This is a genomic window from Planococcus massiliensis, assembly GCF_000821325.1.
Taxonomy (GTDB): domain Bacteria; phylum Bacillota; class Bacilli; order Bacillales_A; family Planococcaceae; genus Planococcus; species Planococcus ruber.
In genome coordinates this window covers 423548-479465 of the sequence record NZ_CCXS01000001.1, presented here as the reverse complement: position 1 = coordinate 479465, position 55918 = coordinate 423548, and the positions used below count along the sequence as shown (strand labels likewise).

Here is a 55918-nt window from a genome sequence, read left to right as displayed (position 1 = left end):
GAACGGGTGTTCAAAACTCGCTTCCCATAGCTCCTTGCACTCCAACCGGACTTCTTTACAAAATGTCATTTGGCCATCTCCTTTTTGCAAATAAAAACGCCGCTTCCCAGTTAAGGAAAGCGGCGTTTGCGTATGCAGTCATAGATAGAAAAATAGCATGCTTCTCGCCACTTCCCTACGCTGGTATGATCCAGATCAGGTTCAAAGGGTCCGGGCTAATGCCCGTCTCAGCCGATATCCGGCTCCCCCAGTGGGTGTTTTATTTGGTTGTCGACATCACTATAGCACAGATTCGACTTCTGCAACAGACTTATCTGATTTCTCAGCTTTTATGCGCATGCCGTTTTCTGCATCAAAGAAATGGACATGCGACATATCGAAAGCCAGCCGCGCGGTGTGCCCCGGCTCGATGGCCGTGTCCGCTTCAACCCGGGCGATAAATTCCTGCTCCGCATAAACGGCATAAATAATAGTTTCTGCTCCTGTCAATTCCGATACGGTAACGGTCGCATCAAATTCACTGACCGGCAGGCCGGATAAATCTTCGCTGTTGACGTGGATATGTTCCGGCCGGATCCCTAATGTCAGCGGCTTCCCGACGTAGCCTCGGCTATTCAGGATGTCCAACGTTTCTTTCGGGATGCTGATCGTCCGGTCACCCAATACAAAGGAGCCTTTTTCCAAACGGCCTTCAAAAAAGTTCATGGCCGGTGAACCGATAAAGCCTCCAACAAAACGATTCGCCGGATAATCATAGACTTCTTTCGGGCTTCCGACTTGCTGGATATGGCCATCTTTCATAATGACGATCCGGGTGGCCATCGTCATCGCTTCGGTCTGGTCATGGGTCACATAAATCGTCGTCGTTTTCAGCCGCTGATGGAGTTTCGCAATTTCCGCCCGCATTTGGACGCGCAGTTTTGCATCCAGATTTGACAGCGGCTCATCCATTAAAAATACTTTGGCATCCCGGACAATTGCACGGCCGAGCGCCACACGCTGACGCTGCCCGCCTGACAGGGCTTTCGGCTTTCTGTCCAAATATTCCCGCAAGCCGAGAATATCCGCAGCATCTTCCACACGTTTCCGGATCTCCGCTTTCTTGAACTTCCTTAATTTTAGTCCAAAAGCCATGTTTTCAAATACCGTCATATGGGGATATAAAGCATAGTTCTGAAAAACCATAGCGATATCTCTTTCTTTTGGCTGGACCTCATTCATGCGTTTTCCATCAATAAAGAATTCACCTTCCGTAATTTCCTCGAGGCCGGCAATCATTCGCAACGTTGTCGATTTTCCGCAGCCTGAAGGGCCGACGAAGACAATGAACTCTTCATTCTGGATTTCAAGATTAAAGTCTGTTACGGCCGTTGCGCCATTATCATAGGTTTTTCCCAGATTTTTAATCGAAATCTCCGCCATTTAAATTCCCCATTTCTTTTTCTTTAATTGTATATAGTTTTCTGTCTATTGTAAATTCAACATAGAAAAGCAGAAGAACTTGTTATATACTTACCCTGAAGAAGGGGCATTTATGCTCTTTCCGATTGAAAGGAGGCTCAAATTTCAATTAACGGCGTCGAATTTCTTTAATTACTTCGACAATCAAAGCAATTTTTCTATAAAACGTACATAACTTATAAACTTGAAGGAGTGAAACCGAATGAAAAACATGAAGACATTGCTCATCACCCTTATTGGGCTTGGTTTGATCCTGAGCGGCTGTGCCGGCTTCCAGACCAGCAACAATGACAAAGAATCAGTTAATGAAGACGGCAAAATTGTAGTCGATTTTTGGACATTCTGGGGTTCCGAAATCCGCCGCCCAGTCGTTGACAAGATTGTTGAAGATTTTAACGCTTCCCAAGATGAAATTGAAGTAAAGCATACTTATAGTCCGTGGGGAGATATCTGGACGAAGGAATTAGCGGCAATCGCTGCCGGGAATCCGCCGGATGTCGTCATCAACGATATCAATGCCACCGCCCTTCGCGGAAAAGAACAACAGGCAATGAATCTATCGGAATTCTACGATGACAGCTTCTCTGAAAAATTCTATCCGGAACTTTGGAATGCGACCCTTCACGAAGGCGATTCATACGGGATTCCTTTCAATACCGATACACGCGTCCTTTTCTATAACAAAGACGCCTTCGAAGAAGTGGGGCTGGACCCGGAAGATCCGCCTGAAACATGGGCTGAGCTTGAAGAATATGCAGCAAAATTGGATGTCAAAAACGGCAATAGCTACGATCGTCTCGGCTTTTATCCATTATGGGGCGTGGGCTACGATGTGTGGCTCCTGAACGCAAATGGCGAAAACTATTTCGGGCCGGATCACAATACGGATACTGTCAACATCAACACTGAAAAGAATGTAGAAGTCCTCAATTGGCTAAAATCCTGGAAAGACCGTATCGGCGAAGATGTCGTCAACTCATTCCAGGCGCAAATCGACAGCCAGCAAGGAAATCCATTCTTCAGCGGCGACTTGGCGATGATTGTCCAGCAGCCGACTTTCTATACGCAGATCCGCGACTACGCGGAAGATTTGAATTTCGGAGTCGTCCAGTTGCCTGAATACGAAGAAGGCAATGGTCACACAAGCTGGGGCGGCGGGTTTGTAGCAGAAATTCCGAAAGGTTCTAGCGATCCGGAAGCTGCTTGGAAATTTATCGAATACTTGACCGGTGCAGAATCACAGGAATATTGGGCGGTTAAAAACTTTGACAACGTAGCGAATATTGAAGCGGCTGAAGCAGCTGCCGAATCTGACGAATTGACGGAACAGGGCCAGACGGTTTACCAAATGGCAGTCGACAGCATGGAAGATACGTTGCTGACGCCGGCTCCAGTGGCAGCTCCAAGCTATTTCAACTACATCAATCCGCAGGTTGATGAATTCTTCCTTGGCTCAAAAACTGCCGAAGAGGCGCTTGCGAAAGCCCAGTCTGATGTGGAAGCATTGATCGAAAAAAATCAATAAGCGAGGAGGGAGTCCTTTGGGGAAAAGAGGATTGTCCATGAGGCGCAAAGAAAGCATCTACGGCTATATCTTCATTCTGCCGTTCATTATCGGTTTCATCGGTTTTACCGCCGGGCCGCTATTGTTTTCGTTTGCGGGAAGTTTCACAGACTACAATATAACATCACAGATGGAATTCATCGGAGTTGAAAACTACCAAACGCTTATCGTGGAAGATGGTCTTTTTCGGACTTCTTTATGGAATACGCTGTACTACGTACTGCTTTCGGTCCCTTTAACAACTTTAGGCGCCATTTTTCTTTCAGCGCTTCTGAATCAGGATGTACCAGGCATCCGTTTCTTTCGGACCTTGTACTACTTGCCGGCAATTCTGTCCGGGGTCGGCGTCTACCTTTTATGGATGCAGCTTCTTGAACCCGGAACCGGGATGGTCAACCTCGTTTTGGGCTGGGTCGGCATCGACGGGCCGAACTGGCTTTTTGATCCCGATTGGACAAAACCATCTTTGATCTTGATGAAATTATGGAGCGTCGGCGGTTCGATGCTCCTCTATCTCGCGAGCATGCAAGGCGTTTCGAAATCCTTGTACGAAGCAGCGGAAATTGACGGCGCGAGCCGGTGGCGGCAATTCATCCACATTACCATTCCCATGATCACGCCCGTCATTTTCTTTGACGTCGTAACAAGCCTGATCGGAGGCTTCCAAATTTTCCAGGAAGCGTATATCATGTCGGGGAATGGCGAAGGCGGCCCTGCCAATTCTCTCCTGTTCTACAATTTGTATATGTGGAACCAGGCATTCGAAAATTTCGATATGGGATACGCCATGGCGATGTCGTGGATCCTGTTCGTCATCGTATTCATCCTGACCGTCATCAACCTGAAACTTGCCCCCCGCTGGGTGCATTATGAAGGGGAGGATAAGTAAATGGACAAGCCGGAAGAAAAAACAGCTTATCTCGACGAACCGGAGAAATTGCAGACGATTTCAAAAACCGGATTTTTTCAGCATCGCGGAAACCGCAACAATATGTGGCGCGTATTCAATTTTGTTTTGCTCGCTGCAGGCAGTCTGCTGATTCTGTCGCCGCTCTGGTGGATGTTCGCCACTTCCCTTAAGACGATGGCGGAAGTCATGTCCTATCCGCCTTCTTTCTTCCCGGAATCCTGGGAATGGGGAAATTACATCCGGACTTGGCAAGTTGCGCCGTTCACGACTTATACGATTAACACCTTGACCATCACCACGTTAGTCGTGATCGGCAGCGTACTCGCGAATTCTTTTATCGCTTACGGATTTGCGAAAATTCCATTCCGCGGCAAAAACGTGTGGTTTGCGATTGTGCTGTCGACGATGATGATCCCAGGATTTGTTACGTTGATCCCGCAATACGTTTTATTTTCTAAATTGGGCTGGGTCAATACGTACTATCCGCTCATCGTTCCGCACTTTTTCGGAAGTGCCTTTTACATCTTCTTGCTGCGCCAGTTCTATATGACGATTCCGACTGAACTGATCGAAGCGGCAAAAATGGAAGGCGCCAGCCACTTCTATATTTGGTGGAAAATCGGCCTTCCGCTAACGAAGCCGGCGCTTGCCACTGTAGCCATTTTCTCGTTTAACGGCGCTTGGAACGATTTCCTTGGCCCGCTTCTCTACTTGAACGATGAAAACCTGTATACTTTGCAGCTTGGACTTGCCGTGTTTAAGGGACAATTGGATACCCAGTGGAATTACTTGATGGCAGGATCGCTTCTCGTGCTCCTTCCGGTCATTCTTTTGTTTTTCTTCTTCCAAAAATACTTTATCCAAGGCATCAATCTCCAGTCCGGAGGCAAATAAATGCAACGGCAAAAGACCCTTCGCAAAATCTTGCGGAGGGTTTTTTATTTGGATTCACAGCAGGGCTATTTTCGTTCAGCAATTGAAACAAACAAAAAAGGGCATCCCGGATGCGGAATGCCCTTTTCTCCATCGCTTAAACAGCGGCTGTTTTTTCTTTTTTGATCTGTTTGCTGCGCAATTGTCCGCAAGCTGCATCGATGTCGGCGCCTTGTTCTTGGCGAACGCCGCAGTTGATGCCTTTTTTCTTCAATGCATCGTAGAATGCACTGATGGCTTCCGGCGTGCTTTGCTGATACTGATCGTGTTCGCTGACCGAGTTGTACGGGATCAAGTTGACGTATGACAAGTGGCGCTTGTCTTCAAGCAACTTCGCCAATTGATTTGCTTCTTCGACATGGTCGTTCACGTCGCGCAATAAAATATATTCGAATGTGATACGGCGGTTTGATTTTTCCAAGTAATAATCGATGGCCGCCATCAATTTCTCGATCGGGTACGCTTTGTTGATTTTCATGATGCGTGAACGCAATTCGTTGTTCGGCGCATGGATGGAAATCGCCAAGTTCACCTGCAAGCCTTCATCCGCATAATCGTAGATTTTTGGTACGATGCCGCTTGTCGATACCGTGATGTGGCGGGCGCCGATAGCCAATCCTTTTTGAGAGTTAACAACGTTCAAGAAGCCCATCAAGTTCGTGTAGTTGTCGAACGGTTCGCCGATACCCATAACCACGATATGGCTTACGCGTTCATCTTTTTTCTGAGCGTCAAAGTGAGCTTGCACTTGCATGATCTGCTCAACGATTTCACCCGCGTTTAAATCGCGGCTCTTTTTCAAAAGTCCGCTGGCACAGAAACTGCAGCCGATGTTGCAGCCGACTTGCGTCGTTACACAGACAGAGTTTCCGTATTTAAAGCGCATCAATACGGTTTCGATCAAGTTGCCATCCTGCAGACGGAAAAGGAATTTGATCGTGCCGTCTGCCGATTCCTGTTTTACCGCTTCTTCAAGCGTACGGATCGCAAAATTGTTTTCCAACAATTCAATGACTTCTTTGCTCAGATTGTTCATCTGGGAAAATTCAGTCACGCGTTTAATATATAACCAGTCCCATACTTGTTCAGCACGGTACTTCTTTTGTCCATTTTCTAAAAACCATTCTTTTAGCTGATCAATCGTCATACCATAGATGGAATTTTTCATTATTAGAACCCTCATTTCAGAATTTCACAATTGCTTATTATAATACTAAAAATCCGGCTTGACAACAACCATTTTTGTTTACACAGAAAAATCTGTCTTTAAGACTGTGTAGCCCTTGCCATTTCCGGGTAAAGAATCCGGTAAAGGAGGTCTGTTTATGGGTGAAATCACGCATATCGGCTTAGCGGTGCCGGATCTTGACCAAGCCATCGATTGGTACAGCAAAGTCTTCGGCTTTTACACACTCGCCGGGCCATTTGAGTTTGAAGCGGTTGAAGCAGATGAAGAAAATATGACGCAGGACTTGCAGGGAACCGATATCCAAAAGATGCGGAATGCGCATTTGATGTCACATAACGGGATTGGCATCGAATTATTCGAATTCCAGCAGCCCGCTTTCAACGATGAAACCCCTCCGCTTCATAAAGGATTTTTCCACATTTGCCTGATTGTCGATAATTTAGTGGAATCGATCGAACGCATTGTCCAGCATGGCGGCAAACAGCGCAGCAAAATCTGGCAAACAACGAAAGGCAAACCGCATTTCCTGGTGTACACCGAGGACCCTTTCGGCAACATCATCGAACTTTACACTAGAAACACTTCAGAAATGTACGCCAATAAATGAAAGAACCAGCTGATGCTTAATCAGCTGGTTTTATCTATTTATACAAGTTGTTCTTTTTTCGGAAGCATCGAGCCATGATTTGCGAAATTCGCATGCCATGAGAAAGCTTTCTCCAGGACGTGCGGCGTTTGCCCGCCGCGCGTCAATGCCTCTTCGTAATATTCACGCAGCGCTGCCCGGTAAGTAGGGTGTACGCAGTTTTCGATGATCACTTCGACACGCTCACGAGGTGCAAGGCCGCGAAGATCCGCGTAGCCTTGTTCGGTTACAACGACGTCCACATCATGTTCGGTGTGGTCAATATGAGAAGCGAAAGGCACGATGCTTGAAATATTGCCGCCTTTGGCAATGGATTTCGTTACAAAGATGGCCAGGCGGGCATTGCGGGCAAAATCGCCGGAACCGCCGATGCCATTCATCATTTTCGTTCCGCATACATGCGTCGAGTTGACGTTGCCGTAAATATCGAATTCCAGCGCCGTATTGATGGAAATTAATCCGAGGCGGCGGATCACTTCCGGATGGTTGGAAATTTCCTGCGGGCGCATGACGATTTTATTGCGGTAATTCTCGAACTCGCTGTAGACCTGTTTCATCTTTTCATCTGAAAGCGTAATCGAACAGCAAGAAGCGAATTCCACTTTGCCCGCGTCGATCAAATCAAAAACGGCATCCTGCAGCACTTCTGAATAGACTTCGAGTCCCTCAAATTCCGAATCAAGCATCCCGTGGAGAACCGCATTCGCCACAGACCCGATGCCCGACTGGAGCGGCGCCAACGATTCGGTTAATCGCCCGGCGCGAATTTCAGAACGGAAGAATTCCAGCAGGTGGTCGGCCATGATTTTTGTTTCCGCATCAGGCGCTACAATGGTGGAAGGCGAATCCAATTGTTCCGTGAAGACAATTCCTCTCACTTTTTCCATATCGACGGGTATGCCGATCGTTCCAATGCGCTGATCGACTGTCGTCAACGGAATCGGTGACCGCTCGCCTTGTTTGCCGGTGTCGTAAATATCATGAAGCCCTTCAAACAATTCAGGCTGTACCATGTTAATTTCCACGATGATATTTTGTGCGTGTTTGGCAAAAACAGCAGAGTTTCCTACAGAAGTGGTCGGGATAATCATGCCATCAGCTGTAATGGATAAAGCTTCGACAATCGCAAAATCAATCGGTTCTGTTACGCCGGATCTGACCCATTCAGCGGTGTGGGACAGGTGATGGTCGACAAACAGCATGTCGCCTTCATTGATTTTTTTGCGCATCGCCGGCTCTGCCTGGAATGGCAGACGCTTGTTGACGATGTCCGCTTCAGCGAAGACGCGGTCGATATCTGATCCAAGCGACGCACCTGTAAAGATGTTCACTTTAAATTTTTCTGTTTCAGCCCGTTTTACCAATGCAAAAGGAACCGCTTTCACGTCGCCAGCACGCGTAAATCCGCTAAGCCCCAATGTCATTCCGTCTTTGATCCATGAAGCCGCCTCTTCCGGTGTCACGATGCGCTGCTGCAATTCTACAGCCTTAATGCGTGCAAGTTTGTTCTCCATATCGATCACTCTCTTTCCGATTTTAGTCATTAAAACAGCATATATTCACAAGATAAAGCGTTTTCATGAGCGTGCGCTCAGTCAAAAACCGCATTCAATCTAATAGGGTCTAGTTTTTTAATTATTAGATAACTTTATCTTAAAATGTGTCCAAAATGTGTTTTGCCGGTTAGAAGAGTGAGAAAAACGAGTAAGACAGAAATTCCTATGGCTCAAGCAGCATTTTCTAAAATCCCAGCATTTTCCGGAAATAACTTGAGTAGGATTGGCTGACAGGAATCCGGTCTCCATTGTTCATCGCCAGCACAAAAGTCGAATGGGTATCCGGATAAATTTCTTTTATATGGTGAACATTGACGATAAACGAGCGGTGGCACCGGATGAACCGATCCCGCGGCAATAAAAATTCAAATTCCTGCAAGGTATTTTTATTGGTGCCGGATAGTTCAGCTGCATAGACATGGGTTTTCCGGTCCTTCACTTCCAGATAAGCCACTTCCGCAAAAGGGATGGGCTTCCAGCCGTCGGAAGTTTTTACGGTCACAACCGATTTCCCTTCGGTGAACGCCGGATAAATGGCAATCACGCAGCCTCCCAGCACGCCTTCTTTTTCAAAAGGCACCGCCATTCCATGATAAGGCACCCCGAACACATCCCGATCGACGAATTCAGAAGATTTTTGGTTAGTGGTTAAGGCCATATGCGCCATGCTGCCTTCTTTTATCGGGTCCCCGGGACGGATTTTCAAATCGATTCTTTTGCTCGGCCGGTAGTAGATATATTCCTTCGTATTGGTGACAACAATCGATACTTCATCAGAGAACAATTCTCCCATAACATCAAGCAACGAACTTTGCGTAAACCATTCCATAAGACGGCCCCTGCCTTTCTTTCCTATTATTTCTTAATGATACCGTTCTGGCTCCTGACTATCACTATAAGTGAAAACAGCCGCCCATAATAGGGCAGCTGTTGATGTAACTTTTAAAGCATTGTGCCGGTCTGAGCTAATTTTGCATGCCAGGAGAAAGCTTTTTCCAAAACATGCGGAGTTTGTCCCCCGCGTTCCAGTGCTTCTCTGTAGTATTCAAGCATTTTTTCTTTGTACGTTGGATGCACACAATTTTCGATGATCAGCTTCGAACGTTCGCGCGGTGCGAGTCCGCGAAGATCCGCGTAGCCCTGCTCCGTCACTACGATGTCCACATCATGCTCCGTATGGTCGATGTGCGTGGCAAAAGGCACCACACTGGAAATCCTTCCGCCTTTCGCAATCGATTTCGTTACGAAGATGGACAGCCGCGCATTTCGGGCAAAGTCTCCGGAACCGCCGATGCCGTTCATCATTTTCGTTCCGGACACATGGGTCGAGTTGACGTTGCCGTAAATATCGAATTCCAATGCCGTGTTGATGGAGATGAGTCCGAGGCGGCGAATGATTTCAGGATGATTGGAAATCTCCTGCGGCCGCAAAATTAATTTCTCCCGGTATTTTTCAAAATTTGAAAATACCTGTTTCATCTTTTCTTCAGACAAGGTGATGGACGAGCTGGAAGCGAAACGGACTTTCCCGGCATCCATCAACTCAAATACCGCATCCTGCAGCACTTCCGAATAAACTTCCAAATCTTCAAACTCCGAATCGATCAGGCCGTGAAGAACAGCATTCGCCACTGTTCCGATGCCGGATTGCAGCGGTGCAAGTTTGTTTGTCAGGCGCCCTGCGCGAACTTCCGAGCGGAGAAAGTTCAGCAAATGCCCCGCCATCATTTCCGTTTCTTCATCTGATTCGGCGATCGTTGAAGGCGAATCGGGCTGGTTCGTAAAAATAATGCCCCGCACTTTATCCAAATCCACGGGGATTCCCGGAACGCCGAGCCGGTCATTCACATGCGTCAATGGAATCGGTGAACGCTCCCCTTGCTTGCCGGTATCGTAAATATCATGAATCCCTTCGAATAAAGCCGGCTGGGCTGTATTGATTTCCACAATGACGTTTTTAGCGTATTGCACGAACAGCGCCGAGTTGCCGACAGACGTTGTCGGAATAATCAATCCATCTTCTGTAATGCCGAGCGCTTCAATGATGGCAAAATCAATGGGCTCAATGACGCCCGCTTTAATCCACTCGGCCGTCTGAGACAGATGGTGATCGACAAACAGCATGTCGCCTTCGTTGATTTTTCGGCGCATCGTTGCATCTGCCTGGAACGGCAGACGCTTATTAACGATGCCCGCTTCTGCAAATAATTTGTCGATATCCGAACCTAAAGAAGCGCCGGTAAAAATATTCACTTTAAAAGTTTCCGTTTCTGCACGTCTGACGAGCGCCAGCGGAACCGCCTTGGCGTCGCCGGCGCGTGTAAATCCACTTAATCCGAGTGTCATGCCGTCCTGGATCCATGAAGCTGCGAGGTCGGCGTCAATAACTCGGTCCTGCAATTGAATGGCTTTGATGCGTTCGATGGTTTTTTCCATTTCAGTCACCTTTCGTGGCTTGAATGCCGTTCTTGTTACCTTAATTATACCTTACCTCCGCCCCTCTTCTATAAACCCCAGCGCTCTGTTTCTACTATATTAAATTGGCCCTTCACACCACTGTAACAAATGAAGAAGATTTCACTCTTCTATGTAAGCGTTTTATTTGACCTTATCGATTACGATATTTAAATAATTTAATCTCAAAAACCGCAGTCTGTTAGGCTCTATAAAATTTTGTGAATATTTATATAATAGAATAATAAATTGTTTTGCAACATGTTATTTTTATGTCCAAAACCCATTGACTTTGAGGTTTTTTCATCATAATATAGGAAAGTTGTTAAAATCAGATATATTTTCGCAATAACTTTATGTGAAACGAGATACCATCTATGTCTTCATCCCAACAATAAAGATGATTATTTTAATGACCACTTTATTTATACCCATAACAAGTTTCGGAATCACTGGGCCGGTCATTCCGGCTTACCTGGAATCGATTAACCAAGGCGGTATGGCTTCGGGAGTGATCATTAGTGGATGGATGCTGATTACTGCCGGCGGATGTTTATTTTACCTAACCAATACGTTATGGAGGGTCTTTCGGCCCTGGCTGATAAATAAAAGAATTCATTTTATAGAAAAGAGGATTTACCTGCAATGTCTCCTGAACAAAGAAAGAAAATCACCATCCTGATGATCAATATGTTTATCGCGATTGCCAGCTTTGGCATTATCGTCCCCATCCTTCCCGCGTATTTGGTTTCCATCAACCAAGGCGGCACGGCAGCGGGGCTGATGATCGCCATTTTCGCCGGCGCTCAATTATTGTTCTCGCCGCTTGGCGGAAAATGGGCGGATGTCTACGGACCGCGCAAAGTCATCATCATCGGTTTATCGCTTTTGACCGTTTCCATGCTGATGTTCTACGCTACGGATTCCATTTGGATTCTGTATGCATCGCGCATCATCGGCGGAATCGGCGATGCGTTCCTCGTCCCTGGAATCTTCACCTACGTAGCAGGCATCACAACGCCTTCTCAACGCGCGAAAGGGACCGGGCTTGTCACAGCTTCCATGTCGCTCGGCTTAGTCATCGGACCGGGAATCGGCGGATTTTTAGCCGACTTCGACTTGAAGCTGCCATTCCTTGTGTCAGCGTTCGTTACATTCACCGCGGTGCTGTTTTCATTTGTCATGCTGAAAGAAATTGCACCGACGGAAGAAAGCACGAAACAGGCGGAAGAATTCGCCAAAGACGAATCGATGCTCGAACAGATTGGGCGTTCGGTTAAAATGCCGTATTTTATTCCGTTAATCATCACTTTCGTTATGAGTTTCGGACTGGTCGCTTATGAGTCGGTGATCGGCATGTATTTAACAACCGAATATGGCTCAACTTCAAAAGACATTGCGATGATGATTACGGCAACTGGCTTGATCAGCGTCATTGTCCAAATGTTCATCGTTGACCGCCTTGTGCGCCGTTTCGGCGAAGTGCCGGTGCTTATTGCGTTTCTTGGCCTTGCGGCTTTTGGTTTCGTCTTGTCGCTGGTTGCGGGAAGCTACGCCACTTTCTTCGGCGTCTCGCTGGTCATTTTCCTGGCAATGGCCATTCTTCGGCCCGTCCTCAATATCTTGATCTCAAAGATGGCGCAAGGCGAAGTCGGATTTGCCATGGGCATGAACACTTCCTATATGAGCCTTGGCAATGTGCTTGGCCCGTTATCGGCTGGATTGCTGTTCGACTTTAATATCAATTATCCGTTCATTTTAGGGCTTGGGTTGTTGATCCTCACCTTGTCCATTGCGATTGCTTGGCGCAGCTCACGGGCAGCCAAGGCACTCGCTGTTCTCCATTATGAAGAAATGAAAGAAGCGGTCCAATAAACTCGCTTTCCTGCAAAGAAGCTGTCCAGATGCAATTCCGGGAAGCTTCTTTTTGCATGGTAAAAATCTTGAATAAAAAACAAATTAAAGCGGAGTTCATTCCATTGACAGGAACTTTGTACTCAAATAATATGGTGAAGCTGAGAAAAAATATCCAGAACAGTCTATAGAAGAAATGAGGGTGCTTCCATGTCACCAGATCAACGAAAAAAGATTTTTATCCTGATGATCAATATGTTCATCGCCATCGCGAGCTTCGGAATTGTCATTCCGATTTTGCCTTCCTATTTGGCCTCCATTAATCAGGGCGGTATGGCCGCCGGTTTGATGATTGCCATTTTTGCAGCTGCCCAGTTCCTGTTTTCCCCGATTGCCGGAAAGTGGGCAGACCAGTACGGCCGCCGAAAAATGATCATTTACGGCCTGCTCGGATTGACCATTTCCATGTTTGTCTTTTATGCCTCTGACTTTATCGCGGTCCTTTACCTGTCCCGCCTCATCGGCGGGGTGGGGGCAGCGATGCTCGTACCTGCCATCTTTGCTTATATCGCAGATATCACCACATTCGACCAGCGCGCAAAAGGCACGAGCTTAGTATCGGCTGCGATGTCACTCGGCATCGTCGTCGGACCTGGAATCGGCGGTTTTCTGGCAGATTACAGCCTGAAATTGCCTTTCCTGGTTTCTGCACTTGTTTCACTAGTTGCGGTTCTCTTCTCTGTCGTTCTCTTGAAAGACAGCGACGCTGTTGAAGGAAATCCGGTTGTGGAGTCGACTGTTCCTGATGAAGAGTCGATGTTCACAAAAATTGGCCGTTCGGTGAAGATGCCGTATTTCATTCCTCTGGTTATTACGCTGGTCATGAGCTTCGGTTTGTTGGCCTATGAATCCGTCGTTGGTTTGTACTTGGACAACCAGTTCAACTCTTCTGCGAAAGACATCGCCTTCATGATTACTGCGACCGGCGTTGTCAGCGTCATCGTTCAATTGTTTATCGTGGACCGCATTGTCCGCCGCTTCGGAGAAGTCGCGATTTTAGTGTTCTTCCTCGGAGTTACGGCAATCGGCTTCCTATTGTCATTGTTCGCCGGCAGCTACGCCATGTTCTTCGGTGTATCGCTCGTCATCTTCATGGCGACTTCGATCCTCCGCCCTGTTTTGAACACGTTGATTTCAAAAATGGCAGAAGGCGAAGTCGGATTCGCAATGGGCATAAACAATGCCTATATGAGCATCGGCAATGTCATCGGGCCGCTTCTTGCGGGCGTGCTGTATGACGTCAATATCATCTTCCCGTTCATTTTGGGTCTGGCGATGCTATTAGTCACCATGTTCATCACAGTGGTTTGGCAACGCTCAAGAGCTGCCAAATCTGCTGCGGTCCTATAAATTCAATCCAAGCGAAAGGCTCCTTGTATAGGGGCCTTTTGAGATTGTCGAGAAACTAATTGGATTCGAGCATCTGCTTCTGGAATCCGCACTGCGGCGCTATGGACTTGCTTCCCGCAATAAGCCGAGAAAATCACTCGTCTTATTGCTCCAGCCCGTCCGGAACCGCGCCGGCGCTGGAACACTTTCCAAAGATATGGGACAACACAGCGGAGACAATGTTTTATAAAGGTATCGTTTTAAAACACTTGCTTCTTCGCAAGCTCGTTGCAAGGCAATTGACCTCGTAAGCCATGGGCAATCGCTTCGCAGCGGTTTTGTGGAATATCGAGTTTCTATACGAAATTTTTTCCATTTCTATTTTTCAACACATTGAAAAGGCTCCTTATATAGGGGCCTTTTTCATTCTTCTTATACAGTTTTGGTTAAACTTTGCGATATTGCCTATAAAGTTGTATAATTATTATACAAACAATCTAAAGAAATGTAGGTAATGCTATGTACAATATTAAAGCAGCTGCCAAAATTTTAGATATGCCGAAAGTGACGATCCGTTCGTGGGAAACCCGTTACAACGCCATTACGCCTGCGCGTACGGAATCCGGACACCGGCTTTATTCGGATCAGAACCTCGAAGATTTAAAATGGCTTAAAATTCAAGTACAAGATCGAGGCATTAAAATCAGCGAAGCCGTGAAACAATTGCACGCTTCCAAAAGAAATCCTGTTGAAAAAGAGAAAACGCCTGAATCTGTAAGTTCAGAGCCTTACCATAAACAAGTCCAGGAACTGTATTTGGCAGCTTCCGAAATGGACACCGAACGGTTCAATTATCTATTGGATCTTCATTTCTCATTGTTCCATTACCGGACCGTGTTCTTTTCCATCATCGTGCCGCTAATGGTCCGCATCGGCGAAGAGTGGGAAAACGGTTCGTTGACGGTAGCGCATGAGCATTTGATCACCAATATTGTCCAACAGCGCTTCAACCAATTTTTCCGGGTATTCCCGATTTTACCTGAGTTGCCAAAAGTGATGGCTCTATGCCCGAGCGGTGAGCATCACCAATTAGGTTTATTGCTTTTTAGTTTGTTCATGCGCGAAAACGGCTACCAGGTGATGTACTTTGGCGAAAATACGCCGCTTGACGGCATTGCCCAGCTGACAATCGAACACGATATTGAAATTACTTGTATGGCAGTTTCTTCCCCGCACATGCTGCCTGCGATCAATCAATACATCGACAGCATTGCCGCAGAAAAGCCTGAAATGCAATTCTTGATCGGCGGTGCTGGCATCAACGAACAGAAATCCGAAAAAAACAGATGGTTCCTTGGCGATTCTTACGATTTATGGCAAGAATGGCTGGATCAACAAGCAAAAAACCCCTTAAGCAAAGCTTAAGGGGTTTTATCGTTGGAGCAGCTTAAAAAATCTGCTCTTACTGAAGGTCGAGGTCTTGATAGTCTTTTTGGTAAGGCCCGTTATCCGTTACTTCCGAATGGTACAAGGCTTTCAACGCAAAGCTTTTTTCCAGTTCCATCTCTTTCATCAATACTTTCAGGCGCTTTTTCAACTCCGGATGATCGTTCACGAGCTGCTCCATCTTGGATTTCGTGTATTTCATGTTTCGTGCCACTCCTTTCAGATCTCTTGCTTCTATTATAGCACTGCTTTAAAGCAACGAAAAACGCACCTGCTTTTGCAGATGCGTTTTTTATTTCATTTAACTGATGACGTGGAAAACAAAATTCACTAAGAACAAGCCTGCAATGATGTAAAGCGTCATCGAGACTTCCCGCCATTTTCCGATTGCGATTTTCAGCACCGGGTACAAGATAAAGCCGATGGCAATACCGTCCGCAATGCTGTACGTAAACGGAATCAGCGCAATGATAAATAGCGCCGGGAAACTTTCGCTCATGTCTTTCATGTCCAAGTTGCGGATATTCTGGAGCATCAGTCCGCCCACGATGATCAGGATCGGCGCAATGGCGCTGTCCGGTATCAGTTTGATGACGGGGATGAAGAATACCGAAACGAGAAACAGCAAGCCGGTGGTGACTGCAGTCAGGCCTGTGCGGCCGCCAGCAGCCATGGCTGACGCACTTTCAGCACTCGCCACTGTCGGACTCGTGCCAAATATGCCGGAGGCCATCGCGGAAACCGAAGTCGCCTGGAATGCGCGGCCAAACTTTTGCGGGCGTTCGATGAACGACACTTGCCCTTGCACCGTACCGATGTTTTCAAAGACGATGACCATCGTCAAGGAAAACACGGCAATCCAGAATGTCATCGACAAGATGCCGTCAAACGTCATAGCACCGAAAACGGCGAACGCTTCCGACAACTCGACGCCCGATCCGCTCATTCCGCTCGGATCAATCAATCCGAAGAAGGAAGCAATCACGGTACCCAATACAATCGTAATCAGGAAATTCCCCGGAACATTGCGGATAAACAGCACGATTGCGACGACAAAAGTCAAAACAGTTGCCAGGACATGCGCCTCGCCAAGAGAGCCCAGTGCCAAAATCGAATTGGAACCATTCACCACGATGCCGCCTTTTTCAAGACCGATCAGCATGAGGAATAAACCAAGTCCAACCGTAATCGCTTCTTTCAGCGAATACGGCACGGCAGCACTCAGCATTTTTGCCAAACGCGTAAACGCAATAATGACAAAAATGATGCCGGATACAAAAACCACTGTCAATGCTTCAGGCCAAGACAAGCCCATGGATTGCACCATCGTATAAGAAAATAACGCATTGATTCCCATGCCCGGCACAAGCAAAATCGGCGTATTGCCCCAGAAGCCCATGACGAGACAGCCAAATACGGACGCTGCAATCGTCGCGATAATCGCGGCTTCAAGCGGCATGCCCGATTCGGACAAGATCAATGAGTTGACGGCAATGATGTATACTACGGTAAAAAAGCCGATGACACCTGCCGACATCTCCCGTTTAACTGTCGTTTCGTTCATTTGAAGACCAAAAAACCGGTCCATCCAATTACTCATTTCTACGACCTTCTATTAAATTAGCCCTCTCCCAACCCGCTCTTCCCAATAAATAAAATAGGTGAGCCAATATAGGAGTGTAATCGAAAAAACCAGGTGTGTCAAGGGATGGAGCTTGATAGTGATTGGGTAAAAATTATGAGCGCGCGCATTTTATTTTGAACGCGCGCAAATCTGTTTGAGCGCGCGCATTTCTCTCTGAGCGCGCACAAATTCAAATGAACGCGCGTATCGCCTCATCTCCCCTTTTTGTAAGCGAAAAGCAGGCACATGATTGTTTTTAAAATCGTTTCTCTAAATTTATTTAAAGAGTGCTATACTTCATTTAATTCAGTTGAAAGAGGTGTTTTATGGAAAAGAGATCAATCGGAATGATGGCCCGGTCGGAAGGATTGGAACGGTTAATTAACCGGCTGCCGGCTGAGCATCAAAGTCAAAGTTATCTTCAGAAAGAGCTGCACCGCACTGCTTCCGGAACAAGAGGCGAACATCGAATCGAAGCCCGGTTCAATGAGTTTTATTTAGATGAGGATTATAGTGTGATGTGGAATGTTCAATTACAATTAGGCAATTGGCCTATCCAAATGGACGGATTGCTTTTGACAAAACGCTGCGCGATTGTGATTGAGTCCAAGAACATCAGCGGCAAAATCCACTTCGATGAAAAGACTGGCGAGTTTTACCGATTTGATGAAGACAGCGTGAAAACCGTCATGGAAGATCCGCAGATTCAACTCCGCAAGAACGTCCGTTTTCTATCCATCTGGTTCAAGAAACATAAGATTCCCCTGCCAGTTCAAGGCCTCATCGTCTTCACAGCGAAAAAGTGCGAGTTCATCTCAAAACCAGCCCGCACCCTTATTTGCAAAACTTATCAGATGCCGGAAATGCTTTTGAAAATTCATGAAGCCCATCCCCCAACGGCTGCGAACCTTCCACTTCTCAAAATAAAAAATATGCTGCTATCAAGTCAAACCCCTTTTGTAGAAATTCCATTGTGCCAACGATATTTTATCCATCCTAGGGAATTGAAGGCCGGTGTATTTTGCCGAAACTGTCAATCGCTCACGATGTTCCGAACGAAACGGAGTTGGCATTGTCAGTCCTGCCATCATCAGGATCTGCTGGCTCACGAGTTTGCGCTGCAGGAATACTTCTCTTTAATCGATACAACCATTACGTATGAAAGATTTCGCGAGTTTTGCGGACTCGATTCTCGCCATGTGGCTGGGCGGTTATTAAGCCAATTTGATTTGCAAACGACCGGCGAATCGAAAGCACGGTGTTATCGATTGAAAGATTAGAAGCAATGTGTGCTTTTAGATGCGTAGCGCGCACATTTCTCTCTGAGCGCGCACAAATTTATTTGAACGAGCGTATTTCTCTGCCAACGCGCGCATTCCCACCCCAACGAGCGCAAACAAAATCAGCCTATTGAAAAACCGACCGGCATGCCAAAACCAGGGCTGTTTCGCCGGCGAAACAGCCCGACAAAACAAAAAACCCCCTCATCCGCAAATTTCTTCGCAGATAAGGGGTTGGCCGAATCCTATTACATGAACATGCCGGCAATTGATGCACTCAGCAAAGATGCAAGCATACCTGCTGCAACCGCGCGAATACCAAGACGCGCGATATCCGGACGGCGTGATGGCGCCATGGCACCAAGGCCGCCAAGTAAGATAGCCAATGAACTTAAGTTAGCGAAACCGCATAGCGCAAAGCTGACTACGATAACAGTTTTAGGTGACAAGTTGGCAATTTCAGGAGCAAAAGAAGTGTAAGCTACGAATTCATTGAGGACCAATTTTTGTCCGATGAAACTACCCGCTTGGACAGCTTCTGCCCATGGAACACCGATTGCCCAAGCAAGAGGTGCGAAGACGAATCCAAGGATGCCTTCAATCGTCAACCCTTCAAAGCCGAGCCAGCCGCCAATTCCGCCAAGCATACCGTTCAAAAGAGCGATCAAAGCGATAAACGCTAAAAGCATGGCACCGACATTCAATGCCAATTGCAAGCCGTCTGCGGCACCTCTAGCCGCCGCGTCGACGACGTTTACAGACGATTTATCTTTCTCCATTACGATGTCTTCTCTTTCTAAAACATCTTCTGTTTCAGGAATCATGATTTTCGCCATGATCAAACCGGCTGGGGCAGCCATGAAGCTTGCCGCCAACAAGTATTCAAGAGGCACACCGAGAAGTGCGTATCCTGCCAAAGTCGAACCGGCTACAGAAGCCAGGCCGCCTGTCATGACAGCAAATAATTCGGAGCGCGTCATTCCCGCGATAAATGGACGAATGACAAGCGGCGCTTCTGTTTGGCCAACGAAAATATTCGCAGCGGCTGAAATGGATTCCGCTTTGCTTGTGCCAAGAAGTTTCGACAACAAGCCGCCAAGCAATTTAATGACGATTTGCATGACGCCCAAATAGTACAGCACTGAAATCAATGCGGAGAAGAAGATAATAACGGTCAATACTTGGAACGCAAACACAAAACCAAAGTTTGTCGTGTCAGCCGCTGGCCCGAAGACGAACGCAATCCCTTCTCCAGCATAATCGATAATATTCTGAACAAATCCAGAGAATTTCAATAGACCGGCTCTTCCGGTTTCCCACTCGAGCACGATGAAGGCGAAAGTTAACTGAATCGCCAATCCGCCAATAATTGTTCTTGGCTTAATTGATTTTTTGCCGCTTGATAAAAGAAAGGCGATTCCCAGTACGACGAAAATCCCAAAGATGCCCCATAATAAATTCACAACTTCACCTCATTATTTATTCCACCGTGAAACGCTTTCATTTCCCGATGGTTGTTTAGCAGATTAGTCCTCTGTCGTCAGACATCTTACCAAATTCCAAAAGAGAAGTAAATGGCTATCGTGTGACAAAGTGGTTGTCCGGGAAAAGTGCCAATGCCGTGAAAATTCACTCTTTCTTGATTTCTTTTCTACTTTTTTGCGGCTGTTTTTTTCCTAAGAAAAATGCCAACAAGATTCCAATGCCACTGAGCACGCCTACAACAATAAAGGAAATATTGACGCCGCGCACCAGGCCCTCTGCCCCGTATTGCACGGGATCCAAAGCCGTGCCCGTCATGATCGTTACAAGCAGCGCCGTGGCGATCGACCCCGACACTTGGCGCATCGTATTGCTCATGGCCGTGCCGTGCGGAACAAGCCGCTCAGGCAGCTGATTTAACCCGGCAGTTGTCACCGGCATCATCACCATGGAAACGCCAAACATCCGGATGGCGTGCATAACCGTTAAGTAAGTGAAAGAAGTGGCTGTCGTCAAGGCTGTGAATTGAAAAGTCGATACGGTGACAATGGACAAACCGACGATGGCGAGCCATTTGCCGCCGACCGCATCAAAAATTTTGCCGGTTACCGGATTCATGAATCCCATGACCAAAGCGCCCGGCAGAAGCATGAGCCCTGATTCAAGCGCACTGAAGCCATGCATTGTCTGCATGTAAATCGGCAAAATTGTCGCACTGCCAATCATCGAAATAAAGACGATTACGCTTAAAATAGTTGATAACGTGAAAATACCGTAGGAAAAAACTTTAAACTCCAACAGCGGCTCTTTTAAAGTCGATTGCCGATGGATGAAGACAATCAACGAAACGATTCCGACGGTGATTGAAACCAAAACCGGCGCACTGCTCCAGCCGGTATTGCCGGCACTCGAAAAGCCATAGAGGATTCCGCCGAATCCGAGCGTCGACAGCACCACCGACAAGATATCGAGAGCCGGAAACGTCTGTTTTGTCACATTGCGCAACAAAAAATAAGCAAGAACCAGGTCGATGACGGCGATTGGAATGACGATATAAAACAACGCCCGCCACGGATACAGGCCAACGATCCACCCTGATAAAGTCGGGCCCAGCGCAGGTGCAAAGGAAATCACCAGCCCGAACAGTCCCATTGCCTGTCCGCGTTTTTCCACTGGGAAAACCAAAAAGAGAATCGTTTGGGTCAAGGGCATCATAATGCCGGCGCCTGAAGCTTGAATGATGCGCCCAAGCATCAATAAATTAAATCCGGGTGCTATAGCACAAATAATCGTACCTGCTGCGAACAGGCCAAGTGCGGCAAGAAACAATTGCCGGGTTGAAAATTTTCCAATCAAAAAAGCGGTAATCGGAATCATGACCCCGTTGACCAGCATGAAGACGGTTGTCAGCCACTGGGCCGTATTCGCATTAATCTCCAAATCTTCCATAATGTGCGGCAATGCCGTTGCCAACAACGTCTGGTTTAAAATAGCGACGAAGACGCCTGCCATCAACACGCCCAGAAAAGGGCCGCGGCGAAAATCATTCTCCTTCACTGGCACTCCTGCATTCTCCAATGGTTTCACCTGCCTCGCCATGCGGAAAACCTGCATTTATTCTTAGTACCCTGATTACCCTTTGCCAAAAGAAAAAAACGCATAGCTGAAAAGCGATGCGCAAAGTCTTTTAGGCCGCTTTCTTTTTACGGTGATTGATCCGGTAAAAGACCAGGTAAAGCGATGGGATCATCACTAAGGTGAACAAGCTTGAGAATGCCAAGCCGGCACTAACGTAATCGAAAGGACCGTAGACGCAATAATAGTCGTAATGAGAATGCTCGGCAGCGCTTTAATAAACGCCCCATTTCCGCCAGACAAGAACAATAATGTAGAAAACGTCACAACAATCGTCAAACTGGAAGAAATGATGGAAGGATACACTTCCCGCACCCCTGTTATGGCGCCGTCAAGCGGGGAATCGCCGAGTTTGTAGCGGCGCTGGATATTATCATTCCCGAAAATGCTGTCATCAACCAGTATCCCAATGGCAATGATCAAATCCGATGACGGAAATCTGGTTCAAGTCGACACCCGTGAGCGGGATCGGGATCAACCCGATCAATACAGACGCCTGAACTGCAATCAATAAATAAATATATATAAGCCTTCAAAATCAAATTGGCATTTTCTGCTTGTGATTCGTAGTGTTCGGCTTTAATGCCGCCTGGCAGGTCTTCATCGAATGCTTCAATAACCTATCTCAGTGACATTTTTGCCTACTGAAGGCGCATCCTGGGCAGTTTTCAGGAAAACCGTATAAGAAATTGCGGGTTCGCCTACATAGGTCACAATATCTTCTGTTTTTGGTCCATCAATTCAATGGTTGTCACTTCTTCAAACAGAACAGCCGTGGAAGCCGAATTGGAAGAAATGGATTGGACAGGCGCTATCCGTCGGCTACTGACTTTCTCTTTCAATCGTATTCGTGATAGAGTTCTCAATTTCTTCCGGACCTGCACCCGGAAGAATCGTCGAAATCAGCACGAGGCTAGGGGGTCAGGAATTTCAAGCAGGGGCAACACGTCAAATACATATACACTGATACGCATAAAAATAAATAGTGAAAATAAAAACAGCTTTCCCTGCTCCAATATGTACTTCATAATCAATCTCCTCTCCAATTTTGTATAACTAATGTTTAATTATTTCCATACTTCCATCTTGAAATCCTATAAAAAATGGATTGAGGAAAAGATCCCCAATCCACTTTTAAAGAGGCTGTATCGTTTTTTGCTTCAGATAATAAGCGGCCGCAAAAATGGCAAGAGGCGGGACGATGCATAGACGGAACCAAATCCCTTGCCCGCCAAGAAAAATGGTGAGCATTGGAACCAATAGTGCAGCTCCGCTCCAAACAAGGACTTTCCAGGAATGTTTCCAGAGACCATAGATCAATAAAACGACCGAAGCAATGACCAGCGTCCATAAAAGGATGCCGACGAGGAAGAAACCCATTCTTTACTCCTCCTTAACCGGAAGCGGATGATTTTCTACCCTATACCCTTTTCCTTACTTTTTTATACAATGAAAAGAAAAAGCCGAACGGCAAAGAACTCCGTTCGGCTTTCGCACATTATAGATTTTGGATAAACAGGCGGATAACGTCGGCCCCGCCGATGATATTGCCTGCTGCTGTGCCTAAATTGGTAAGAACGACAACCAGCAGCACCCGTGTAACTTTATTGTCCCAAAAACCTTTAACCGTGAATACGTCTTTTGAGAGAGTTTCAAAATCCCCGACATTCGGCCGGCGTACATACGCTTGGGCAAGGCCAGAAAACCATCCGGCTGCAAGCAAAGGATGCAGCGCCCCGATCGGCCCTCCCACAAAGGCGGTCAAAATGGCGAATGGATGGCCAAACGCCACTGCGGCCCCGATTGCACCAAGCGAGGCGGTCCAGAGCACCCAACTGATGGTCTGGTCGATTCCCGCTGCCGGGTTGTTGTAAAACGTAATCGCAATCAACGCGACGAGGACAATCGGAATCATCCAGCCAATAATTTTCGGCCATTTCGATTTCTCCGGCACTTTGGACAGTTTCGCCAAATCATGTTCGTTATGGATTTCTTTCGTGATTCCAGGTACGTGGGCCGCGCCAAGCACCGCCACGATTTTTTCACCAGGAGCTTCTTTGATTTTCTGGGCCAGATACTGGTCCCGTTCATCAATAAGCGGCTGTTTCAGCTTAGGAAAAGACTGGGTAAAATCATCCAATACTGCGTTTAGCGTATCCTGTGATTTCATTTTTTCCAAGTCTTCCTCCGAAATGGTTTCTTTGCTGAAGATGCTGAAAAATACGGAGGTCAAAAGCTGGGCTTTGCCCATGACACCCAGGTTTCCCCAAATCCGCGAGAACGTCACTTGGATGTTCCGGTCAGCAAGCACCAGGTCAGCGCCTACTTCTTTCGCCGATTCAATGCCTTGAATCATTTCCTGTCCCGGTTTGATGCCGAACTGATCCGCCAGCCGGTTTTGGAAAGAAGAAATGGCCAAGTTCATCAGCAAAAGACTGGCTTTCTTTTCTTTTAACACTTTAAAGATGTCCGTTTCCTTCCACTTGCTGTTTTCCGTAACAGACTGGTAGCGCTGTGCATCCAATTCGATGCACACCGAATCCGGGCGCTCTTGTTCAATCACCGTTTTTACTTGTTCCGCACTTTGCCGGGAAACGTGGGCTGTACCGATCAGCACAACCTCACGACCATCCAGCTGGATGCGTGTAATATTTTCTTCCTGCATGAATTTACTTCCTTTATAGAACCTAATTTCCCCTCGCGCGCTGCGTGAAAAGACTGTCTATTTCAATAATGAATCACATTGCTGAAAATATCAATGCCGGACTCTTCAGTTCTTCAATTTTCCTCGCTTTCCCGTTACAGGCCTTTGGCGTTGAATGTATCGCCCGCTTCCAGGTTTCCGGCTTTAAATCCTTTATAGAACCAGGTTTTGCGCTGTTCAGAAGTGCCGTGCGTAAAACTTTCAGGCACGACGTAGCCGCGCGAGCGCTTCTGAATTGTGTCATCGCCGACCGCACTGGCAGCCGTCAACGCTTCATCCAAATCCCCTTCTTCCAGCAGGTCCATGCCTTGCGCATGATGGGCCCAGACTCCTGCGTAATAATCGGCTTGAAGTTCCAACTTCACTTGCAGCTTATTATATTCCTCTTCACTCAGTTGATTTCTGAGCGGCTGCACTTCCTTCATTACGCCGAGCAGGTTCTGCACATGATGGCCGACTTCGTGGGCAATCACGTAAGCCATTGCGAAATCACCGGGTGCTTGGAACTGATTCTGCAGCTCTTCATAAAAACTGAGGTCAATGTACAATTTCTGGTCTCCCGGACAATAGAACGGACCGACTGCTGCTCCCGCTGTTCCGCAAGCTGAATTTACGCTGCCATCGAAAAGCACTAAGGTCGGCTCCACGTATTCCATGCCTTCCTCTTCAAAAACCTGCGTCCATACCGTTTCCGTATCCGCCAGGACAACCGCCACAAAATCGGACAGCTCCGCTTCCTGCTCCGTCTCCACATAAGGTTCATTCGTCTGGGTTCCGCCAGAACCAAGGCCGTCCAATACCGCTCCCGGATCACCGCCAAGAAACGCCACAAGCAGCACAATCAGCAAACCGCCGATTCCGCCTCCGGCAACTAATTTTCCGCCGCCTCCCGAGCCTCTCCGATCCTCTACGTTTCCACTCGCTCTTCTACCTCGCCACTTCATCAAACCACTCCTTAAACAGCCTCTTTCTTCCGTTATACCCACATTTACAAGTTTTCAAATCAATACTCAGAAAGCCGGTATACCAAGAAGCGTTCCCGAAAATCCTTTCCGGAAGCAGGCAATTCCATCTCTTCAGCCAGTTCAAATGGCGTCCAATGCACCAAGTAATCAATAAAGTCATCCGAAGGAAAAAAGAGGATCAAGTCGATCTCCCTTGTTTTTTGTTCATAGGATTCCAGAATATTGTTCAAAACGCTGATGAAAATCTGGACTGAAAAAGGATTAAAAAAATAGAATTTATTGTCCGCCGGCTGAATGCGGTAATCTTGTGCCAGACACTGGATAAACTGGATTTTACCTGCTGTTTTCCATTTCTTTTCATAGGCCATCAAATTTTCCAGCGCCTGTCCATGAAAATGGGGATTCATTTCGACGCCAACAGTTTTTGCCCCGAAGCGGTGGTGAAGGTAAAAATTCAAACGCCCTTTTCCGCTTCCAAAATCGACGATGCGATCCGAATCAGCTAAGCTGTACCGGGCAAATAATTGATCAAGAAGCGCGTAAGGCGTCGGTTCATATCGATGATGGTGAACCGATTCGGGAAAATCATGCTGGATTTCCGAGGTCTGTATATGCAATTCTTTGTCCCGGCGCTTTTCTTCTTCCATACTGATCTCCTCCTTTTTTCAAAAAGCATTCCACATGGCTTGCAAATTCCTATTTTTTTTGATATGGTCTAGCTAATTCAATATTTTCTTGCCCGATTATTCCGGGTGAGGATAGAGGAGCAAAGACCATCAGTACGCTTACCGAGGAGTATGGGATCCGTTGACGTATGCTGAAAGGGGAATTTGCCGAAGCGATGAAAGGCTCATAACCGCCATCGCTGGTTCTGCATTGAAAAAATGCTGGACTGTCATATAGGAAACTATATGGAGGGCTATCTGACACAAAGAAACAAAAAGCATGACATTGTTTCTATGGCAGCAACGAGACCCTCGTTGCTGCTTTTTGTTTGTTAAGGACCAACCCGTTAACCGCTGAAAGCAAACTAAAAAATGAGAAAAGGGTGGTATGATGAATTTCGGACAAGTAGTAACAGCCATGGTGACGCCATTTGACGCACAAAGCGATATAGATTTCGGGGCAACACAAAAATTGGTGGAGCATTTAATTGCGAACGGCACCGATGCATTGGTGGTGGCCGGAACGACCGGTGAGTCCCCTACACTATCGACAGATGAAAAAATTGCCTTATTCGAATTTGTCGTTAAAACCGTGAACGGCCGAATTCCAGTAATTGCAGGAACCGGCTCCAATGACACACGGGCTTCCATTGCATTGACGCGGGCCGCAGAAGAAATGGGCGTGGACGGCGTGATGCTGGTGACTCCATATTACAATAAGCCTTCCCAGGAAGGCATGTTCCAGCATTTCCATGCGATTGCGGCTTCAACCCGCCTCCCGGTGATGCTTTATAACATTCCTGGGCGCAGCGTTGTAAATTTGTTGCCGGAAACCACTATTCGCTTGTCGGCTATCGACAATATTGTCGCAATTAAAGAAGCGAGCGGCAATCTGGACGCCGCAGCAGCCATCATTGAAAACACTCCAGCGGATTTTGCCGTCTACAGCGGTGATGATGGCCTGACCGTGCCGATGCTTTCGATCGGCGGCCAAGGAATCGTCTCAGTGGCAGCCCACGTTATCGGAAATGATATGCAGGAAATGATTACGCTTTTCAAAGGCGGCAATGTCCAGGAAGCAGCAGCGCTGCACCGGAAATTATTGCCGGTCATGCATGCGTTGTTTGCGGCGCCAAATCCAGTGCCCGTTAAAACCGCGTTGAACTTAAGCGGCGTTGAAGTCGGCAGCGTGCGTTTGCCGATGGTCCCGTTAAATGAGCAGGAACTATCCGCACTCCAACAAGTGCTGGCAGAAAGCCCGGCCAACCTTTCTAAACTATAAAAACCTGGCCCTTTCAAAGCAAAACTGCTGAAGCAACTATCGCTTCAGCAGTTTTTTTATTGATTGTCTGTAAGTTTTTTAAACGTCTGTTTTAAACTGCCTCCAAGCGACAGCTCGCTAATGTCGATTCCCAAGCTGATGATGGTCTGGGCAATTTCCGGCCGGATGCCGGTCAGCATGCTGTGCACTCCGATCAGCTTCAGCGACTGCGTCACCCGGATGATTTGTTCCGCTACTACCGCATCGACTTTTACAACGCCTGATAAATCCAGGATCAAGGTGGAAATTTTTAACCGGCTCGCTTCCATTAACGTCTTTTCCAAAATGTACTGGGCCCGGTCGATATCAATTTCGCCAATCAGCGGCAAAATCGCAATTTGGTCATTTACAGGAACAACCGGTGCAGATAATTTCATAAATTCATCGTGCGCATCTTTCAGGCTCTTTTGATAAGAATGGATATAGGCGAAACTGTAAGAATAAGCGGCATGGTCTAACAGAGTATGGAAATACTCCATAATTTCAAACAGGCGTTCAAGCTTGATTTGATTTCGCATCGCTTCCGTTTTAATGAGTTTGCCGATATGTTTTCGGTAAAGAGACGTCTCTGCCAAGGCCGCATCAAGCGCCATGTTCTGGTCTAGAAAATAATTGCCGGTTTTTTCTCCCCACATAGAAATTTCATCATAAGCTGTTTGCGGATCCAAAAAATGTTCAAATGATTGGGCCAGCAATCCGATAAAACCAGCACGGAATTCAGTGACTGCATCAATAAAGCTGGCGAGTTGTTCTGCTTCTTCAAAACTGATGTTTTTCGAAACTTCTTCCTGTATCAATTCAGCAATGACATACCGTTCTTCTTCCACCCGACTGCCAAGCATTTTAATTTCTTTATCCATCCAGATCCCCCACGGTTTTCGCTATTGTTTTGAATTTATTATAACCGCCTTTAGGGGCTCCGGCATACTGCAATTCCAAATTAAAAAGCAAATTTTTTCGCTGCCGCCAAACCACCGGCAGCTGCTAAACATTCTGCGCTCTGCTCAAAGAGCCGTCACCCGGTTGCGCCCGCCTTTTTTGGAAGCATACAGCGCTTCATCGGCACGGGTATAAAGGGTAACTTCGTCGTCCTTTTCAGAGAACGAAGCCATTCCGATACTGACGGTGATCGGAGTATGCGCCCATTCATCCATTTCCACGCGCCGCCGGATCTGTTCGGCAAGATTCAGTGCCTGGTCTTGTTCAAACCCGGGCAAAACGATAAAGAATTCTTCTCCGCCTAACCGGGCCACTATGCCGAAAGCCTCCGCCTCTTCTTTCAGCTTGCCCGCTAATTCCTGGAGCACAAGATCTCCAGTATGATGTCCGTATGTATCGTTGACTTTCTTGAAATAATCAATATCAATAATCAAAGTCGTAAGAGGCAAACCTTCCTTTGCCCGCCCCAGCAAGTTATCCATTTCTTTTTCCAGGTAACGCCTGTTCTTTAATCCTGTCAAAGCATCCGTATCCGCTTGCTGCTTCAGGCCGCCGTTAAGTTTTTCAAGCTCCAATTGCTTCGCTTCCACTTCTGCAAGCAGCTTTTGGAGACGCGCGTTGGCTTCCGCCGATTCCTGATTGATCTTTTCTGCTTGTTTCTTCGCCAAAAGAAGTTCTTTCTCATACTCGCCGCGAATCGTCATCTCAATCATTGCACATTCGAAAAATCCGTTGCGCTCGATGCTGTTCATTAAAACAGGAATTGGACCTCGTTCACTTTTGATCATTAAGGACATTTCAGTGACCCTTTTATGTAAAGTGACAGCAGGCAAGAAATACGTTTGAAAATAGACACGCGAAGCAGTTGTCAGCATTTCATGAATGTGCTCAGGCATTTCACCCCTGCCCCAAATCCGCTTCATCTCCAAATTCATTTCCACGACCTTGCCTTCAAGATCCATCACTAAATAACCGAATGGCGCTTGATTTAACCGCTCTTCCATCCCCTATTCACTCCTATTCGTTCAGATATTGCTGGATATGGGCGACTGTTTCTTCCACGTCACTAAGATGAGGATTATGCCCTTTCGCATCCATAATGATAAATTTACTGTTTTCGATGTGTGCATGCACATAGCGCCCGACTTCAATCGGCGCGATGGCGTCAAATTGAGTCTGCAGGATCAAGGCTGGAACGCGGACTTTTCCAAGTTCGCCTCTCATATCGGATTTAAAAGTGACTTCCGCAAATTGGCGGGCAATCACTGGATCGTTTGAAGAAAGAATGCCTTCAAAGTCCGTCGTCAAGGCCGGGCGATCCGGGTTTTGCATCACAACCGGGGCTAAGTATTTTGCCCATTCTTTATAGTTCACTTCCATCATATCCAGCAATTCATCAATATCGGCCGGTTCAAAACCTCCCTGATAATCCCCTTCGTTCAAATAGTAAGGCGATGGTGCAATCATGATAAGCTTCGTGATCAACTCCGGGCGTTCATTTGAAGCAAGGATTCCGATCATGCTGCTGACTGAATGCCCGACAAAAACCACATTCCGAAGATTCAAAGCATCGCACAGATCCAGCAAATCCTGTTTATAGCCATGCAGCGTACTGTAGCGTTCCGTTGAGTATTTCGATTTATCGCTTTTTCCGGATCCTACATAATCGAAAAGCACAATTCGGTACTTGTTTTCAAATGCCGGAGCGACCTGGTTCCAAACATACTGGTCACAGCCGAATCCATGGGCGAATACAAGCGTCTGCTTCCCTTCCCCTATGATCCGCACATTATTTCTTTTAATGATTTCTTCTCTCATCTTAACCACTCCCAATGCCTCAATGCTCTTAACTAAAAAATAGTTGTTACAGTCCATATTAACAGTTATTGATAAAAGCGAAAGCAGTTCAAGCCGGGCTTAGCATTGTATATCCAATATGCGCTAATAGTTCGACAAAATGAAATACTAAAATCTGCAGCTAAGCCAAAGTATTAAATTTCTTTCATCGCGCTTGAGTCCTAAAGGCCTATTAAACAGATGAAGCGCTCACTGTTTACCACATAAATAAAAAACGAACCTTTTCGGTCCGTTTTCTTCTGGCCATCAGTCTTCCAGCTTCATCCGTTCCCTTATACCACCTGAAACCTCAGTGCCAATTTCAAGGGGTTCATGAAGGCTGCCAGAAGTTTCAGGTGCTGGCGGCGCATCTTCTATCACTTTTTTCACTTGGACGGAATTCATCTTTTCCGTCAATTTTGGCATAAGATTCCGTGACAGCGCAGTGCCTTTCACTTTCGATCCCACTCCAATGGATTCCTGCGGATTGTCGATTAGGCTGATGATGGCTTCAATGACCGGTTCCGGGTCGTCCATCGGCTTCATTTCCGCTTCATGCCCTGTATAGTTGGCCGTATGCAAAAACCATGGCGTGTCGGTTGCCCATGGATGGACCATGCAGACATGAATATCCTTATGCCCTTCCAACTCGATTTCCTGATGGAGCGAGGCTGTCAAACCAATGACGGCAAATTTCGTGGTGCTATAAGGCGTATAGTAAGGGAACGGCACTTTTCCGGCGACCGATCCGATATTGATCAAGGTCCCATGGCCCTGTTGCTTGAACTGGCGCAAAGCGTAGTGGCTGCCGATCAACGTACCGATAACATTGATTTCAACTGCGCGTGCCATATCTTTTCCCGGCACTTCTGTATAAGGGCCGATTGCACCTACTGCTGCGTTGTTGATCCAAACATCGATTTTTCCGAAAGCGGCTAGCGCGGCTTCAAAAAGCTGCTTCATCTCTTTTTCTTTGCTGACGTCTGTAGTAACGGCAATGGCATTCGAACCCAGTTCATTGGCCAATTCTTCTATCAGTGAAGTTCTGCGGGCCGCAAGCACAAGGTTCGCTCCATCAGCAGCCAATTGCCTCGCCACTCCTTTTCCAAACCCGCTTGATGCCCCTGTGATGACAACGGTCAATCCTTGCCTTTTTTCATTTTCAGCCATGCGATTTCCTCCCTGCCGCTTATTTATTGCGGAAACGTTCACGCATATTGCCAGATACGCCGCTCCCTTCCCTCCTTGGTTCAAACAAACTGCCGGATGTCGGTTCGGCTGGCGGCGAGCTCTTTAGCATCTTGTGCAAGAAATGGCCATCCAATTTTTCGACAGTATCCGGCATCAATTTGTGTATGACTGCTGCGCCTTTAACTTTAAAGCCAATTTCCAAGCTTTCTTTTGGATGATCGATCAGTTCCAGAATCTCTTCGATGACTTCTTCCGGGTCATCTGCAGGGCCGATTTCAATGGCATGTCCGCTGTAGTTCCCGGCATGCTCAGTCCAAGGCGTATCCGTCACCCATGGATGAACTGCACAGACATGAATATCCTTCCAGTCGTCCAGCCGCATTTCCTGATACAAGCCTTTGCTGAGTCCTGAAATCCCATATTTCGTCGCCGTATAAGCAGCCCCGAAAGGAAGCGGAATACTGGTGGCAAAAGAAGAAAGGTTGATCAAAGTTCCGTAGCTTTGCTGCTGAAATTGCTTCAAAGCGAAGCGGCTTCCGTACATTGTCCCTATGAGATTCACCTGAACAAGGCGCATCTGATCGGCAAGCGGAATTTCTGTGAACGAACCGATAATCCCAAGACCCGCGTTGTTAATCCAGACATCCACTTTGCCAAAATCAGCAAGCGCCGTATCCATCAGCCGTTCCATGTCGCCTTCTAGGCTGATATCCGTCGTCACCGCAATCGCATTCGGCCCCAATTCCTCAGCTAGCTGCTCAATCAGCTCTGTTCGGCGGGCTGCCAAAACCACATTCGCCCCTTCTGCTGCCAGCCGCTTCGCCATTCCCTTTCCAAACCCGCTTGATGCTCCTGTGATGACGACCGTCAGACCTTGCCTGGACGTTCCTTCTGCCATTCGAACCTCCTCCTCAGGTAAAGAATATTTTGTTGCTTCTGCCATACCCCTTTCTCCGCAATAAAAACGCCGCTAGCCTGTATATTCAAACATTAGGGAGGAGTATGCCGAATTCACGAGAATTTCTTAAGTAACACAGAACCGCCAAAGGAGGCCCATGTTATGCTGTTTGAAAACTTTAAGCTGCAGACCATTGCTTTAAAAGAAGTCGAAGTGCGTGTACGCATCGGAGGAGATGGTCCGCCGCTCCTGCTCCTGCACGGCCATCCGCAGACCCATATGATGTGGCATAAAGTCGCACCGCTGCTGGCCGGGCAGTTCACTTTGGTCATGCCGGATTTGCGGGGCTACGGCGACAGTTCAAAACCCGCAAGCATGGCTGACCACTCCAGCTATTCCAAACGCGCCATGGCCAAAGACCAAATCGAATTAATGAAAAAGCTTGGATTTGCCCCGTTCTCCGTTGCCGGACACGACCGTGGCGGCCGCTGCGCTTACCGGCTGGCGCTCGATTTTCCTGAAGCTGTCGAAAAACTTGCGGTGCTCGACATCATCCCGACGGGCGAGGCCTTCCGAAGAACCAATAAAGAATTTGCCTCAAGCACATGGCACTGGTTTTTCCTGTCACAGCCTTTCGACTTGCCGGAGAAAATGATTGGTGAAAACCCAGACCATTTTTATTTTCGCGGCAGCCGGGACCTGTTCCATCCGGAGGCCCTGGCGGATTATCTGCGCGGCATTCAAAACCCAGGAACGATCCACGCGATGTGCGAAGACTACCGGGCCGGTGCAACATTTGATTTTGAACTGGACGAACAGGACCGCGGAACGAAGAAAATCGCCTGCCCCCTGCTTGCGCTTTGGAGTGAGCAAGGCGAATTGCCGGGATTATATGATGTTCTGGACATTTGGAGGGGCTGGGCAGATGATGTCCAAGGGCGCGGAATTGACTGCGGCCACTATTTGGCGGAAGAAGCGCCGGAAGAAACGGCGCGAGAATTGGAGCGTTTTTTCAAGAAAGTTTAAATCAAAAAACGGACAACCCCTTAGCGGTTTGTCCGTTTCTTCTTTCTATATCGCTTCTGCACATTAAATCTCGGAGCTTAACACGATTTCCCCTTTAGGCGTCTCGTTGCCCGCTTGCGGCTCAAGCGTAATGGCGATTGTATCCCAGTCTTCGGTATTGTCTTCCAAACTGTAATACGCATTCCCTTTGCCCTCTTCACTTGGCGTAAATGCTCCCGCTGGAATCGGTTTGCCTTCCTTCAATAGCCAAATCTGGTAGACTTGCTCGCCTTCAAGCGCTTCGAGCTGTTCCGCCTGAACAACCAGTTCCAACGATTCTTCTTCCCGGATGATGGCTGCTTTCGCAGTGCCGCCAAATACTTCATTTGGCTGCAGGTCAATGGACTGGAAGGCCATCTCATCGTTCGTTTCCGGCTGTTCCGAGAGCTTCAAAAGCGCATAGCCGTTGCCGAGCAAAGACACGAACAGAGCGGCGGCAATCAATACAGGCCATCTATTTTTCTTTTTCAGCGTCTTCTTGGCCGCAAGCGGCACCGGTTCCCGATTCAATTCCACCGGTTTCTCCTGCTCTTTTTCCTCTTCAAAAACATTGGATAAGATTCTCGCTTTCATGCCGGCCGGCGGCTCGACAGGATCTGCAAGATAAGGGAGGTCGCCGGTCATTTCAATGATTTCCTGGCAATCTGCACAGGTTTTCAAATGCTGTTCAAATTCAAGCTGTTCTTCTTTACTGAGCGTTCCGTTCAAATAATCGATGACGTGGTCACAATTCAGTTTCGCCATGGTGAGTCCCCCTTTCCTGCACATCGTGCAAAGTCCCTTTTAGTTTTTTCAAAGCAAGCCGTATCCTGCTTTTAACAGTCCCGAGCGGAACCTCGCATAGCTCAGAAATTTTTTCATGTGTGTATCCTTTAAAATAAAACAACTGGACCATTTTTTGCTGTTCTGCCGATAAATTTTTTACAGCCAGTTGGATCTGTTCTTTCTTTTCCTGCCATTCCGCTGTTTCTTCCACACTCGATTCCGGACTGACCAGCTCTCCGGCTTCTTCAAGCGCCACCGATGGCTTTTTCTTTTTGCGGATCAAGTCAATAGCCGCATTCCGTGACATTGTGAACAGCCAGGAAGTGAATTTCCCTTTGCTTTCATCGTATTCCCCGACGCCCCGCCATACTTTGATGAAAACTTCCTGCAGCGCTTCTTCTGCCAAATCCCGGTCTTCGGTTATTTTCAAAAGAAACGAGAACAGAATTTTTTCATAGCGGTCGTATAATTGTTCAAGCGCTTCTTTGTCTTTGTTCCGCACACGTTCATATAGAACAAAGTCTGAACTTTTTTCCATAACTGGTCCCCTTTATTCAGATTTCATTCCTCAAGCTTACTATAACTCAGTGTTAGCCAACACAATAAAGTTGAAGAACCAAGAATTCGAAGAAAAGAAGAATGAGAATGAAATATGATTTCCGTTCTTTTATTCACAATTACTGTTTCCTTACTTACTTAACGGATCAGCCCGCTTTTTAGTTCACTCCAAAAAGTTTTTTAAAAAAGAGTGATCTATTCTTCAAAAGGCTCCGTTAGGTAGGCAAGAAATCAAAAAAGAGGAGTGTTGACGATGAAATGGAGAAAAATTTTAGCACCGGTATTAGGGGCAGCATTGCTTCTGCCTGGAATGGGATCAGCTGCATTTGCACATGACGGCCCGCATACGGATACGACGGGAGATGAGCTGCGGGCAACACTAGACGGGTTATTGTCGGAACACTATGCACTGGCTGTCGACTCGATGATGAAAATCTATGACGGAGACAAAGCGGCCGAAGCTGCAATGGCTGCACTCGATGAAAACGCAGCCGATATGGAGCCGGTCATTGCATCGGTCTACGGCGAAGAAGGCGGAGCGGCATTCGAGGAGATCTTTGCGAAGCACAATGTCGGAACCGATGACTACGCGATGGCTGTAAAAGAAGCCAATGAAGAAATGAAGCAGGAATCGCTTGAACAGATTCAGTCTTTCGTTGACGAAATGGGCACGTTCCTTGCGACAGCAACGGAAGGAAACCTTCCAGAAGACGGAGCCAAACAAGCGCTGCGCCAGCATGAAGATTTTGTCCAAGATACCTTCGATTTATATGCGGCTGGTGAATACGAAGCAGCCTATAAGTCTTATCTTGAAGGCTTCAAGCAAATTTTCGGAGCTGGCAGTGCTATCAGCGGTGCAATTGCCGCTCAATTTCCTGATCAGTTCACAGATCCGAACACACCGGCCGGCGATTTCCGTTCAACAGTGAACCGCATTGCGGCAGAGCATTTTGCGCTGGCACAATTGAGTATGGCAAAAGGCTATAACGGTTCGGCAGATTTTGACTTTGCCGATTGGGCACAGGACCAGAATACCGAAGAATTCCGCGCCGCCTTAGCTTCTGTTTACGGCGATGAAGCAAGCAATCAATTCGTAGCGCTTTGGAATAATGAACACATTTCAATCCAAGGCAATTTGGCAGCTGCTTCGGCTTCTGAAGACCAGGAAGCTGTTGATAGTGCCACTATGACATTAACCGATACCTTTGCAAATGAATTAGGCACTTTCTTAAACACTGCGACTGAAGACCGCATGCCTTTGGAAGAAACCATTGCAGCTGTTGCGGCGCACGAGAAATCAGTAGTAGATACATTTCAGCAATATGTTTCAGGCGACTATGCGGCTTCCTATGAGACTTACCGCACTGGATACGCCCTCATGTTCGATATCGGCAAAGGCTTGAGCGGTGCAGTTGTGGATCAATTCCCTGAGAATTTCGTTAATGCAGCACCTGATAAAATGCCGGCTACCGGATTTGGCGGCAGTGAAAGCCAATCTGATACAATGATGCTATGGGTGGCACTGAGTGCCCTAATCTTAGTGGGCGCCGGAACTATTACGTATCGTCAAAGTAAACAACAATCATAAATGACGGGAAATAAGAGAGGGCTTTTTAGCCCTCTCTATTCCTACTTTAACGGGAGGGATGGAAAATGAAGCAGATTGTGACAATGGGCATCGCCGTTTTTTTGGTCGCTGCCTTATTTTTCATTTTAAAGCCGTTGGCGAATGGCCCGGCGGATAAAGAAGAAAGCGTACAACTTGAAGAAAACAGTGAAAAAGAAGTGACGGCGGGAAATGTTGTCGACAAAATCGCCGAATTCCCCATCTTTCCTGAACAGCGCGAAAAACTGGAAATGGTCCAAAAACAACGGCAAGAAAGCATTAAAGGCATGGAACCGGCATCTATCGAAATCGGATCTATCGGAGTAAAGGCAGCAATCGAGCCGACTGGCATCCTGGAAAATGGCGAAATGGGCGTCCCGGAAGACGTTGATCAAGTGGGCTGGTTTGAACCCGGTTTCAAAGCAGGCGCAAAAGGACATGCCGTGCTTGCCGGCCATGTCGATAGCCTGACCGGTCCTGCTGTCTTCTATGAATTGAAAAAGGTAGAGCCGGGTGATCAAGTGAAACTGGCGGATGCAAAAGGCCGGGAAATGGTATTTGAAGTTCAAAAACTGGCCAGCTACGAAACCGATGCAGCACCGATTGAAGAAATCTTCGGCAATGCAGACGGACGGTTTATCAACCTCATTACTTGTACCGGCGACTTTAACCGCGATATCGGTTCACACGAAGAACGCTTGGTGGTAACCGCTGAACTCATTTCCGATTCGGCCGTCGAGATTGCAGCTCCCAAAGCACCGGAGAACGTCATTGCGACTGGCTTCAATATTTCGTGGCATGCAATACGGGACGATGCCATTATCGGCTACCGCGTTTACGAAGAAGATACCGCAACCGGTGAGATGAAGAAAATCGAAACCGTCTCCCTGTTCGACCGCAAGAACATTACGATCGAACAGAGCGAAGGCAAACGCTACTACGTTGCCTCCGTCGATGTAGACTTGAAAGAATCCAAGAAAGCAGAAGCGTTAAAATAAAAACTGTGGAAGCTTATCTAAAGGGCTTCCACAGTTTTTATTTGCTTTTAAAAGTTTTTCTGGTTATCAGGTTTCTCTTGGACTTTAGCCAAGAAAGTGGATTGTGGTTTTACTGATTCTTTTTGTTAATGCCTGACGCACTTCGTTTTTATAACTTGAAGATAAGTTAAAAGAAAAAGATTATCAGGCGGTATTTTTCTTCGAGTCTATGCGGTGAAAAAAGTGTGGAATATTTTCTATACGACGGATGCTGAAGCAGCCTCTCGGGCGTCCACCCTTGCAATGATGCGGGTTTGTTACATTCGCTCTTTCTTAAACGATTCGATGCAGGGATTGTCGCAGGGCTCCCCTTTGCGACTCATGCTGATTTTTACTTTCTTCGCTTTTAATAAAGTTATGTCCTCATTCGAACAGTAATGAGAGCCTCGACTGAAGCAGCGAATCGACTTCTTCGAGCGGAGACTCTTTTCTAAGACTATTTTTACTATCGGTTTTATTCGGGCGTATTTCCGTCTTAACTGGGCGTATTCTTTCGACTACTGAGCGTATTTTAAATTTGCAGGAACAACCGCTTCTTTAATTTTATGGTCAATAACAAGCAAGAAAAAAAGCAAATCCGGTAAATCCGGATTTGCTTTTAAGATTTTCTGCTCTTTATTGCTTGCGGTAACGGACTGCTGCTGTTGCAGCAAGAGCCGCTAACATCAAGCCGGCCATAATCCATAGGAACGGCGTTGTGGATGAAGCGGCTGTTCCGCCCATACCTGTTGCCGGCATTTCAGATGGCATTTCCGCAGCCCCGAACTGATCCGGGAACTGGTCAACGATGGCTGCCGATAATCCGGCTGCTGGCATTGACATATGCGCATAGGCTTCACGAATCGAGTTATATGCGGCATCGAAGTCTCCTGCAACGTAAGAGTCAAAAGCTGCTAACAATTGGCCCGTGTGTGCTTTCAAGCCTTCTTCTAACGCATCTGCCGGTACACGGCCTTCAGTGGCTGCATCAAGAAGTGCCGCTTGTTCGATGATGTATTGATCCAAATCAGCTTTCGCTTTTTCCTGGCCTTCCATATTGCCTTCGCCTGTCGCTACTACGTAATCAACAAAGTAGCCAATATGTGATTTCCAGATTTCTTCAAACTGAGCTCCAGCTTCATCGCCGTAGACCGATGCAACAGCTGCAGTTAAATCGTCAGCGTTCGCAAGCAGCCCGGCAGATGCCTGGTCGAAACTTTCAGCTCCGTCTGCTCCGTCCTGCATCGCCATTGCCGCTAAGCCGGCATGCTCTGTAAAGGTCATATTCAACTGGGCACGCAAGTCAACAGCAGGCGTGTCTGGATTCGTCCCATCGAAGTTCTCGGGGAATTGATCAGCGATTGCTACGGATAACGTTTCTGCGAACATGCTCATGTGATGGATCGATTCGCGTTCAAGTGCGTACGCTGTTTCAAAATCACCAGCTACATAAGCATCAAAAGCTTCTACTAATTGATCCACGTGCATATCCAGTCCTTCTTGAACAGCTGCTGCCGGTAAACGACCTTCAGTCGCTGCGTCGAAAAAGTCCGATTGTGTTTTCTTGTATTCTTCCAAATCTGCCAAGGCTTTGTCTTTTCCAGCCTGGTCTTCTTTTGCAGTCGCTGTTACGTAATCAACAAAATAGCCGATATGCGATTTCCAGATTTCATCGAATTGCGCTGCGCCTTCGTCACCGTAAACAGAAGCGACTGCCGCTTTTAAATCATCGGCGTTTGCAAGAAGCGCTCCAGAAGCCTGATCAAAATCTTCAGCGCCGTCTACGCCTTTTCTCATCGCCTCAACTGCCAGGAAAGCATGCTCCGTCAATACCGTATCCAATGCGATCCGAAGTTCGGCTGCCGGTGTTGCTGTCCCCGTTTCCATAGCTGAAGCTGAAGCCGGTGCTGAATGTGATTCATGTCCGTCTGCCAATGCCGCTGTCGGCACCAATAATGAAAGGGTTAATGGAAGAGCTACTAATAGTTTGTTCATTTTCATCTAAATCCTCTCCTTTTTCCTGTTTAATTTTTTGTACTGCCCACAAAACGCAGGAACAAATGGTTTAGATCACTTTTTTCTAAAACTAATTTATTTTCTTGAATTTCATCAATTCAAAAGGAATACGGCCTTCAAAAAAGGAATTGGCCCTGCTTTCCAAGAAAGATACATAGAAATTATTTTATTCCATCTGAGGAAGGAGCACCCAAAATGGCAAATGATAAAATTACCCGAAAAAATCCTGCCGGCGTCCCTGAACCTGTCGGCAATTATACACACATCACGAAAATTCCCAGAAATGCTGAACTGTACGTGACTTCCGGGCAAATCGGCCTGGATGAAAACGGAAAGCTCCCTGATAGCTTGAATCGGCAAATCACCTATACGTTCCAAAACATCCGGGCGGTGCTGGAATCCGAACAGCTTTCAGCAGCCGATATCATCAAAGTGAACATATGGGCTACGGAAAAGATCGACTGGGATTTTATGTACAGCGAATGGTCTGCCATGTTCGGAGACGATGATCCCGCCATGACAATCGGCTATATCAAGGAACTGGGATGGCCGGAAATAAAGGTTGAAATTGAAATTTGGGCGGCGAAAGTGTAGCCCGCTGCTAAGCCCTCTCTTCTTAATCAAAAAATGGCGAAAAAATGGCGGCGCGAAAAAAAGCAATGATTTCGGCCAGTAAACCAGCACGTATTACTGTATGGTTTTCGAGCCGACATGCTAAACTATTTTTAACTAAAAAAGGAGGCGTTTGCATTGGGAAGGGATTAATGAAGATTGGCGAAGTTGCCCAATTAAGCGGAGTATCAATCAGAACAATCGATTATTATACGAATCGCGGGTTATTGTCAGTTGAGCGCTCGGAAAAGAATTACCGGCTCTATCCCGACTCAGTGCTAAAGACGCTCGAACGGATCCACCAATTGAAAAACCAGCGGCTGTCGATCGCTGAGATCAAAGAGCTTCTCGATTCAAGCCAGCTGCCGGAAACAGATGTACTCGCTGAAGACGTATACGAAGAATTCGATTGCCTGCAAAAAAAGATCATCCGCTTAGAAGAACAAATGAAAGATGCACCGACGCATGTCAAAGTGCAGATCAGCAGAGCGCTTGAGAGCAAATTGGTGGCTATTGCCTCCCTGCTCGCTCTGCTGTAACTAATTTCGGAGGTGAATCCCTTTAACAGGGAACATAAGTGGACATAATTACGATACTGAATTTGGGATTATTGGTACTATTACTCGCGCTGACGGCATTTTTTGTCGGCTCGGAATTTGCGGTCGTCAAAATTCGCATGTCGCGCCTGGATCAGCTGATTGCAGAAGGCAGTAAAAAAGCGGTGACAGCTAAAAAGGTCGCCAGCGACTTGGATTATTACCTATCCGCTTGCCAGCTCGGCATTACGGTCACGGCACTCGGACTCGGAGCGCTCGGAAAACCGACTGTTGAACGTCTCATGTATCCGATATTTGAATTTCTTTCGGTTTCGGATGCGGCTGCCTCTGCTTCGTCTTACGCGATTGCCTTCTTGCTTGTCACTTATTTGCACGTGGTGCTGGGTGAAATGGCACCGAAAACATTGGCAATCGAATATGCGGAAAAAATGTCGTTATTGCTTGCCCCGCCGCTTTACTGGTTCGGCAAAGCATTGAAGCCATTTATTTGGTTATTAAACGGGGCTGCCCGCCTTCTTTTAAGAGCGTTCGGCGTTCAACCTGCCGGACATGACCAAGCCTACTCGGAAGATGAGTTGAAGATTGTCATGGCCCAGAGCTATGAAGGCGGCGAACTCAATGAAACCGAGCTGTCTTATATGGAAAACGTCTTTACATTCGATGAACGTGCAGCGAAAGATATCATGGTCCCGCGCACCGAATTGATTACATTGGATAAAGACATGTCGCTGGATGACATCGTCAAGGTGCTGGATGAAAACAATTACACACGCTATCCGGTGACCGAAGACGGCGATAAAGACCGCATCATCGGCTTTGTCAGCGCCAAGAAAATGCTTCCGCACATCGTAGCAGGACGCCCTTGGCAGCTGCAGGATTTTGTGCTTGAAGTGCCGACCGTTTTTGAAATGACCGGCTTGCAGAACGCACTGCTGCGCATGCAGCACGCCCGCGTCCATATGGCCATCGTCGCAGATGAGTACGGCGGAACTGCCGGGGTGCTGACGTTGGAAGACATTCTGGAAGAAATCGTCGGGGAAATCCGCGATGAATTTGATGAAGACGAACAGCCGGAAATTGACCAAATCGGCGAACACCAGTATTTGATCAACGGGCGGGTCCTGTTAAGTGATCTTGAAGAACGATTTGGCCTGACTTTTGAGGAAAGCACCGATATTGATACGATTGGCGGCTGGGTCCATTTCAAAAGCCTCGGGGAAGTCCAAACCGGCGATACCTTGACGAAAGAAAATTCTTTGTGGACCGTCACTGAAATGGATAACCAGCAAATCAAGCAAATCATGTTCCATCGAGAACCTGAATAACCCTGCATGCCCATTCTGTTTTTGACTAGTTAACGGAGGTGAATCCCCTATCTAAGGGGAGCCATATTGGAAGGACAAATAATCATTAACCTGCTGCTCGTCGCGCTGATGATTCTCGCGACTGCATTTTTCGTCGGTGCTGAATTCGCTATTTTAAAGGTGCGGATGTCAAGAATCGATCAACTGATTTCAGAAGGCAATAAAAAAGCCATACGCGCAAAAGAAGTAGCCAATAACCTTGACTACTATTTATCTGCATGCCAGCTCGGCATCACCGTAACCGCTTTGATTCTCGGGGCATTGGGGGAGCCGACAGTCGAAAAAATGCTGCACCCCGCATTCGACTATTTTGCTGTGCCCGAAGCTTTAGCGACCGCTCTTTCCTATGCAATCGCACTTGGAATTGTCACGTTCCTGCACGTAGTCATCGGCGAACTGGCGCCCAAAACTTTAGCGATCCAATTTGCGGAAAGAATGACCTTGCTTCTTGCTCCGCCCCTTTACTGGTTCGGCAAAATCATGAGTCCGTTTATCTGGGTGATGAACGGCTCAGCACGCTTATTCCTTAAACTTTTCAAAGTAGAGCCTGCCGGCCACGAAGAAGCGCATTCTGAAGAAGAATTGAAATTGATTATGGCCGAAAGCTATAAAAGCGGGGAAATCAATCAAACTGAATTAACCTATTTAAAGAATATTTTTGAATTTGATGAGCGGATCGTGAAGCATATCATGATTCCCCGCGAAAAAATCATCACGGTCACTCAAGGTCTTTCGCGCGAAGAATTTTTCGGTATACTGGACCAGCATGAATATACCCGCTATCCTGTGACTGAATCCGGCGACAAAGACCGAATTCTGGGATTCATCAATACGAAAGAACTGTTGACCGGAATGGCAGCCGGACGCGTTCAGGACCCTGCTGAGCTGCTCCACAAAATGCCAAGCTTTCCCGAAAATACACCCATTCAAAAAGTGCTGAACAAAATGCAGCAAAGCCGCATTCACATGGCGATTATTACCGCAGAAGACGGGCATACAGCCGGCATTGTGACGATGGAAGATATTTTGGAGGAAATTGTCGGGGAAATCAGCGAAGAATCTCTCGAAATCAATCCCATTTAACAAATGGGTTTTACCCTTTCCACAGTCCAGCATCCTGTTGGACTTTTTTATTTTCCCTCCCCTTTTTATTTTGATTTGGATGGCTGTTCTATATTACAATGGTCAACAGAGCCATTTTTCCTGAATGCAATTCGAGCAAATGACATGGCCCTCCTGCGGATTGCAGGCAAATTAAACGGATACAACATTACGGAGGCGGAAAACAAAATGATGAGAGACCAAAAACTGCACGCCTTTCTATGCAGCAAAACGGAGTTTCTGACAGAACAATGGTATGAATCGTTAGATAAGACAAAAGACGGGGTCTACGGTTCAACTGATCCGGAAATGATTCAGCAAGTCAAAGCACAAAACCATGCGTTTCATGTCCAATTTTGCGGCATGTTCGAAAAAGACGATACGGAATGCATAGAGGAATTTCAAGACTGGATTAAAGCCATTGCCAAAGATGAAGCGCATTTAACGACTCCACTTGAAGAAATTATCGAGGAGTTTTTCCGAACTCAGCAGCAATACCTGGAATTGATCGAAGAATATGCAGAAGCGAATTTGGATGAACTCTCGGTCAAACAAATAATCGCGTGGAACCGCGGCGTAGTAGAAACGATCAACCGCATCATTTTGGAGTATACACTCCAGCATTCACTTGCCACGAAAAACCGTTTGAATGCCCAACGGGAAATGATTGTTGAGATGAGTGCGCCCGTCATTTCACTTGCCTATGACATCGGATTCCTTCCGCTCGTCGGTGAAATCGATACGTACCGGGCACATATCATTTTTGAAAAAGCCTTGTCGCAATGCGCTGAGCAGCGGTTAAACAAATTATTCATCGATTTATCCGGCGTGCCGATCATCGATACTATGGTGGCCCACCAAATTTTCCAATTGATTGACGGCCTGAATTTAATCGGCGTTGAAACTGCCTTATCCGGAATCAGCCCGGATATTGCCCAAACAGCTGTCCAGCTGGGCCTCAACTTCAACAACGTGGAAATCCACAATACGCTGGCACAAGCGATGCAATTGAATAAATTGAACATCATTTAAATTTTTGCAGGCATGAAAATGCATAAAGAAAGGGCCGCTTGAGAATCAGCGGCCCTTCTTTTTATTGATTTATTTTAGTAGCTCAATGCTTTTTCGTACATCCATCGCTTTAATGTGCCCATGGAGTTGAAAGACACAGCTTCTCCGGTAGCTTTGTGCTCTGCTTTAATAATGACATCGAATTCATCCACCATGAATGACCAGCCTTCCTCAACCAGGCTGCGCGCCGTTTTGACAATCATGCTTGACCCTCGGACTGTTCCCAATTTCATCGCCTTCAACTCCTTTGAATTAAATATAGAAGCTCTATTGCTTCAGCCTCTTAATGATAATTGTACTTTTACATTCCTCATTTATCTAGTATTCAAACCTGAAAAATGCGCCAGTCACAAAAATACATAAGCTTACTCCCCCATAGGCTCGATCGCCATTTACCCCCTTCTGAAATTCGCCAGATTCCCTATTCCTTAATTCCTATTTATGCTTATAAATGTTTAGGGCTTAAAAGGTCGGGGGTACACTAGCAATACCTTGCTTTACAGGAATCCAACTAACCAACAGGAGGAATTTATTATGGCAAAACGAGAAAATACGTTTATCGGAACTTTTGATGTACAGGCGGAAGTATTAAGCAAAATCACAGAATTGAAATCTCAAGGATATAGAGAAGAAGATATGTACGTCATTGCCCAAGATGAAGACCAATTGACGATGATCAAAGGGCAGACAGATGTTAAATTGGATACACAGGAAGACCAGGGCTTCATGGGAAGATTCATCTCGACGTTAGCAGGAGAAACCTCTTCATTTGAGGCTTTCAATAGCATGGGCCTTGATTCCGAAGAATCTGATACTTATAAGCGTGAAGTCGAAAACGGCAAAATTTTGCTTTACGTGGATAGCGAATATGGCCCGTCCTATGACCGCTATACCGAAACACGGGCGAATACAGCTGGCACCGGCTCTGCTTTTACAAACGAAACGAGTGCTTCAACAACGGACGAAGAGCGCCTTCGCCTGCACGAAGAACAGTTAAGAGTGGATAAAGAGCGCGTTCAAACCGGGGAAGTGAATGTCGGCAAGCATGTCGTAGAAGACACGCAGACGATTGAAGTCCCAGTAGAACGCGAAGAAGTCTATATTGAACGCCGTCCGGTAAATGAAGCAACGGATTCTGCAACGGCTGGCGGATTGACCGGAAAAGACGCTTACCAGGATGGCGAAAACATCCACATTCCGATTTCTGAAGAACGGGTAGAAGTTTCGAAAACCGACGTGGTTTCCGAAGAAATCGTAGTTGGAAAACGCAAAGTCCAAGATACCGAGCAAGTCACTGAAACGACTCGCCGCGAAGTGGCGGATATCGATGAAGACAACGATTCAACTACAAACGGCCGCAAGCCTTTATAATTACTGAAAGCAACATGGAACGGCATAAGCCGTTCCATGTTGCTTTTTAATAATGATTTCCATCTTCTGTTATCCTGTATTTTCAATTAGCTTTGGCACAATCGCAAAATCATCGCCGGGCTCTGTCGAATCATGCACCGGTTCAAATAGAGCAATACACTCTGCTTCTTTCAAAAGGCTTTTCAATTCCGGCACGGAAAAACAAACCGGATTCGAAACTGTCTGACTCCGTAAACACTTTTCCCTCTTCATCCCTCATCATTTACAGATAATGGATTTTCGTCACATGGCCGTTGGGATCGCGTTCATATGTCCATTCTAAATGCCGCATACCGCTCCCGTCTTTATCAATGCCGCCGGTTCTTTGAAATACGTGATGGCATCGTGGATGAAAACCAAATCGCAGCCGGTTCCGGCATCCATCGTGCACATACCGCCTTGTAGATGGCAGCAGCCCGGATTCAACTGCCGGCTGGCGGCAATCATATCCATGGAAATATCCGTCAACCAAAATGCTGTTTCAAGTAAAAGGGATTGCTGCCGCCTGCTCCGAATTCAATAGCTTTCTCCCCCCTCCGGATGATGCCGTTGAATGATTTTCGCATAAACGGCAGCTTCTTCTTCGTATTCCGTATGCGGCGACATGAGCGGCCACCACTCTGCCAATTCCTTGTACAATTTCATGGTTTCCTGCACCTCCGCTATTTTTCTTCATTATAATCAGCAGGCACTTGGAGAAATAGCTTAGCGGCTTAAAGGCTCAAAAAAACGGCCACGGAAAATTTCCGGAGCCGTTTCGCTTTTTCATTGTTCTTTTACCACCGTATGGGCATAAGCATCATGTGGAAATTTCTCGCCTTTGGCGTCTGCGTATTTTTCGCGGTCGCGCAAATAAGCAAGCGGACTGATGGTGTCCCGATGCAGCACACGTTTCAAAATTTGACTATCCGTCAATTCGTTGCCGTCTTCGCTCTCTACTTTAATGCCGAACGCTTTCTGCCCAAGCGTCTGCCCCTGCAGGCGAAGCTGCACATATTCAAGCCCCCAGAAAACCAGGGTCGGTGCTGCTACTTGAAGAAATGCTTCATTCTTTATCTTCTTGCGCAGAAGCGGCTCCAGTGCCAGTGGAACTGCTGTAGAAATAACCGAGTCGACCACTGCCGCCTTGGCGCGTTTTTTTGTTAAATCATGCATCGATTTCCCTCACTTTCAAATAGGTTTACCTTCATGATAAGAGATTCCGGAAGATAAGACAAAGGACAAGAAAATAAAACGCACTTACAAGTGATCACTGGACCACTTAAAATCAGTTTCTACTCTTATCGTCTTGGCCGTCTATCCTTTCAAATCGGTACAATGACGCGGACAGAAGTGCCTTTTTCAATCGTGCTCGCCACTTGGATGGAACCGCCATGCAGCTGGACCAGCTGTTTTGTGATAGCGAGGCCAAGTCCGGTGCCGGTGCTGGAATCCTCAGTATTCGTGCCGCGGTAATAGCGATCAAACAATTTATCCAGGACTTCCGCTTTCATGCCCACGCCGTCGTCTTCGATAATAATCACTGCTAGATGCTGTTCAATCGCCGAAATGGAAAGTTTGATTTCCGTTCCCGGCGGATTGTATTTCATCGCATTGACAATCAGATTTTCGATAATGCGCTGAAACCATTTTGGATCGACGGCAGCCTCTACACTGTCAGATGCTGCATGAAAGGAGAACTTCCAATTTCCATTTGCCGGATCGTTGATGAACTGGATGACAATCCGGCGGACGAACTCATTGAGGTTCACTGTCTCCTTTGAAAGCGGCAAGGCCTGGTTTTTCAAGCGGAAAGTCAGCGTTAATTCTTCCAATAAATCCATCATGTAGGTGGATTTATCGTTCATGATGGCCGCAAATTCCCGGATTTCCTGTGCAGACCATTCATAATCCGGTGATTCCAGCATTTGTGCGTAGCCTGAAATCGACGACAGGGGCGTTTTCAAATCATGCGATAATCCACTGATCCAGTCTTCCCGCGTCCGTTCCAACTGCTTCTGCTGATGCTGGTGCAATTTCAGCTTAGCTGTCAATTGCTCAAGCGTGGCCACAAGGTCTTTATAAAGCCGATACTTCTTTTTTACTTTGCCATTGCGCTTAGTGATTAAAGATTCGTTTTTTTGGTTGACGGGTTGTTCGTAGCGTCCGTCCCCGAGATTTTTAATCCATTGCATCATGACGAGAAGCGGAACGCCGAATTTCCGTGCATACCAGAGGGTGCCGCCGATTAGCAAAATCAGCAAGACGACAATAACGATGTAGAAATTCCGTGTTTTCAGTATGGTTTCCAGCGCATCGGATGGTGGTGCCACAGCCCCTGCAATCACCGATTTTCCAGTTGCAGGATCTGTTTTGATGGCTGCCGACCGGGTGTCTGCGGCCAATTCGCCAATTTTTTTGATGGTGTAGCTTTCCTGTTCTCGCACATCGCCATAGCTATCCAGTACGATGCCATCTTTGCCGATCAGCAGCACCCAAGCCGTTTTTTCCTTCAGCTGCGTTTTCAAATCCGCTGCTAAATTCAATTCGCCTTTTTCCCAGTCAATCGCCGGCTCAGCTGAAGCGAGCCATTTGGCAGCAAGATTCTCTTTGCCGTAAAGCAAAAACAGGGAGCCTCGTTCTGTATTCTCCAATTCCCAATAAGTGTACTGCCCCTCGGCTGAATCGTCCCACATCCATGATGCCACTTCTTCGACCGCAAGCTGTTCGGGCAGATTGCCATCGGCATTGAATGAATCCAGGACTCGTCCGTCCCTATTCAATAGAATCAGCCAGCCGTCTTGAGCTTCCGCCGTTTTTTTCAAACCTTTTTTAATCGAAGCACCATTTTCATCGAATTCGAATTGATTCATAAAATAACTGCTATCTGCATCTGCTAAATCCCGGGCCGCCTCATCTTCAGTGACGAAATAGCCGATGGCTCCCCAAAGCGTCAGCATCAATAGCAGAAAAACGAATGACAGCAGGAAGAGCTGGATAAAAAACTGCACCATAAACCGCTTATGCAAATTCATGGCTGTCTCCCGGAACAAATTTATAGCCGAGCCCCCGAACCGTTACAATAAGCGCCGGGCTGCTTGGATCGGCTTCAATTTTTTCGCGCAATTTACGGATATGGACCATGACGGTATTGTCTTCGCCGAAAAATTCTTCGCCCCATACATTTTCATAAAGCTGGCTTTTGCTGAATAATTGGTTGGGATGCTTACAGAAAAACAGCAGCAATTGATATACTTGAGCAGGCAAATCAACGGGATTTCCGTCGACTTTCACTTCACCTGCGTTCGGGTTGACTGAAAGTGCACCATATTCAAAAAGCATAGGTTCATGCTTTGGCGCATTGCCAAGCCGCCTTCTAAGGTGCGCTTTAATGCGGGCTGCCACTTCCAGCGGATTAAAGGGCTTCGTGATGTAATCGTCCGCCCCCATCGCAAATCCGGTCAATTTATCGAGATCGGTTGAGCGGGCGGTCAAAAAGAAAATCGAAGCGTCCGAGATCTCCCGGATGAGCGGACAGATTTCAAGGCCGCTCCGCCCCGGCAGCATGACATCCAGCAAAATCAGGTCGTAGGATTGCGCTTTGCACATTTCCAGCGCTTCTTCCGCTGTGCCAGCAGTATCGATGTGCCGGAAATCTTCCCTTTTTAAAATAGTCATCAACATATGTAAAATTGCTTGTTCGTCTTCTACAATCAATAATTGAGGGTGTTTCATCGAGACATTCCCTTCCATCTTATTTCCTGCATTTATCATATCATTCAAGTGATTTAAATAAGGAGAATTAAGGAAAAATTAAGGCAGCGGTTCTGTCAGCTTAAGAAACAGGTTTTACAATGAAAACAGACCTAAAGAAACGGGCTACGCGCCACAAAAAATTTTGGAGGGAAATCATCATGATCGCCATTGGAAAAAGAGAATTCATCAGCATGTTCAAAAGCGTCAAATCCATTATCATCATTGCCATCCTGCTCCTCACATCCTATTATTCAGCGAAATTCTCCGGGGTGCTCGCGTCCGGCATCGCCCTTACCGAAAAGGAAATGGCCGACATCCATACCGTCGGACTGCTGATTCTGCTGTTCATCTTCGGCCAATTATTTGTGATGGGCCTGTCGCATGACAGCATCAACAAAGAAAGCCATGAACGCACAATGCGTTTTCTCGTCACCCGGACTTCCCGCCTGCAAATTCTGCTAGGCAAATTCGCCGGTGCTTGGCTGTTCTGGTTCACTTGCCTCGTCATTTCATTTTTACTCATTGCCATTTTTGCCTTAAAGTTTGATTTCTTCATCTTCTCTCAAGTCATGGCTTTGCTGACGTTCCAGATTGCTTTGACGATTTTGTTGTCTGTTGCCATTCCGAAACCGTCGGCAACAATGTTTCTCGGCATCCTCATCGGCTTATTGTTCCCGGCGCTCGGCGCTTGGCTGGTTTTTATGGACAACCCGTGGGTTTCTTGGCTTAAATTTGTGAGTCCCTACTATTACTTGGTGGAAGACACGTATCAATTTCTGATCATTTTCGGGCTTGCCGGGCTGCTGCTTGCGGCGGCTGCGCTGATTTTTAACAGGAGGGAATTTTGATGAAAGCGATTGAAACGAAGTTATTGAAAAAAACATACGGCTCTACTCCTGTCGTGAAGGGCATCAACCTCATCGTCGAAGAAGGGGAAGTTTTCGGCTTTCTTGGACGCAACGGGGCAGGAAAATCCACATTCATCAATATGCTGACCGGCATCACCCGTCCGACAAGCGGCAGCTTTACGATTCTAGGCGTCGAAGGTCCGGACGAACGGATGAAAAAGCATATCGGCGTCATGCCGGATTACTCTACCTTGTTCAACTCGATGAATGCCATCAAGCATTTGAAGTTCCTGTCTTCTTTATCCGGAAAACCGGTTTCCACTACCGAATGCCAGCAGGTCTTGAAACAAGTCGGCTTAGAGAATGCCGGCAATAAAAAAGTCGGCAAATTCTCGTTCGGGATGAAGAAAAAACTGGGCATTGCCCAAGCCATCATCCACGATCCGAACCTGATTTTTCTCGATGAACCGACTTCCGGCCTCGATGCGGAATCGGCCTTGCATATCCACCGATTGATCAGCTCGCTGAAAGAACGCGGCAAAACCATTTTCATGACTTCCCATAATTTAGACGAAGTCGAAAAAATCTGTACGACGATTGCCATCATGAAAGACGGCAGCATTGTCAAAAGCGGCACGATGGATGAGCTTCGCTCTTATTACCGTTCTGCCATTACGGTTGAACTGAAGCACGCCGCAGTTCCTGCAAGTGAATCCCAGAATCTCTATGCATGGCTTGAGACAGCGGGTTCTGAACTGCGGAGAGAAACGGGCTTCACATCCATTACCGTCGGCAGCGAAAAGAAAATTGCAGAAATCATTCGGGCCTTCACCCGCTGCCAAGTCGATATTTTCCGGGTGGAAGTCAATGAGCCCTCATTAGAGGAAATGTTCCTTGCGGAGTAGAATGTAAATAAAAGAAAAACCGCAGGGAAAGGCATCGGCCTTTTCGCTGCGGTTCATGGTTCTATTTTTTAATGGGGCTTTTAGTTCTTGTTTTCATTAGGTCTTTCCACATTCGAAGATTTTTTCATCAATTCATTAAGCAAGTCATCCAGCTCTTGTGAAATGCGGATGGTTTCAGGATGCGTCAAACCTTTTGTTAATCCGGAATGGATCATCAATGCCTGCTTCTCTTCAAAGTCCGTCATCACCGAACCTCCTCCTTCTTTGGCGGGCTGAGTGCCCGTGCGGGAATCCAAGTTTTTTGCTTGCTTCTGATGCGCTGCCGGTGGCTTCTACATCAATTATAGACCTTTTTTGCAAGGCTATCAATTCCCTCCTAAAAAAGGAAAAGATTTCCCCTTAATGCAATCATTACATAAACTACCGAATGGTTCAATCGTCTTATTTACTCTTTTTAGAATATTAAATAAAAAATCGAAAGTCCTGTTTCCCTTAAGGACGAGTTATATATTTTAATAATTCCACTAATAGTTTATTCATCTCTTCGGCAGTTTGTTTAAAATCCTGGCGATGCCATTCAATCACTAGACCAAGGATAGCATTGGCCTGGTAGGCGCTCAGCATGCCCGTATCGATTTTATCGTTGCCGTGAAGGCGCATATCTTCGTCCAGCAATTGCTGCAGATGGTCGAACAGCAAATAATAATAGTTCAATGGAGCTGTTTTGGAAAAGACAATCCGGTAGAATTCCTCGTATTTTTCGATATGATGGAAAATCCGGATCGTCGCCGGATTCAATTCTTCTGTATGAATGGTCCAGGCGTATTTGTAAGGTTCCAGGTAGGAATCCTTTAGATTCTGCATGATCTCTTTAAAATACTCTTCAAAAAGATTCTCCACTTGGCCGTAATGCGTATAAAAAGTGCCTCGGTTCACTTTTGCCAATCGACAGATTTCCGTCACTGAAATGGAATTCAAAGCCTTTTCCTTCAATAAAAGCATCAAGGCTTCTTTTAAGGATTCTTTCGTTTTGATGATGCGCAAATCCAGCTGCTTCATTATTTTCACCTCTTATCGGACAGTTTTTTGATTTATGTTCGTTACTGGACAGTTCCTGATTTTTTGCTTATTGTAAGCGATTCCTTTACTGGATTATAATTTTATCATACAGTTGTTCATTAAAACAAAGGAGGTTTTATTGATGAAATTAGAAGGCAAAGTAGCAGTAGTGACAGGCGCAGCATCCGGCATGGGGAAAGCGATTGCGGAATTATACGCAGCTGAAGGCGCGAAAGTCATCGTGTCCGATTTGAACTTGGAAGGTGCAGAAGCAGTGGTCGAAGGCATTACGGCAAAAGGCGGCACAGCGAAAGCGGTCAAAGCGAACGTGGCGAAGCAAGAAGACGTGGAAAGCATGATCGATGCAGCAGTCAACGATTACGGCACATTGGATGTATTGGTCAACAATGCCGGCATCATGGACGGGTTTGAGCCGGTTGCTGACATCACCGATGAGCGCTGGGACCTGATTTTCGATATCAATACAAAAGGCGTCATGCGCGCTATGCGTAAAGCGATTCCGATCTTCCTGGAGAAAAAGAAAGGCAATATCATCAACATCGCATCGACTGGCGGTTTGAACGGCGCACATGCTGGGGCGACTTACGGCGCTTCCAAACACGCAGTCGTCGGCATGACGAAAAACACCGGCTTTATGTACGCAAAAGAAGGCATCCGCTGCAACGCGATTGCCCCAGGAGCTGTCGCAACGAACATCAGCGCTTCGATGAAGAACATCAACGAATTCGGCATGAGTCGTGCTCAACTGGCACAGGCAGCGATCCCAAGCGTCGGCCAACCGGAAGAAATTGCACAGGTTGCCCTCTTCCTGGCTTCTGACGAATCAAGCTTCGTCAACGGCACAGTAGTAACGGCAGACGGCGGCTGGACTGCAGCGTTTTAAGCAAAAAAGCGAAATCCCTTTGCAAGCCCCCGGTTCTTAATCGAACCGGGGACTTGCTTGTTTTTACCCCATTTTTCCTGGAAAATTTTTCTTTTATTTTATTTTCACAGACAGCTTTTGGCTTTACTTTCCTTGAAGATGAAAATACTTTCCTTTGCGCTTCCCATACTTTCCTTGAGAGTTCAAATACTCCCCTTTCTCTCCAATTTACTTTCCAGACAATAAAAAAAGCCGCAAACGCGGCGAATTTCAGCCTATTAAATTAGTTTTGACTGTTCGTTCACGGCACGTTCGTGGGCAAGCAGCCATTCTTTCCGTTCGAGGGTGCCGGCATAGCCGGTCAGCGTGCCGTTCGAGCCGATGACGCGGTGGCACGGGACTACAATGGTCAGCTTGTTTTTGCTGTTGGCGCTGCCTACTGCCCGAACCGCCTTGTCGCGGCCGATCGCAACCGCAATATCCTTATAGGAGGCGGTTTTCGCGTATTCGACTTCCATCAACGCCTGCCAAACTTCCTGCTGAAAAGGCGTCCCGATGGAATAGAGCGGCAAATCGAAATCTGTGCGCTCGCCTTTGAAATACTCGTCAAGCTGCTGCGCACATTGCTTGAGCGGCTCCGGTGTCTCCGCGGCCAGAAGATGCTGCGGCTCATTTCGGTCTGTAAATAGGATCGAATGGACGCTTTCTGCATTTCCGGCAATTTCAATGATGCCAACCGGTGACGGCAGATCGAGCAGATGCATTTCATTCATGATAAGGCCCTCCTTGTCCCGGCCTGTACGCCGCTTTTGCGGTAGTCGCCGGGAGATAATTGTTTGATCGTTTTAAACGCTTTATAGAAATTGGATGGACTTTGGAATCCCGCCTCGTAGCAGATATCAAGATTGGATAAGGCACTGTGTTCAATAAGATGCGCCGCTTTGTCGACGCGTATCTTTTTCAAATAAGCGAGCGGTGTTTCCCCGGTCTCTTGTTTGAAAATCCAGTCCAGATAAGACGGCGTCAGGCCTGCATGATCCGCAATTTCCGCTAGCCGCAAAGGCTTTCTGTAATGAGCCGCGAGAAATAAGGCCACTTCCCGCACCACTTCCGTATTCGGCGACAGTCCGGCATTCGGCTGGCATCTTTTGCAGGCGCGGTAGCCGTGCGCTTCCGCTTCGTGCTGCGAGAAATAAAACTCGACATTGATTTTTTTCGGTTTCCGGGAACGGCAGGACGGACGGCAGTAAATGCCGGTCGTCTTTACCGCCGTATAGAACAAGCCGTCATAGCCCGGGTCGCAGGCCATGATTTTCTCCCACATTTCTTCAAATGAAAAATGCGTGTTTTTCATTTTTCGGAGCCCCTTCCTTTTACCTGGCATATAAACGGGATGTCTCGCCGGAATTTACCATTTGCTTAGCTTCTTCTCTCATTATAGCGAAAATTTTATCCGAAAGCGCATTGCCGATACTGAAGCGGCGAACTCCCCAACTCTTCAATTTTTCCACATTCGTCAAACCCGGCAGCGACAATAAATTCAGGGACACTTCGAGTACATCCACCAGCTCGCGGACGGCATTTTCTTCCGTTAACCCCGGCAGAAAAATCCCGCTTGCCCCTGCTTGTTCATAGGCTTTTGCACGTTTCACCGCCTCTTCCTGCGATGGAGTTTCCTGAAGATAGATATCGCTCCGCGCATTGATGAAGAAACGTTCATAACCGGAAGCATCCAGCGCAGAACGAATGGCGCTCAAGCATTCTGCATGTTCCGCTCTATCCCGAAGACCATCTCCATTTTTCATCGAATCTTCAATATTGATGCCTGCCGCTCCGATCTTTGCGACTTGCAATACATGCTGGACGATGGTCTCGTTATCTTCCGCATATCCAGATTCAATGTCTGCAGACACAGGAATCTCTACACTCTCAACAATTTCCTGAATGATCTTCAAATGCATATTAAATGCCATTTTTTCACCATCCGGCAATCTGAAGGAATCGGCAATTCCCCAGCTTGTCGTGCCGATTGCCTGAAATCCTGCTGCTTCCAAAGCTCTTGCCGAAGCGGCATTCCATGCATTTCCGAGAAATAAAAGCTCACCTTCTTGATGCAATTCATGAAACGCGTTGATTTTGTTCATTGCTGCTTCCCCCTTTGTTTTCCTGGTTTTATTCTACCAAGCGGTTCACACGGGTTCGTCCTCATTCTTGCACTTATGGTCCGAAGCTTTACAAATCTTAACACGGGCTTAAAGCAGTCTTAGCATTCGTCTGCGATACTTGAGGGGAATGATAGAGAGGAGACGATGAAGACGATGAAAATTGCAGTAATCGGCGACTTGCACTATCCGGCACTTGCAGAGGAATACGCGTTCATAAAGGAGGACCGGAAAAAGTTCTACGCAAATTTTATGGAACGTTTTTTCTCGATTCCGGCAGACCTTTACGTATCCATCGGCGATTTGACGAATTACGGTTTGAAAGAGGAACTCGAGGAAATCTATGCGATCATCGATCAGCACCAAAAGCCGTTTGTTCAAGTCCTTGGCAATCACGATCTCTACGGGCAAACCCGCCATGAAGTGCTGACAATCACCCAGCAGAAACGCTACCGCGACATTTCAACCGACCAGGCGGTGCTCGCTTTTCTCGATACGGCAAAAGAGCAGGATTACCGCGACTGCGGCGGCGCGCTCGACCCCGCCCAGCTTTACTGGCTGAAAGGCGTCGTCGAACAAAGCGGCAGCCGCCCACTCATCGTCTTCGGGCACCATCCGGTCTATGACACCACGATCCAATCGGATCAAGAATTCCGCTGCATCCACCCCCGTACTCCGGTATGGGATGTGCTGAATAAAAAACAGGGGCCTGGCCTCTACATGAACGGCCATAACCATTGCAACTCCATCGCCGTGCGCGAGCAATGGAATTTCGTGCAGCTGGCAGCCGTGCTTGATGAACAGACGGCGCGCATCATTGATCTGTCCGATACAGAAATCAGCATCGAGACGATTGACCTTTACGACCCTGAACTTCAAAAAAGTGCGCAGGTGATTGGCCACGCCATTCCACATTTCTCTTTAAACCGTCAGCTTCTCGGTCCGGACAGCGACGTGAAGCATGTGATTCCGCTGCCGGTGCGGAAGGCACAAAGAGTCTAACAAAACAGCAGATAGCCTTCAATCCCCTCATCCTATTCGGATGAGGGGATTTTTACTTGAGCTGAAAATGAACAAGGACGAGTTCTGAAAACCCGTCCTTGTTATTTCTTATCTGCTAAATTTCCCGAATGCCCCAATGACTTCATTCCAAAAATCCATTCCCGCAATACCGGAACGGAAATTTTCCCTTCCACAATCGGCTTGGCGAGAAAAATGACCGGTGTTGAGCTGACGAACATGA

At 47.0% G+C, this 55918-nt stretch carries 57 protein-coding genes and 2 riboswitches (2 of these 59 cut by a window edge); of the genes, 22 read left to right on the top strand and 35 right to left on the bottom strand.

Features of this window, described 5'->3' with window-relative positions:
• Both tenA and BN1080_RS02405 read right to left on the bottom strand, forming a co-directional pair.
• On the bottom strand, nt 1-69 hold the 5' end (the start) of the coding sequence (tenA, locus tag BN1080_RS02410; RefSeq protein WP_052650196.1) for a thiaminase II. It extends 615 nt beyond the left edge of the window; only the first 69 of its 684 coding nucleotides appear in the window; the start codon lies at nt 67-69; its stop codon lies beyond the left edge, outside the window.
• An 86-nt stretch (nt 70-155) separates the two neighbouring features.
• Nucleotides 156-259, bottom strand: a riboswitch (TPP riboswitch).
• Between the two features lie 20 nt (nt 260-279).
• Nucleotides 280-1422: an ABC transporter ATP-binding protein gene (locus tag BN1080_RS02405; RefSeq protein WP_052650194.1), complete on the bottom strand. Its 1143-nt coding sequence runs from the start codon at nt 1420-1422 to the stop codon at nt 280-282.
• Nucleotides 1423-1663: 241 nt separating this feature from the next.
• Here BN1080_RS02405 and BN1080_RS02400 point away from each other — a divergent pair, with 241 nt between their 5' ends.
• The 3 genes from BN1080_RS02400 to BN1080_RS02390 are packed head-to-tail and all read left to right on the top strand — an operon-like array spanning nt 1664 to nt 4829.
• Nucleotides 1664-2986, top strand: coding sequence for an ABC transporter substrate-binding protein (locus BN1080_RS02400; protein WP_052650192.1), 1323 nt, complete (start codon nt 1664-1666; stop codon nt 2984-2986).
• A gap of 16 nt (nt 2987-3002) precedes the next feature.
• Nucleotides 3003-3914 carry a carbohydrate ABC transporter permease gene (locus BN1080_RS02395; protein WP_234398914.1) on the top strand — a complete coding sequence of 304 codons (912 nt, stop codon included), beginning with the start codon at nt 3003-3005 and terminating at the stop codon, nt 3912-3914.
• The gene (locus tag BN1080_RS02390) at nt 3915-4829 is read left to right on the top strand and encodes a carbohydrate ABC transporter permease (RefSeq protein ID WP_324607144.1); all 915 of its coding nucleotides are present in this window, start codon (nt 3915-3917) and stop codon (nt 4827-4829) included.
• A 136-nt stretch (nt 4830-4965) separates the two neighbouring features.
• Here the strand turns inward: BN1080_RS02390 and rlmN are convergent, their stop codons facing one another.
• The gene (gene rlmN / locus BN1080_RS02385) at nt 4966-6036 is read right to left on the bottom strand and encodes a dual-specificity RNA methyltransferase RlmN (protein ID WP_052650185.1); all 1071 of its coding nucleotides are present in this window, start codon (nt 6034-6036) and stop codon (nt 4966-4968) included.
• Nucleotides 6037-6193: 157 nt separating this feature from the next.
• Between rlmN and BN1080_RS02380 the strand changes: the two genes are divergently transcribed.
• Nucleotides 6194-6664, top strand: coding sequence for a VOC family protein (locus BN1080_RS02380; protein WP_052650182.1), 471 nt, complete (start codon nt 6194-6196; stop codon nt 6662-6664).
• A 38-nt stretch (nt 6665-6702) separates the two neighbouring features.
• Here BN1080_RS02380 and BN1080_RS02375 read toward each other — a convergent pair whose 3' ends face one another.
• The 3 genes from BN1080_RS02375 to BN1080_RS02365 form a co-directional block, all read right to left on the bottom strand.
• Nucleotides 6703-8217, bottom strand: a complete 1515-nt coding sequence (locus tag BN1080_RS02375; RefSeq protein ID WP_052650179.1) for an acetyl-CoA hydrolase/transferase family protein — start codon at nt 8215-8217, stop codon at nt 6703-6705.
• A 226-nt stretch (nt 8218-8443) separates the two neighbouring features.
• Nucleotides 8444-9088, bottom strand: coding sequence for a LytTR family DNA-binding domain-containing protein (locus BN1080_RS02370; protein WP_052650176.1), 645 nt, complete (start codon nt 9086-9088; stop codon nt 8444-8446).
• Between the two features lie 113 nt (nt 9089-9201).
• A complete protein-coding gene (locus BN1080_RS02365; protein WP_052650173.1) occupies nt 9202-10695 on the bottom strand; it encodes an acetyl-CoA hydrolase/transferase family protein in 1494 nt (497 codons plus the stop codon).
• 663 nt (nt 10696-11358) lie between these two features.
• Between BN1080_RS02365 and BN1080_RS02360 the strand changes: the two genes are divergently transcribed.
• The 3 genes from BN1080_RS02360 (at nt 11359) to BN1080_RS02350 (ending at nt 15381) form a co-directional block, all read left to right on the top strand.
• Nucleotides 11359-12588, top strand: coding sequence for an MFS transporter (locus BN1080_RS02360; RefSeq protein WP_052650170.1), 1230 nt, complete (start codon nt 11359-11361; stop codon nt 12586-12588).
• A gap of 189 nt (nt 12589-12777) precedes the next feature.
• Nucleotides 12778-13977 (top strand): MFS transporter, encoded by a 1200-nt coding sequence (locus BN1080_RS02355; protein ID WP_052650167.1) that lies wholly within the window; start codon nt 12778-12780, stop codon nt 13975-13977.
• Between the two features lie 498 nt (nt 13978-14475).
• The gene (locus BN1080_RS02350) at nt 14476-15381 is read left to right on the top strand and encodes a MerR family transcriptional regulator (RefSeq protein ID WP_052650165.1); all 906 of its coding nucleotides are present in this window, start codon (nt 14476-14478) and stop codon (nt 15379-15381) included.
• Nucleotides 15382-15418: 37 nt separating this feature from the next.
• Here BN1080_RS02350 and BN1080_RS02345 read toward each other — a convergent pair whose 3' ends face one another.
• Together BN1080_RS02345 and BN1080_RS02340 are read right to left on the bottom strand one after the other, a co-directional pair.
• A complete protein-coding gene (locus tag BN1080_RS02345; RefSeq protein WP_052650164.1) occupies nt 15419-15604 on the bottom strand; it encodes a hypothetical protein in 186 nt (61 codons plus the stop codon).
• Between the two features lie 99 nt (nt 15605-15703).
• A complete protein-coding gene (locus BN1080_RS02340) occupies nt 15704-17002 on the bottom strand; it encodes an NCS2 family permease (RefSeq protein ID WP_052650162.1) in 1299 nt (432 codons plus the stop codon).
• A gap of 350 nt (nt 17003-17352) precedes the next feature.
• Between BN1080_RS02340 and BN1080_RS02335 the strand changes: the two genes are divergently transcribed.
• Nucleotides 17353-18306, top strand: coding sequence for a nuclease-related domain-containing protein (locus tag BN1080_RS02335; RefSeq protein WP_234398913.1), 954 nt, complete (start codon nt 17353-17355; stop codon nt 18304-18306).
• Between the two features lie 248 nt (nt 18307-18554).
• On the opposite strand, the gene BN1080_RS02330 is transcribed toward BN1080_RS02335, so the two are convergent.
• From BN1080_RS02330 to BN1080_RS02300, 7 genes are all read right to left on the bottom strand, one after another.
• The gene (locus BN1080_RS02330; RefSeq protein WP_052650159.1) at nt 18555-19769 is read right to left on the bottom strand and encodes a NupC/NupG family nucleoside CNT transporter; all 1215 of its coding nucleotides are present in this window, start codon (nt 19767-19769) and stop codon (nt 18555-18557) included.
• A gap of 166 nt (nt 19770-19935) precedes the next feature.
• Nucleotides 19936-21300, bottom strand: a complete 1365-nt coding sequence (locus tag BN1080_RS02325; protein WP_234398987.1) for a DHA2 family efflux MFS transporter permease subunit — start codon at nt 21298-21300, stop codon at nt 19936-19938.
• A 240-nt stretch (nt 21301-21540) separates the two neighbouring features.
• Complete coding sequence (locus BN1080_RS17485) at nt 21541-21846, bottom strand: efflux RND transporter permease subunit (RefSeq protein ID WP_052650156.1); 306 nt, start codon at nt 21844-21846, stop codon at nt 21541-21543.
• Nucleotides 21847-22557: 711 nt separating this feature from the next.
• On the bottom strand, nt 22558-22803 hold the full coding sequence (locus BN1080_RS02315) for a hypothetical protein (protein WP_052650154.1): 246 nt from the start codon (nt 22801-22803) through the stop codon (nt 22558-22560).
• Nucleotides 22804-22921: 118 nt separating this feature from the next.
• Complete coding sequence (locus tag BN1080_RS02310; protein ID WP_052650152.1) at nt 22922-24088, bottom strand: TraB/GumN family protein; 1167 nt, start codon at nt 24086-24088, stop codon at nt 22922-22924.
• Nucleotides 24089-24222: 134 nt separating this feature from the next.
• Nucleotides 24223-25071 (bottom strand): KPN_02809 family neutral zinc metallopeptidase, encoded by an 849-nt coding sequence (gene ypfJ, locus BN1080_RS02305; RefSeq protein WP_052650150.1) that lies wholly within the window; start codon nt 25069-25071, stop codon nt 24223-24225.
• A gap of 59 nt (nt 25072-25130) precedes the next feature.
• Nucleotides 25131-25739 (bottom strand): SAM-dependent methyltransferase, encoded by a 609-nt coding sequence (locus BN1080_RS02300; protein ID WP_052650148.1) that lies wholly within the window; start codon nt 25737-25739, stop codon nt 25131-25133.
• 104 nt (nt 25740-25843) lie between these two features.
• Nucleotides 25844-26022, top strand: a riboswitch (Lysine riboswitch).
• Between the two features lie 126 nt (nt 26023-26148).
• Between BN1080_RS02300 and dapA the strand changes: the two genes are divergently transcribed.
• Entirely contained in the window at nt 26149-27039 is an 891-nt protein-coding gene (dapA, locus tag BN1080_RS02295; protein WP_052650146.1) for a 4-hydroxy-tetrahydrodipicolinate synthase, read from the top strand.
• Between the two features lie 56 nt (nt 27040-27095).
• Here the strand turns inward: dapA and BN1080_RS02290 are convergent, their stop codons facing one another.
• From BN1080_RS02290 to BN1080_RS02270, 5 genes are all read right to left on the bottom strand, one after another.
• On the bottom strand, nt 27096-27938 hold the full coding sequence (locus tag BN1080_RS02290) for an STAS domain-containing protein (protein ID WP_052650144.1): 843 nt from the start codon (nt 27936-27938) through the stop codon (nt 27096-27098).
• A gap of 144 nt (nt 27939-28082) precedes the next feature.
• A complete protein-coding gene (locus BN1080_RS02285) occupies nt 28083-29021 on the bottom strand; it encodes a GGDEF domain-containing protein (RefSeq protein ID WP_052650142.1) in 939 nt (312 codons plus the stop codon).
• 13 nt (nt 29022-29034) lie between these two features.
• Entirely contained in the window at nt 29035-29835 is an 801-nt protein-coding gene (locus BN1080_RS02280; protein ID WP_052650140.1) for an alpha/beta fold hydrolase, read from the bottom strand.
• 285 nt (nt 29836-30120) lie between these two features.
• On the bottom strand, nt 30121-31023 hold the full coding sequence (locus BN1080_RS02275; protein WP_052650138.1) for an SDR family NAD(P)-dependent oxidoreductase: 903 nt from the start codon (nt 31021-31023) through the stop codon (nt 30121-30123).
• 19 nt (nt 31024-31042) lie between these two features.
• On the bottom strand, nt 31043-31942 hold the full coding sequence (locus BN1080_RS02270) for an SDR family NAD(P)-dependent oxidoreductase (protein WP_052650136.1): 900 nt from the start codon (nt 31940-31942) through the stop codon (nt 31043-31045).
• 162 nt (nt 31943-32104) lie between these two features.
• Here BN1080_RS02270 and BN1080_RS02265 point away from each other — a divergent pair, with 162 nt between their 5' ends.
• The gene (locus BN1080_RS02265; protein ID WP_052650134.1) at nt 32105-32968 is read left to right on the top strand and encodes an alpha/beta fold hydrolase; all 864 of its coding nucleotides are present in this window, start codon (nt 32105-32107) and stop codon (nt 32966-32968) included.
• Nucleotides 32969-33031: 63 nt separating this feature from the next.
• Here the strand turns inward: BN1080_RS02265 and BN1080_RS02260 are convergent, their stop codons facing one another.
• Both BN1080_RS02260 and BN1080_RS02255 read right to left on the bottom strand, forming a co-directional pair.
• Nucleotides 33032-33751: an anti-sigma factor gene (locus BN1080_RS02260; RefSeq protein ID WP_052650132.1), complete on the bottom strand. Its 720-nt coding sequence runs from the start codon at nt 33749-33751 to the stop codon at nt 33032-33034.
• Nucleotides 33732-34310 carry an RNA polymerase sigma factor gene (locus BN1080_RS02255; RefSeq protein ID WP_052650130.1) on the bottom strand — a complete coding sequence of 193 codons (579 nt, stop codon included), beginning with the start codon at nt 34308-34310 and terminating at the stop codon, nt 33732-33734. Before BN1080_RS02255 ends, BN1080_RS02260 begins: the two co-directional genes overlap by 20 nt.
• A 273-nt stretch (nt 34311-34583) precedes the next feature.
• Here BN1080_RS02255 and BN1080_RS02250 point away from each other — a divergent pair, with 273 nt between their 5' ends.
• Entirely contained in the window at nt 34584-35918 is a 1335-nt protein-coding gene (locus BN1080_RS02250; protein ID WP_052650129.1) for a hypothetical protein, read from the top strand.
• Between the two features lie 65 nt (nt 35919-35983).
• On the top strand, nt 35984-36934 hold the full coding sequence (locus tag BN1080_RS02245) for a class F sortase (protein ID WP_052650127.1): 951 nt from the start codon (nt 35984-35986) through the stop codon (nt 36932-36934).
• A gap of 654 nt (nt 36935-37588) precedes the next feature.
• Here BN1080_RS02245 and BN1080_RS02240 read toward each other — a convergent pair.
• Complete coding sequence (locus tag BN1080_RS02240) at nt 37589-38953, bottom strand: hypothetical protein (RefSeq protein ID WP_052650126.1); 1365 nt, start codon at nt 38951-38953, stop codon at nt 37589-37591.
• 210 nt (nt 38954-39163) lie between these two features.
• On the opposite strand from BN1080_RS02240, the gene BN1080_RS02235 reads away from it, so the two are divergent.
• The 5 genes from BN1080_RS02235 (at nt 39164) to BN1080_RS02215 (ending at nt 43634) form a co-directional block, all read left to right on the top strand.
• A complete protein-coding gene (locus tag BN1080_RS02235; protein ID WP_052650124.1) occupies nt 39164-39562 on the top strand; it encodes a RidA family protein in 399 nt (132 codons plus the stop codon).
• 170 nt (nt 39563-39732) lie between these two features.
• Nucleotides 39733-40119 (top strand): MerR family transcriptional regulator, encoded by a 387-nt coding sequence (locus BN1080_RS02230; protein ID WP_052650123.1) that lies wholly within the window; start codon nt 39733-39735, stop codon nt 40117-40119.
• A 38-nt stretch (nt 40120-40157) separates the two neighbouring features.
• On the top strand, nt 40158-41462 hold the full coding sequence (locus tag BN1080_RS02225) for a hemolysin family protein (RefSeq protein ID WP_052650121.1): 1305 nt from the start codon (nt 40158-40160) through the stop codon (nt 41460-41462).
• Nucleotides 41463-41528: 66 nt separating this feature from the next.
• A complete protein-coding gene (locus BN1080_RS02220; protein WP_052650120.1) occupies nt 41529-42584 on the top strand; it encodes a hemolysin family protein in 1056 nt (351 codons plus the stop codon).
• A 207-nt stretch (nt 42585-42791) separates the two neighbouring features.
• Nucleotides 42792-43634, top strand: a complete 843-nt coding sequence (locus BN1080_RS02215; protein WP_052654333.1) for an STAS domain-containing protein — start codon at nt 42792-42794, stop codon at nt 43632-43634.
• Nucleotides 43635-43708: 74 nt separating this feature from the next.
• On the opposite strand, the gene BN1080_RS02210 is transcribed toward BN1080_RS02215, so the two are convergent.
• Nucleotides 43709-43906, bottom strand: coding sequence for a hypothetical protein (locus BN1080_RS02210; RefSeq protein ID WP_052650118.1), 198 nt, complete (start codon nt 43904-43906; stop codon nt 43709-43711).
• A 301-nt stretch (nt 43907-44207) separates the two neighbouring features.
• On the opposite strand from BN1080_RS02210, the gene BN1080_RS02205 reads away from it, so the two are divergent.
• The gene (locus tag BN1080_RS02205; RefSeq protein WP_052650117.1) at nt 44208-45044 is read left to right on the top strand and encodes a YsnF/AvaK domain-containing protein; all 837 of its coding nucleotides are present in this window, start codon (nt 44208-44210) and stop codon (nt 45042-45044) included.
• A gap of 318 nt (nt 45045-45362) precedes the next feature.
• On the opposite strand, the gene BN1080_RS17320 is transcribed toward BN1080_RS02205, so the two are convergent.
• The 5 genes from BN1080_RS17320 to BN1080_RS02185 form a co-directional block, all read right to left on the bottom strand.
• Nucleotides 45363-45536: a class I SAM-dependent methyltransferase gene (locus tag BN1080_RS17320; RefSeq protein ID WP_234398912.1), complete on the bottom strand. Its 174-nt coding sequence runs from the start codon at nt 45534-45536 to the stop codon at nt 45363-45365.
• Nucleotides 45537-45599: 63 nt separating this feature from the next.
• Nucleotides 45600-45728, bottom strand: a complete 129-nt coding sequence (locus BN1080_RS17440; protein WP_267882896.1) for a hypothetical protein — start codon at nt 45726-45728, stop codon at nt 45600-45602.
• A gap of 120 nt (nt 45729-45848) precedes the next feature.
• Nucleotides 45849-46238, bottom strand: coding sequence for an RDD family protein (locus tag BN1080_RS02195; RefSeq protein WP_052650114.1), 390 nt, complete (start codon nt 46236-46238; stop codon nt 45849-45851).
• A gap of 149 nt (nt 46239-46387) precedes the next feature.
• On the bottom strand, nt 46388-48097 hold the full coding sequence (locus BN1080_RS02190) for a sensor histidine kinase (RefSeq protein ID WP_052650112.1): 1710 nt from the start codon (nt 48095-48097) through the stop codon (nt 46388-46390).
• Nucleotides 48084-48797 (bottom strand): response regulator transcription factor, encoded by a 714-nt coding sequence (locus BN1080_RS02185; protein ID WP_052654330.1) that lies wholly within the window; start codon nt 48795-48797, stop codon nt 48084-48086. The genes BN1080_RS02190 and BN1080_RS02185 overlap by 14 nt, the downstream gene beginning before the upstream one ends.
• A 179-nt stretch (nt 48798-48976) precedes the next feature.
• Here BN1080_RS02185 and BN1080_RS02180 point away from each other — a divergent pair, with 179 nt between their 5' ends.
• Both BN1080_RS02180 and BN1080_RS02175 read left to right on the top strand, forming a co-directional pair.
• Complete coding sequence (locus BN1080_RS02180) at nt 48977-49666, top strand: ABC transporter permease (protein WP_052650110.1); 690 nt, start codon at nt 48977-48979, stop codon at nt 49664-49666.
• A complete protein-coding gene (locus BN1080_RS02175; RefSeq protein WP_052650109.1) occupies nt 49666-50571 on the top strand; it encodes an ABC transporter ATP-binding protein in 906 nt (301 codons plus the stop codon). Before BN1080_RS02180 ends, BN1080_RS02175 begins: the two co-directional genes overlap by 1 nt.
• Nucleotides 50572-50651: 80 nt before the next feature.
• On the opposite strand, the gene BN1080_RS16950 is transcribed toward BN1080_RS02175, so the two are convergent.
• Together BN1080_RS16950 and BN1080_RS02170 are read right to left on the bottom strand one after the other, a co-directional pair.
• Nucleotides 50652-50816 (bottom strand): aspartyl-phosphate phosphatase Spo0E family protein, encoded by a 165-nt coding sequence (locus BN1080_RS16950; protein WP_110925550.1) that lies wholly within the window; start codon nt 50814-50816, stop codon nt 50652-50654.
• A gap of 247 nt (nt 50817-51063) precedes the next feature.
• Nucleotides 51064-51630: a TetR/AcrR family transcriptional regulator gene (locus BN1080_RS02170; protein ID WP_052650107.1), complete on the bottom strand. Its 567-nt coding sequence runs from the start codon at nt 51628-51630 to the stop codon at nt 51064-51066.
• 142 nt (nt 51631-51772) lie between these two features.
• On the opposite strand from BN1080_RS02170, the gene BN1080_RS02165 reads away from it, so the two are divergent.
• Nucleotides 51773-52534, top strand: coding sequence for an SDR family oxidoreductase (locus BN1080_RS02165; protein WP_052650106.1), 762 nt, complete (start codon nt 51773-51775; stop codon nt 52532-52534).
• Nucleotides 52535-52791: 257 nt separating this feature from the next.
• Here the strand turns inward: BN1080_RS02165 and BN1080_RS02160 are convergent, their stop codons facing one another.
• From BN1080_RS02160 to BN1080_RS02150, 3 genes are read right to left on the bottom strand one after another with little or no spacing between them, the layout of a single operon-like run.
• Entirely contained in the window at nt 52792-53286 is a 495-nt protein-coding gene (locus tag BN1080_RS02160; protein WP_052650104.1) for a methylated-DNA--[protein]-cysteine S-methyltransferase, read from the bottom strand.
• Nucleotides 53283-53867 carry a bifunctional transcriptional activator/DNA repair enzyme AdaA gene (locus BN1080_RS02155; RefSeq protein ID WP_052650102.1) on the bottom strand — a complete coding sequence of 195 codons (585 nt, stop codon included), beginning with the start codon at nt 53865-53867 and terminating at the stop codon, nt 53283-53285. Before BN1080_RS02155 ends, BN1080_RS02160 begins: the two co-directional genes overlap by 4 nt.
• A gap of 19 nt (nt 53868-53886) precedes the next feature.
• Nucleotides 53887-54657 (bottom strand): isocitrate lyase/PEP mutase family protein, encoded by a 771-nt coding sequence (locus BN1080_RS02150; protein ID WP_052650101.1) that lies wholly within the window; start codon nt 54655-54657, stop codon nt 53887-53889.
• 165 nt (nt 54658-54822) lie between these two features.
• Between BN1080_RS02150 and BN1080_RS02145 the strand changes: the two genes are divergently transcribed.
• Nucleotides 54823-55677, top strand: a complete 855-nt coding sequence (locus BN1080_RS02145) for a metallophosphoesterase family protein (protein WP_110925549.1) — start codon at nt 54823-54825, stop codon at nt 55675-55677.
• A gap of 101 nt (nt 55678-55778) precedes the next feature.
• Here the strand turns inward: BN1080_RS02145 and BN1080_RS02140 are convergent, their stop codons facing one another.
• A protein-coding gene (locus BN1080_RS02140; RefSeq protein ID WP_199876576.1) for an acyltransferase family protein crosses the window boundary here: on the bottom strand, nt 55779-55918 show its 3' end. 964 nt of this gene lie beyond the right edge of the window; 140 of the gene's 1104 nt are visible here — the last part of the coding sequence; its start codon lies beyond the right edge, outside the window; it ends in the stop codon at nt 55779-55781.

What these genes read in the sequence shown, in the direction of transcription:
- BN1080_RS02405 (WP_052650194.1), bottom strand. Translation starts at nt 1,422, where the DNA reads ATGGCGGAGATTTCGATTAAAAATCTGGGAAAAACCTATGATAATGGC.
- BN1080_RS02400 (WP_052650192.1), top strand. Translation starts at nt 1,664, where the DNA reads ATGAAAAACATGAAGACATTGCTCATCACCCTTATTGGGCTTGGTTTG.
- BN1080_RS02390 (WP_324607144.1), top strand. Translation starts at nt 3,915, where the DNA reads ATGGACAAGCCGGAAGAAAAAACAGCTTATCTCGACGAACCGGAGAAA.
- rlmN (WP_052650185.1), bottom strand. Translation starts at nt 6,036, where the DNA reads ATGAAAAATTCCATCTATGGTATGACGATTGATCAGCTAAAAGAATGG.
- BN1080_RS02380 (WP_052650182.1), top strand. Translation starts at nt 6,194, where the DNA reads ATGGGTGAAATCACGCATATCGGCTTAGCGGTGCCGGATCTTGACCAA.
- BN1080_RS02375 (WP_052650179.1), bottom strand. Translation starts at nt 8,217, where the DNA reads ATGGAGAACAAACTTGCACGCATTAAGGCTGTAGAATTGCAGCAGCGC.
- BN1080_RS02370 (WP_052650176.1), bottom strand. Translation starts at nt 9,088, where the DNA reads ATGGAATGGTTTACGCAAAGTTCGTTGCTTGATGTTATGGGAGAATTG.
- BN1080_RS02365 (WP_052650173.1), bottom strand. Translation starts at nt 10,695, where the DNA reads ATGGAAAAAACCATCGAACGCATCAAAGCCATTCAATTGCAGGACCGA.
- BN1080_RS02360 (WP_052650170.1), top strand. Translation starts at nt 11,359, where the DNA reads ATGTCTCCTGAACAAAGAAAGAAAATCACCATCCTGATGATCAATATG.
- BN1080_RS02355 (WP_052650167.1), top strand. Translation starts at nt 12,778, where the DNA reads ATGTCACCAGATCAACGAAAAAAGATTTTTATCCTGATGATCAATATG.
- BN1080_RS02350 (WP_052650165.1), top strand. Translation starts at nt 14,476, where the DNA reads ATGTACAATATTAAAGCAGCTGCCAAAATTTTAGATATGCCGAAAGTG.
- BN1080_RS02345 (WP_052650164.1), bottom strand. Translation starts at nt 15,604, where the DNA reads ATGAAATACACGAAATCCAAGATGGAGCAGCTCGTGAACGATCATCCG.
- BN1080_RS02340 (WP_052650162.1), bottom strand. Translation starts at nt 17,002, where the DNA reads ATGAGTAATTGGATGGACCGGTTTTTTGGTCTTCAAATGAACGAAACG.
- BN1080_RS02335 (WP_234398913.1), top strand. Translation starts at nt 17,353, where the DNA reads ATGGAAAAGAGATCAATCGGAATGATGGCCCGGTCGGAAGGATTGGAA.
- BN1080_RS02325 (WP_234398987.1), bottom strand. Translation starts at nt 21,300, where the DNA reads ATGGCAGGCGTCTTCGTCGCTATTTTAAACCAGACGTTGTTGGCAACG.
- BN1080_RS02315 (WP_052650154.1), bottom strand. Translation starts at nt 22,803, where the DNA reads ATGGGTTTCTTCCTCGTCGGCATCCTTTTATGGACGCTGGTCATTGCT.
- BN1080_RS02310 (WP_052650152.1), bottom strand. Translation starts at nt 24,088, where the DNA reads ATGCAGGAAGAAAATATTACACGCATCCAGCTGGATGGTCGTGAGGTT.
- ypfJ (WP_052650150.1), bottom strand. Translation starts at nt 25,071, where the DNA reads ATGAAGTGGCGAGGTAGAAGAGCGAGTGGAAACGTAGAGGATCGGAGA.
- BN1080_RS02300 (WP_052650148.1), bottom strand. Translation starts at nt 25,739, where the DNA reads ATGGAAGAAGAAAAGCGCCGGGACAAAGAATTGCATATACAGACCTCG.
- dapA (WP_052650146.1), top strand. Translation starts at nt 26,149, where the DNA reads ATGAATTTCGGACAAGTAGTAACAGCCATGGTGACGCCATTTGACGCA.
- BN1080_RS02290 (WP_052650144.1), bottom strand. Translation starts at nt 27,938, where the DNA reads ATGGATAAAGAAATTAAAATGCTTGGCAGTCGGGTGGAAGAAGAACGG.
- BN1080_RS02285 (WP_052650142.1), bottom strand. Translation starts at nt 29,021, where the DNA reads ATGGAAGAGCGGTTAAATCAAGCGCCATTCGGTTATTTAGTGATGGAT.
- BN1080_RS02280 (WP_052650140.1), bottom strand. Translation starts at nt 29,835, where the DNA reads ATGAGAGAAGAAATCATTAAAAGAAATAATGTGCGGATCATAGGGGAA.
- BN1080_RS02275 (WP_052650138.1), bottom strand. Translation starts at nt 31,023, where the DNA reads ATGGCTGAAAATGAAAAAAGGCAAGGATTGACCGTTGTCATCACAGGG.
- BN1080_RS02270 (WP_052650136.1), bottom strand. Translation starts at nt 31,942, where the DNA reads ATGGCAGAAGGAACGTCCAGGCAAGGTCTGACGGTCGTCATCACAGGA.
- BN1080_RS02265 (WP_052650134.1), top strand. Translation starts at nt 32,105, where the DNA reads ATGCTGTTTGAAAACTTTAAGCTGCAGACCATTGCTTTAAAAGAAGTC.
- BN1080_RS02260 (WP_052650132.1), bottom strand. Translation starts at nt 33,751, where the DNA reads ATGGCGAAACTGAATTGTGACCACGTCATCGATTATTTGAACGGAACG.
- BN1080_RS02255 (WP_052650130.1), bottom strand. Translation starts at nt 34,310, where the DNA reads ATGGAAAAAAGTTCAGACTTTGTTCTATATGAACGTGTGCGGAACAAA.
- BN1080_RS02250 (WP_052650129.1), top strand. Translation starts at nt 34,584, where the DNA reads ATGAAATGGAGAAAAATTTTAGCACCGGTATTAGGGGCAGCATTGCTT.
- BN1080_RS02245 (WP_052650127.1), top strand. Translation starts at nt 35,984, where the DNA reads ATGAAGCAGATTGTGACAATGGGCATCGCCGTTTTTTTGGTCGCTGCC.
- BN1080_RS02240 (WP_052650126.1), bottom strand. Translation starts at nt 38,953, where the DNA reads ATGAAAATGAACAAACTATTAGTAGCTCTTCCATTAACCCTTTCATTA.
- BN1080_RS02235 (WP_052650124.1), top strand. Translation starts at nt 39,164, where the DNA reads ATGGCAAATGATAAAATTACCCGAAAAAATCCTGCCGGCGTCCCTGAA.
- BN1080_RS02230 (WP_052650123.1), top strand. Translation starts at nt 39,733, where the DNA reads ATGAAGATTGGCGAAGTTGCCCAATTAAGCGGAGTATCAATCAGAACA.
- BN1080_RS02215 (WP_052654333.1), top strand. Translation starts at nt 42,792, where the DNA reads ATGATGAGAGACCAAAAACTGCACGCCTTTCTATGCAGCAAAACGGAG.
- BN1080_RS02210 (WP_052650118.1), bottom strand. Translation starts at nt 43,906, where the DNA reads ATGAAATTGGGAACAGTCCGAGGGTCAAGCATGATTGTCAAAACGGCG.
- BN1080_RS02205 (WP_052650117.1), top strand. Translation starts at nt 44,208, where the DNA reads ATGGCAAAACGAGAAAATACGTTTATCGGAACTTTTGATGTACAGGCG.
- BN1080_RS17320 (WP_234398912.1), bottom strand. Translation starts at nt 45,536, where the DNA reads ATGGATATGATTGCCGCCAGCCGGCAGTTGAATCCGGGCTGCTGCCAT.
- BN1080_RS17440 (WP_267882896.1), bottom strand. Translation starts at nt 45,728, where the DNA reads ATGAAATTGTACAAGGAATTGGCAGAGTGGTGGCCGCTCATGTCGCCG.
- BN1080_RS02195 (WP_052650114.1), bottom strand. Translation starts at nt 46,238, where the DNA reads ATGCATGATTTAACAAAAAAACGCGCCAAGGCGGCAGTGGTCGACTCG.
- BN1080_RS02190 (WP_052650112.1), bottom strand. Translation starts at nt 48,097, where the DNA reads ATGAATTTGCATAAGCGGTTTATGGTGCAGTTTTTTATCCAGCTCTTC.
- BN1080_RS02185 (WP_052654330.1), bottom strand. Translation starts at nt 48,797, where the DNA reads ATGAAACACCCTCAATTATTGATTGTAGAAGACGAACAAGCAATTTTA.
- BN1080_RS02180 (WP_052650110.1), top strand. Translation starts at nt 48,977, where the DNA reads ATGATCGCCATTGGAAAAAGAGAATTCATCAGCATGTTCAAAAGCGTC.
- BN1080_RS02175 (WP_052650109.1), top strand. Translation starts at nt 49,666, where the DNA reads ATGAAAGCGATTGAAACGAAGTTATTGAAAAAAACATACGGCTCTACT.
- BN1080_RS16950 (WP_110925550.1), bottom strand. Translation starts at nt 50,816, where the DNA reads ATGACGGACTTTGAAGAGAAGCAGGCATTGATGATCCATTCCGGATTA.
- BN1080_RS02170 (WP_052650107.1), bottom strand. Translation starts at nt 51,630, where the DNA reads ATGAAGCAGCTGGATTTGCGCATCATCAAAACGAAAGAATCCTTAAAA.
- BN1080_RS02165 (WP_052650106.1), top strand. Translation starts at nt 51,773, where the DNA reads ATGAAATTAGAAGGCAAAGTAGCAGTAGTGACAGGCGCAGCATCCGGC.
- BN1080_RS02160 (WP_052650104.1), bottom strand. Translation starts at nt 53,286, where the DNA reads ATGAATGAAATGCATCTGCTCGATCTGCCGTCACCGGTTGGCATCATT.
- BN1080_RS02155 (WP_052650102.1), bottom strand. Translation starts at nt 53,867, where the DNA reads ATGAAAAACACGCATTTTTCATTTGAAGAAATGTGGGAGAAAATCATG.
- BN1080_RS02150 (WP_052650101.1), bottom strand. Translation starts at nt 54,657, where the DNA reads ATGAACAAAATCAACGCGTTTCATGAATTGCATCAAGAAGGTGAGCTT.
- BN1080_RS02145 (WP_110925549.1), top strand. Translation starts at nt 54,823, where the DNA reads ATGAAGACGATGAAAATTGCAGTAATCGGCGACTTGCACTATCCGGCA.